General features: G+C 45.2%; 50 protein-coding genes (1 of these 50 running past the window's edge). 27 read left to right on the forward strand and 23 right to left on the reverse strand.

Annotated elements, in window-relative coordinates:
* Nucleotides 1-76: 76 nt before the first annotated feature.
* The 3 genes from AAC033_RS05105 (at nt 77) to AAC033_RS05115 (ending at nt 4,722) form a co-directional block, all read left to right on the forward strand.
* Nucleotides 77-2,356: a hypothetical protein gene (locus AAC033_RS05105; RefSeq protein WP_339736086.1), complete on the forward strand. Its 2,280-nt coding sequence runs from the start codon at nt 77-79 to the stop codon at nt 2,354-2,356.
* Between the two features lie 469 nt (nt 2,357-2,825).
* Entirely contained in the window at nt 2,826-3,308 is a 483-nt protein-coding gene (gene coaD / locus AAC033_RS05110; protein WP_339736088.1) for a pantetheine-phosphate adenylyltransferase, read from the forward strand.
* Nucleotides 3,298-4,722, forward strand: a complete 1,425-nt coding sequence (locus AAC033_RS05115) for a redoxin domain-containing protein (protein WP_339736090.1) — start codon at nt 3,298-3,300, stop codon at nt 4,720-4,722. Before coaD ends, AAC033_RS05115 begins: the two co-directional genes overlap by 11 nt.
* Here AAC033_RS05115 and AAC033_RS05120 read toward each other — a convergent pair.
* Nucleotides 4,710-5,336 (reverse strand): NUDIX domain-containing protein, encoded by a 627-nt coding sequence (locus tag AAC033_RS05120; protein WP_339736092.1) that lies wholly within the window; start codon nt 5,334-5,336, stop codon nt 4,710-4,712. The genes AAC033_RS05115 and AAC033_RS05120 overlap by 13 nt on opposite strands.
* Nucleotides 5,337-5,369: 33 nt before the next feature.
* Here AAC033_RS05120 and pyrE point away from each other — a divergent pair, with 33 nt between their 5' ends.
* The 8 genes from pyrE (at nt 5,370) to AAC033_RS05160 (ending at nt 10,665) form a co-directional block, all read left to right on the forward strand.
* Complete coding sequence (gene pyrE, locus AAC033_RS05125; protein ID WP_339736094.1) at nt 5,370-6,002, forward strand: orotate phosphoribosyltransferase; 633 nt, start codon at nt 5,370-5,372, stop codon at nt 6,000-6,002.
* 72 nt (nt 6,003-6,074) lie between these two features.
* Complete coding sequence (locus tag AAC033_RS05130; protein ID WP_339736096.1) at nt 6,075-6,530, forward strand: hypothetical protein; 456 nt, start codon at nt 6,075-6,077, stop codon at nt 6,528-6,530.
* Nucleotides 6,531-6,633: 103 nt separating this feature from the next.
* Nucleotides 6,634-7,332 carry a hemerythrin domain-containing protein gene (locus AAC033_RS05135; protein WP_339736098.1) on the forward strand — a complete coding sequence of 233 codons (699 nt, stop codon included), beginning with the start codon at nt 6,634-6,636 and terminating at the stop codon, nt 7,330-7,332.
* Nucleotides 7,329-7,931, forward strand: coding sequence for a helix-turn-helix transcriptional regulator (locus tag AAC033_RS05140; protein ID WP_339736100.1), 603 nt, complete (start codon nt 7,329-7,331; stop codon nt 7,929-7,931). The genes AAC033_RS05135 and AAC033_RS05140 overlap by 4 nt, the downstream gene beginning before the upstream one ends.
* A 78-nt stretch (nt 7,932-8,009) precedes the next feature.
* Nucleotides 8,010-8,381 (forward strand): DUF6686 family protein, encoded by a 372-nt coding sequence (locus AAC033_RS05145; RefSeq protein WP_339736102.1) that lies wholly within the window; start codon nt 8,010-8,012, stop codon nt 8,379-8,381.
* 177 nt (nt 8,382-8,558) lie between these two features.
* A complete protein-coding gene (locus AAC033_RS05150) occupies nt 8,559-9,302 on the forward strand; it encodes a polyphosphate polymerase domain-containing protein (protein WP_339736104.1) in 744 nt (247 codons plus the stop codon).
* Nucleotides 9,303-9,304: 2 nt separating this feature from the next.
* A complete protein-coding gene (locus tag AAC033_RS05155; protein WP_339736106.1) occupies nt 9,305-9,985 on the forward strand; it encodes a DUF4956 domain-containing protein in 681 nt (226 codons plus the stop codon).
* Between the two features lie 2 nt (nt 9,986-9,987).
* Nucleotides 9,988-10,665, forward strand: a complete 678-nt coding sequence (locus AAC033_RS05160; RefSeq protein WP_339736108.1) for a DUF2490 domain-containing protein — start codon at nt 9,988-9,990, stop codon at nt 10,663-10,665.
* Nucleotides 10,666-10,749: 84 nt separating this feature from the next.
* Here the strand turns inward: AAC033_RS05160 and AAC033_RS05165 are convergent, their stop codons facing one another.
* Genes AAC033_RS05165 through AAC033_RS05180 form a run of 4 tightly spaced genes read right to left on the reverse strand, consistent with a single transcriptional unit; the run spans nt 10,750 to nt 15,106 of the window.
* The gene (locus AAC033_RS05165) at nt 10,750-12,105 is read right to left on the reverse strand and encodes a gluconate:H+ symporter (protein WP_339736110.1); all 1,356 of its coding nucleotides are present in this window, start codon (nt 12,103-12,105) and stop codon (nt 10,750-10,752) included.
* A gap of 45 nt (nt 12,106-12,150) precedes the next feature.
* On the reverse strand, nt 12,151-13,272 hold the full coding sequence (locus AAC033_RS05170; protein WP_339736112.1) for a Gfo/Idh/MocA family oxidoreductase: 1,122 nt from the start codon (nt 13,270-13,272) through the stop codon (nt 12,151-12,153).
* Complete coding sequence (locus tag AAC033_RS05175; protein WP_339736114.1) at nt 13,269-14,312, reverse strand: galactitol-1-phosphate 5-dehydrogenase; 1,044 nt, start codon at nt 14,310-14,312, stop codon at nt 13,269-13,271. Before AAC033_RS05175 ends, AAC033_RS05170 begins: the two co-directional genes overlap by 4 nt.
* A gap of 50 nt (nt 14,313-14,362) precedes the next feature.
* Nucleotides 14,363-15,106, reverse strand: coding sequence for a biotin--[acetyl-CoA-carboxylase] ligase (locus AAC033_RS05180; protein WP_339736116.1), 744 nt, complete (start codon nt 15,104-15,106; stop codon nt 14,363-14,365).
* Between the two features lie 317 nt (nt 15,107-15,423).
* On the opposite strand from AAC033_RS05180, the gene rsfS reads away from it, so the two are divergent.
* From rsfS to AAC033_RS05215, 7 genes are all read left to right on the forward strand, one after another.
* Nucleotides 15,424-15,801 carry a ribosome silencing factor gene (gene rsfS / locus AAC033_RS05185; protein ID WP_339736118.1) on the forward strand — a complete coding sequence of 126 codons (378 nt, stop codon included), beginning with the start codon at nt 15,424-15,426 and terminating at the stop codon, nt 15,799-15,801.
* A 5-nt stretch (nt 15,802-15,806) separates the two neighbouring features.
* Nucleotides 15,807-17,831, forward strand: a complete 2,025-nt coding sequence (ftsH, locus tag AAC033_RS05190) for an ATP-dependent zinc metalloprotease FtsH (protein ID WP_339736120.1) — start codon at nt 15,807-15,809, stop codon at nt 17,829-17,831.
* 11 nt (nt 17,832-17,842) lie between these two features.
* Nucleotides 17,843-18,478, forward strand: coding sequence for an LUD domain-containing protein (locus tag AAC033_RS05195; protein ID WP_339736124.1), 636 nt, complete (start codon nt 17,843-17,845; stop codon nt 18,476-18,478).
* A gap of 9 nt (nt 18,479-18,487) precedes the next feature.
* Nucleotides 18,488-18,694 (forward strand): DUF2007 domain-containing protein, encoded by a 207-nt coding sequence (locus tag AAC033_RS05200; RefSeq protein WP_339736126.1) that lies wholly within the window; start codon nt 18,488-18,490, stop codon nt 18,692-18,694.
* Nucleotides 18,691-19,506, forward strand: a complete 816-nt coding sequence (locus tag AAC033_RS05205; RefSeq protein ID WP_339736128.1) for a phosphatidate cytidylyltransferase — start codon at nt 18,691-18,693, stop codon at nt 19,504-19,506. Before AAC033_RS05200 ends, AAC033_RS05205 begins: the two co-directional genes overlap by 4 nt.
* Nucleotides 19,507-19,708: 202 nt before the next feature.
* The gene (locus tag AAC033_RS05210; RefSeq protein WP_339736130.1) at nt 19,709-20,368 is read left to right on the forward strand and encodes a phosphatidylserine decarboxylase family protein; all 660 of its coding nucleotides are present in this window, start codon (nt 19,709-19,711) and stop codon (nt 20,366-20,368) included.
* Complete coding sequence (locus AAC033_RS05215) at nt 20,369-21,115, forward strand: CDP-alcohol phosphatidyltransferase family protein (protein ID WP_339736132.1); 747 nt, start codon at nt 20,369-20,371, stop codon at nt 21,113-21,115.
* A 13-nt stretch (nt 21,116-21,128) separates the two neighbouring features.
* On the opposite strand, the gene argB is transcribed toward AAC033_RS05215, so the two are convergent.
* The 10 genes from argB to AAC033_RS05265 form a co-directional block, all read right to left on the reverse strand.
* Nucleotides 21,129-21,905, reverse strand: a complete 777-nt coding sequence (argB, locus tag AAC033_RS05220; protein ID WP_339736134.1) for an acetylglutamate kinase — start codon at nt 21,903-21,905, stop codon at nt 21,129-21,131.
* Nucleotides 21,906-22,007: 102 nt separating this feature from the next.
* Nucleotides 22,008-22,958 (reverse strand): N-acetylornithine carbamoyltransferase, encoded by a 951-nt coding sequence (locus AAC033_RS05225; protein WP_339736136.1) that lies wholly within the window; start codon nt 22,956-22,958, stop codon nt 22,008-22,010.
* 160 nt (nt 22,959-23,118) lie between these two features.
* A complete protein-coding gene (locus AAC033_RS05230) occupies nt 23,119-24,366 on the reverse strand; it encodes a glutamate-5-semialdehyde dehydrogenase (protein WP_339736138.1) in 1,248 nt (415 codons plus the stop codon).
* A 147-nt stretch (nt 24,367-24,513) separates the two neighbouring features.
* A complete protein-coding gene (gene proB / locus AAC033_RS05235; RefSeq protein ID WP_339736140.1) occupies nt 24,514-25,605 on the reverse strand; it encodes a glutamate 5-kinase in 1,092 nt (363 codons plus the stop codon).
* 11 nt (nt 25,606-25,616) lie between these two features.
* Complete coding sequence (gene proC / locus AAC033_RS05240) at nt 25,617-26,414, reverse strand: pyrroline-5-carboxylate reductase (protein ID WP_339736142.1); 798 nt, start codon at nt 26,412-26,414, stop codon at nt 25,617-25,619.
* Nucleotides 26,415-26,416: 2 nt separating this feature from the next.
* Complete coding sequence (locus AAC033_RS05245) at nt 26,417-27,571, reverse strand: aminotransferase class III-fold pyridoxal phosphate-dependent enzyme (protein ID WP_339736144.1); 1,155 nt, start codon at nt 27,569-27,571, stop codon at nt 26,417-26,419.
* A gap of 7 nt (nt 27,572-27,578) precedes the next feature.
* Nucleotides 27,579-28,547 (reverse strand): N-acetyl-gamma-glutamyl-phosphate reductase, encoded by a 969-nt coding sequence (gene argC, locus AAC033_RS05250; protein WP_339736202.1) that lies wholly within the window; start codon nt 28,545-28,547, stop codon nt 27,579-27,581.
* Nucleotides 28,548-28,562: 15 nt separating this feature from the next.
* Nucleotides 28,563-29,756: an argininosuccinate synthase domain-containing protein gene (locus AAC033_RS05255; RefSeq protein ID WP_339736146.1), complete on the reverse strand. Its 1,194-nt coding sequence runs from the start codon at nt 29,754-29,756 to the stop codon at nt 28,563-28,565.
* Nucleotides 29,757-29,903: 147 nt separating this feature from the next.
* Complete coding sequence (locus AAC033_RS05260) at nt 29,904-30,617, reverse strand: GNAT family N-acetyltransferase (RefSeq protein ID WP_339736148.1); 714 nt, start codon at nt 30,615-30,617, stop codon at nt 29,904-29,906.
* A gap of 13 nt (nt 30,618-30,630) precedes the next feature.
* Nucleotides 30,631-31,137 (reverse strand): ArgR family transcriptional regulator, encoded by a 507-nt coding sequence (locus AAC033_RS05265; protein WP_339736150.1) that lies wholly within the window; start codon nt 31,135-31,137, stop codon nt 30,631-30,633.
* Nucleotides 31,138-31,361: 224 nt separating this feature from the next.
* On the opposite strand from AAC033_RS05265, the gene carA reads away from it, so the two are divergent.
* The 3 genes from carA (at nt 31,362) to AAC033_RS05280 (ending at nt 38,852) form a co-directional block, all read left to right on the forward strand.
* Entirely contained in the window at nt 31,362-32,450 is a 1,089-nt protein-coding gene (gene carA, locus AAC033_RS05270; protein WP_339736152.1) for a glutamine-hydrolyzing carbamoyl-phosphate synthase small subunit, read from the forward strand.
* A 20-nt stretch (nt 32,451-32,470) separates the two neighbouring features.
* Nucleotides 32,471-35,710: a carbamoyl-phosphate synthase (glutamine-hydrolyzing) large subunit gene (gene carB / locus AAC033_RS05275; RefSeq protein WP_339736154.1), complete on the forward strand. Its 3,240-nt coding sequence runs from the start codon at nt 32,471-32,473 to the stop codon at nt 35,708-35,710.
* Between the two features lie 355 nt (nt 35,711-36,065).
* Entirely contained in the window at nt 36,066-38,852 is a 2,787-nt protein-coding gene (locus tag AAC033_RS05280; protein WP_339736156.1) for a substrate-binding domain-containing protein, read from the forward strand.
* A gap of 234 nt (nt 38,853-39,086) precedes the next feature.
* Here the strand turns inward: AAC033_RS05280 and AAC033_RS05285 are convergent, their stop codons facing one another.
* The 8 genes from AAC033_RS05285 to AAC033_RS05320 all read right to left on the reverse strand — a co-directional run bounded on the left by AAC033_RS05285 (nt 39,087) and on the right by AAC033_RS05320 (nt 51,543).
* On the reverse strand, nt 39,087-40,655 hold the full coding sequence (locus AAC033_RS05285; RefSeq protein WP_339736158.1) for a glycoside hydrolase family 32 protein: 1,569 nt from the start codon (nt 40,653-40,655) through the stop codon (nt 39,087-39,089).
* Between the two features lie 12 nt (nt 40,656-40,667).
* The gene (locus AAC033_RS05290) at nt 40,668-42,176 is read right to left on the reverse strand and encodes a glycoside hydrolase family 32 protein (protein WP_339736160.1); all 1,509 of its coding nucleotides are present in this window, start codon (nt 42,174-42,176) and stop codon (nt 40,668-40,670) included.
* A 106-nt stretch (nt 42,177-42,282) separates the two neighbouring features.
* The gene (locus AAC033_RS05295) at nt 42,283-44,016 is read right to left on the reverse strand and encodes a RagB/SusD family nutrient uptake outer membrane protein (protein WP_339736162.1); all 1,734 of its coding nucleotides are present in this window, start codon (nt 44,014-44,016) and stop codon (nt 42,283-42,285) included.
* A gap of 21 nt (nt 44,017-44,037) precedes the next feature.
* Nucleotides 44,038-47,223 carry a TonB-dependent receptor gene (locus AAC033_RS05300; protein ID WP_339736164.1) on the reverse strand — a complete coding sequence of 1,062 codons (3,186 nt, stop codon included), beginning with the start codon at nt 47,221-47,223 and terminating at the stop codon, nt 44,038-44,040.
* 12 nt (nt 47,224-47,235) lie between these two features.
* A complete protein-coding gene (locus tag AAC033_RS05305) occupies nt 47,236-48,132 on the reverse strand; it encodes a carbohydrate kinase (protein ID WP_339736166.1) in 897 nt (298 codons plus the stop codon).
* 7 nt (nt 48,133-48,139) lie between these two features.
* The gene (locus tag AAC033_RS05310) at nt 48,140-49,498 is read right to left on the reverse strand and encodes a sugar porter family MFS transporter (protein ID WP_339736168.1); all 1,359 of its coding nucleotides are present in this window, start codon (nt 49,496-49,498) and stop codon (nt 48,140-48,142) included.
* A 349-nt stretch (nt 49,499-49,847) separates the two neighbouring features.
* Entirely contained in the window at nt 49,848-50,996 is a 1,149-nt protein-coding gene (locus AAC033_RS05315; protein ID WP_339736170.1) for a BT_3928 family protein, read from the reverse strand.
* A gap of 4 nt (nt 50,997-51,000) precedes the next feature.
* On the reverse strand, nt 51,001-51,543 hold the full coding sequence (locus AAC033_RS05320) for a DUF1599 domain-containing protein (RefSeq protein ID WP_339736172.1): 543 nt from the start codon (nt 51,541-51,543) through the stop codon (nt 51,001-51,003).
* 109 nt (nt 51,544-51,652) lie between these two features.
* On the opposite strand from AAC033_RS05320, the gene folP reads away from it, so the two are divergent.
* From folP to AAC033_RS05350, 6 genes are all read left to right on the forward strand, one after another.
* Nucleotides 51,653-52,534, forward strand: coding sequence for a dihydropteroate synthase (gene folP / locus AAC033_RS05325; RefSeq protein WP_339736174.1), 882 nt, complete (start codon nt 51,653-51,655; stop codon nt 52,532-52,534).
* Nucleotides 52,531-53,328, forward strand: coding sequence for a diadenylate cyclase CdaA (gene cdaA / locus AAC033_RS05330; protein ID WP_339736176.1), 798 nt, complete (start codon nt 52,531-52,533; stop codon nt 53,326-53,328). The genes folP and cdaA overlap by 4 nt, the downstream gene beginning before the upstream one ends.
* Before the next feature lies 1 nt (nt 53,329).
* The gene (locus AAC033_RS05335) at nt 53,330-54,400 is read left to right on the forward strand and encodes a mechanosensitive ion channel domain-containing protein (RefSeq protein ID WP_339736178.1); all 1,071 of its coding nucleotides are present in this window, start codon (nt 53,330-53,332) and stop codon (nt 54,398-54,400) included.
* A 127-nt stretch (nt 54,401-54,527) separates the two neighbouring features.
* Nucleotides 54,528-55,484 (forward strand): nitronate monooxygenase, encoded by a 957-nt coding sequence (locus AAC033_RS05340; protein WP_339736180.1) that lies wholly within the window; start codon nt 54,528-54,530, stop codon nt 55,482-55,484.
* A gap of 3 nt (nt 55,485-55,487) precedes the next feature.
* The gene (locus tag AAC033_RS05345; protein WP_339736182.1) at nt 55,488-56,726 is read left to right on the forward strand and encodes a pitrilysin family protein; all 1,239 of its coding nucleotides are present in this window, start codon (nt 55,488-55,490) and stop codon (nt 56,724-56,726) included.
* Nucleotides 56,723-57,671 carry the 5' portion of a pitrilysin family protein gene (locus AAC033_RS05350; RefSeq protein ID WP_339736184.1) on the forward strand. Its footprint extends 326 nt past the window's final position, so 949 of the gene's 1,275 nt are visible here — the first part of the coding sequence; the start codon lies at nt 56,723-56,725; its stop codon lies beyond the right edge, outside the window. The genes AAC033_RS05345 and AAC033_RS05350 overlap by 4 nt, the downstream gene beginning before the upstream one ends.

Raw genomic sequence — 57,671 nt, forward strand, 5'->3', positions numbered from 1 at the left:
TAAATACCCAATTTTTTCCTTGATTTTTCCAAAACGATTGTAAATTCGTTGCATCGTAATGAATTCCTAAGCTCGCATGAAACAGAACCATGCTCATGTGCTCTTCATCGTTTTATTAACGACTGTAACAGCAACTTTACTGTTTTTGCTTTTTCAGCCTGTTTTGCAGCAACCCAACAGCATTCTGTTTTCGAAATCGGTTGATCCGCTGAAAAGCTATTTCAACTTTTCGTATTACCTGAAATACGACTCAGGCATCAGGCACGACGGCATCAACTACCCTTATGGAGACCATCTGCAATACATCAATTCGCATCCGGTGTATGTGTCGCTGCTTAAGCTGGTGGACAAGCACATTCACCCGATTGCCAATTACGGCGTGGGCATTCTGAACCTGACGATGATTTTCTCCTTTTTATTGGGCATGCCCCTGTTATTTCTGATTTTAAGACGGTTCAAACTACCCGCCTGGTATGCCTTTCTGTCGGCTTTGGTCATTGGTTTTCTGACTCCGCAGTTCGACCGCATTCACGGACATTTCGAAATGGTGTACTGGTTCTTCATTCCGCTGTTTTGGTATTTGCTCATTCGCTTTCGCGAAGGAGAAAAAACGATTTTATGGGGGAGCTTACTGGTGTTTTCTGGAACCTTTGGCGGCTTGATCAGCGCCTATTTTGCAGCGTTCTATGGCATCTTTCTAGTGGCTGTGGCTTCGGCCGATTTATGGCTCGACCGAAAGCAATTCAGGCAACAGATCAGACCGGTTGTCCGTTTGCTTGTGCTGGCTGTTCTTCCGCTCGTTCTGATCAGGGGATTGGTGAGTGCGACCGACTGGGTGCACGACCGGCCTGACAATCCGTATGGCTTTTACGTTTATCATGCCAACGTGTTTAGTATTTTTCTGCCTTCGGAATTTCCGCTCAAACAGCTGATTTCAGACCACGTCAACCTGAGTTTTCAATGGGAAGGCCGCGCGTTTGTCGGGCTGCCGGCAACACTGGTAGCCATTGGCCTCGCGCTGCTTGCCCCCATCGCATGGATTCGCGGACGCCAACCCGACTGGTCTTTATTTTTTCATTATCAGGCATTTCGGACCTACCTGCTTGCCGGAGCACTGGTGCTGCTTTTCAGCATGTGCTTTCCTTTCAAATGGGGATTTGGCTTTTTAATAGAATTCCTGCCGCCCATCAGACAGTTTCGCGCCCTGGGCCGCTTTGCGTGGATTTTCTACTATATTTTCACCGTGTACTCTGCCTTTCTTTTTTACCAATTGTTTGAAAGGTTTAAGGCGAAAAACCAGCAGATATCAGCCGGGTTACTGTTAGTCGCTGTTTTTGTTTCGTGGGGAATGGCTTCAAAATATAATGTTGAACGAGCGACACGGGGCTTGTTCAATGAAAATGACAAGTTGACTTCAAACGATGAGGAATTCCTGAAGCGGTTCAGCGGAGCGCAAGTTGATTTCCGGCAATTTCAGGCAATTCTGTCGCTGCCCTTTGCCAGCACCTGCGGCGACAAGTTACTGTTTGAAAATGGCATGACTGCATTGGGCGAAGCCATGAAATGTTCGCATCACACCGGCCTTCCGCTGGTGCAAAGTTTTTCGCCCCGTCTGTCGTTTAGCCAGGCTTTAAGCAGCATTCAGCTGCTGGCTGATCCGGCCATCAGCAAAACGCGGCTCAACGACATGAACGACCAGCCTTTGCTGCTTATTCGCACCAAGCAGGAGCTCAACGAAGAAGAACAATGGCTGCAACGCCGGGCACAAGTTTTTTGGGAAGACCAATACATCACCATGAGTGTGCTTCCTTTGTCTGTTTTCGTCGACAGCCACCAAAACTGGTTAAGCGAGGTGACACATTTTAGCGAACAGTCTGTCGGTGATGCGACAGCCATCAACACTGATACGATCACCACATTCATTTACTACGACGACTTTGAGGCTTGCCCAAATAAAAACACGTTTACCGGAGAAGGAGCGCTTTTTAAGCGACGAGGTGAATTGGAAATCTTCAACCAAAAACTTCCCCTGCCACGCGGAACAGCACAACTCTCCTTTTGGCTGGCTTTCGACACCCGCCACTACGACATGCCCCAACCGGTTTTAACAGCCTGGGACGAAGACGGCAACCAGCTGTCAGAAACCAAACTGAACAACCGGCAAACCCACAACGTCTATCAGCAGTGGGTCCAAATATCCACCCTTTTCGAGGTGGAACCCAACGCCCGCTACCAACTCACCATCCAGGGGAAATTCATAGGCGTAGATGATGTGCTGATCAGGCCTGCCGGCAGCCATGTGCTCATCCGAAAAAGTGGACAGTGTGACTTGTTCAATAATTTTGTGGTGGAATAAAAAGCTGAAACCTCAAAGCTACCGAAATCCAAAAAAGGACAAGGCCATTCGAAACGGGTACTTCCACTTCGGGACGGAAACCAAGCGAGCCGGATCAGCAGACACAACAGGGTCTTGCTCCTGAATAACCAAACGTCGGCACCTCCCTTGGCCATGCGTGAACCGTATCCCTCTACATGACACTTACTCGTATAAGTGAGACACTTATATATCTAATTGCACCGTTTACACCTCTCAATGCCATGCTTACATTTCTCGATACGGCACAAAAAGATATTTGGGATTGCCCATTCAATGAAGTTGAAATGCCCGGTCATGATCATTGACAGCCACGGGGGATGTAAACCGGTAGCCGAGCGCACAACCGGTGCGACTTTTTATCGCTGGTTTGCCAATATGGGCCAGAATATCGAATAATTCCAAAGAATATCCGCTATATTTGGACGGTAAAATACAAAACACGCCAACTATGAAACGTGTCGCAATATTTCCCGGATCGTTTGATCCATTCACTATTGGTCATGAGAGTATTGTCCGCAGGGCGCTGCCATTGTTCGACAAAGTGATTATCATGATCGGGTTCAACACCAATAAACAATCTTTTTTTGCACTGGAGAAACGAATGAAATGGATCAACCAAGTGTTTGATGACGAGCCCAAGGTTGAAGTAAGAACACACCAAGGGTTAACCGTTGATTTTTGCAAACTTGTAGAAGCCAAGTATATTTTGAGGGGATTGCGCACTTCGGCCGACTTCGAATACGAACGAGCCATCGCGCAAGTGAATAAAAAAATGCATCCCGAGCTTGAGACTGTTTTCCTGCTTACCAAACCTGAGCACACACCGGTTAACTCATCCATTGTGCGCGATATTATTTTGCATGGCGGCGATGCCAGCATGTTTTTACCCGACAAACTGAATATGGCTGAATTTAAGAAAGATGAAGCTTAGAGACCTCCTTCTTTTTCTAATTTTCACCCTCAGCTGTTCCTTGTTTGCACAGGCGCAAAAAACAGTTACACTAACAGGGAAAGCACCTAAATACAGCGGTTACCAAATTGATTTTTACTGCTTTATCGACGGAATTTCCGAAGAAAAAAACCTACTCACTTCGTTCAAGATTCAGCCAGATGGGGAATTCAGCGCCACATTTTCAATCAATAAAACAACATGGGCCTTTACGGAATTTGATGCTTACCAGGCCTCTCTTTTCCTGGTGCCCGGCGAACATTACGAGTTGATCTTTCCTCCACTGAAACCGGTTTCGGCGAGTCAGAGGCGCAACCCATTTTTCGAAGTCGACGAAATATCCTTGGCCTTAAAAAACAGCCATCCACAGGAATTAAACCGGCAAATCGAGCAGTTTGAGTTCGCCTATGTAAAGGAAGAAAGCCGCTATTTCAACCTTATTTACCACCAACATTCCAAGGCTGCAGTGGATTCGTTAAAAAGCAACCTAAAACAAAAATTTCCAAAAACCAATAATTCGTATTTTGAACGCTACAAGTTTTACCGCTCCGCCTTTGCCAAATTTGCTTTGCATCAAGGGCAACCCGATGAATTTGTCCAGCGCTATTTTATTGAGCAGGAACCAGATCTATCAATTTCACCCTGCAAACAGTTGTTTCAGCAGCTTTTTACCAATTATTTTGACTTTGAAGCGAGCAAAATTCACAGTGCCGATTTTAAACGCCTGGTGACGCAAGCTAATTTGAACGGCCTGGAAACCTATTTGAACACAAAAAACAACTGGAACAGTTCGCTCAGCCGATTGGTCATTTTGCAATCCATTCACGATGCCTACTACCAGGGCCAGTTTTCGCCGGGAAGCCTGATCCGAATGCTCGACAAAATTACTGCAAGCCAATGGGAAAAGGAGAACAAAGCCATTGCCGCCCGGCTAAAATCAAAGTTGACTTACCTGCAACAAGGCAGCGAAGCACCCAACATTGTCCTAACAGACTTTTCGGGGAAAACACACCAGCTCAACAATTTTACAGGGAAATATGTCTATTTGAATTTCACTCGGGTGTCGAACCCAATATGCCGGCAGCACCTGGACCATCTGAAAGATTCGGTCAGCCAACTCTCCAATGAACTGCAGATCGTGAACCTGATTTTACCTGAAGAAGCCGAAAAAAAAGAACTCATCCTTCAACAAAACTGGCCGGGAACCTTTTATATTGTAGATGACAAGGCAGCCGACACCTACCAGGTGAGCAACTTTCCACGGGCTTATTTAATTGATAAAAGCGGACGTCTGGTTTTGTCGCCGGCTCCCAACCCACTCGATGGTTTTGAACAGCATTTTCTCAACCTTCTCAAGCAAAGCCGGATCAACGAACTGCGCGATCAATCTAAATAAGCATCAAGCAAGTCCTTTAAATTACCGTAAGTTTGGCTATAAACCTCAGGTAGCTCCTCTTTCGAAACCCACCGCACTTCCTCAATTTGCTCCTCAGCTTGTGGCACCAACTGGTCAGAACCGGCACAACTTAGTTCAAACCAGCTGGTTTCCTTGAGTACCCAATTATTTCCGTGCCGGATATAAGGCGACCGATACAGATGAAATGTAGAAGGCAGCTGACGTTTAATGGCCAGCTGCGAAATTCCGCACTCCTCCGCCACTTCGCGAATAGCGGCTACTTCTGGAGTTTCTCCCCCCTCTATTCCCCCTTTGGGAAGATCCCAGCGTCCCAAGCGTTTAATAAATAGAAGCTGTCCGTGTTCATTGATGACCAAACCACCGGCAGCCGCGATGTGTGTTAACTTATCTTTAAGCCAAGCCATCAAATCGGGCTGCTGTTTACTGATAATTATCAGCTTTACAACATGTTTCTCCTTATCCAATTTCGAAAGAAGATTAATAAATCCATCAAAACACTCAATGTCAACAACTTGCTCAATGTTATCATTAAATGAATTGTTGATTTCAGGTCCCCAAAGCAGCTGATGGTCATTGAAAAAAACTTTGTACATTTGTCGTGAAATTCAGTTTAAACATTTAAGATTATGCAAGATATTCATGTTGAGGTTACGAAAAAACTCGTACAAATAAACACAATAAAAATCCAACCATCAAACCCATTTACCTGGGCATCAGGCTGGAAAGCTCCAATTTACTGCGACAACAGAAAAATTTTATCCTATCCAGAAGAACGAACATTCATCCGGGATCAATTTGTTAAGCTGATTCGCGACAAATACCCTGAAGCAGAAGTCATCGCGGGAGTTGCAATGGGAGCGATCGCCCACGGCATGTTAGTAGCACAAGAACTAGGGCTGCCATTCATCTATGTTCGTTCGAAACCCAAAGACCATGGGCTGGAAAACCTGATTGAAGGCGACCTCAAAGCCGGACAAAAAGTAGTGATCATTGAAGATCTGGTATCAACCGGTGTAAGCAGTCTGAAAGCGGCTGAAGCTATTTCAAACTTTGGAGGCGACGTACTGGGAATGATGGCTATTTTCACTTATAACTTTCCCGTTGCCAAAGAAAACTTTGAAGAAGCTGGCATCGAACTCACAACTTTAAGCCGCTACAAAACGTTAATTGAAGTAGCTTTGGAATCGGGCGAGGTGAAAGAATCACAGGTTGAGTCACTGAACCAGTGGCGCCAGGATCCGGCAAACTGGGGCAAATAAGTAAAAAAATAAGACACACAATAAATTACTCCCCGGACATCATTCCGGGGATTTTTTTTGAACGGACAAATTATGGGATTAAGTAAATACACCAGCGAGATTAAATTCATTGATCACAACGAGGAAATTGTATTCAACCATCTTTCGAACTTTGAGCACCTCTCGCAATACATCAACGATGGCTTGCTGCAGAAAGTCAGTCAGAAGGTTCCTCAAATAAATATTACCAACTTTGAGTCAGATCAGGATTCCTGCCGCTTCAGTGTAGGTGGAATGGGACAATCCGAAATTCGGATCATCGATCGTGAGCCGTTTAAAACCATCAAACTGCAGAGCTCGGGAAGCCTGCCGGTCGAATTCACGTTTTGGATTCAATTAATGCCTGTCAACGCAAACCAAACAAAAATGAAACTGACCCTGCATGCTGAAATGGGCATGATGATCAAAATGATGGCGGGCAACAAATTGGAGGAAGGAATCAACCAACTCGCTGATATGCTGACCAGATTGCCCTACCGGCAGGAATAAGGCCTCTGAAGGACGGAGGGATTGAATTCAATTTATTTTTGATGCCAATTGATCTAAACGAGCCGAAAGCTGTTTACACTTATTAGACGTAAAATTCAATACCATGGAATTATTCAGAAGAGAAGATAAAATGTCCTCCCTGATTACCAGAAACTACAACCTGTTGCCGGTGATTAATCGCTTTGGCATTCGGCTGGGTTTCAAGGAAAAAACCATTGCCGAAGTTTGCCAGGAGAAAAGTATCGATACCGGCTTCTTTCTGGCTATCGTGAACACTTACACTGATGAAAGCTATTTTCCGGAAGCGGAGTTTTTATCTTTTTCTCCTGTGCTACTGATTGATTACCTGAAAAACACACACCAGTATTACATCAACTATGTGCTTCCGAAAATTGAAAGGCTGCTCAACCAGGTAATGGAAAGCTGTCCGGAAAATTGCTCGAGCCTGAAAATGATCAACACCTTTTATCAAAAATACAAAACCGAGTTGCTACTTCACCTGAAACTTGAAGACGAAAAGGTTTTTCCCTACATCATCAACTTGTACGAAAACAAAACACTGAGTGCTGAAGGATCATTCATCGAAGTCATTGAAAATGAACACACCAACGTCGAAGTTAAGCTAAGCGACCTGGAAAACCTGATTATCCGCCATTTAAGCCCAAACTATGAAGACAATGCGATGAACGAATTTCTGACGGCACTGCTTCAGTTTGAAAACGATTTGAATGATCACGCACGAATTGAAGACCACATTTTAATTACCAAAGTCATTGAGTTTGAAAAGAAACTAAGAAAATGAAAGAAAACGTCTTCATTGTGCATCGCTCCGAAATCATCCGAAAAGGATTGTCGCTGATTTTGCAGGAGTACTTCAAAATGGAAATTACCCAACTCAACTCGGCTAAGGATTTGAGTTCATTCTTGGGGATTTCCAACAGCACCATGATTCTAATTCTGGAAGCTCAAGCCGACTTGAATCTGAAAGCCATTGACCTGCTGAAAAAGAATAATGACGTGTACCTGGTAGGTTTTTATGCAGAAACGTCGGACGAACAATTCGAAAAAATCTTCGATTATCAATTGAATCACTATTCATCACCTCTCCAGATTCAGAAACTTATTCAGGTAATCAGGCAGTCGGGCAATAAGAATAAAAATGCGATGCAGGACAACGGTGAATTGACGAGCCGCGAAAAAGATGTCATCAAACTCATTTCGCTCGGTCTGGCCAACAAGGAAATAGCCGACAAACTATTCATCAGCATCCACACCGTTATTTCACACCGAAAAAACATCACTGAAAAGCTGGGGATTAAATCCATATCTGGCTTAACGGTTTATGCCATCATGAACAATCTGCTTGACATTCAGGATATCAACCCCGAAGAATTAATTTAACGAACCCCCAACATCTTGGGATTGATCAACTTTCACTTTTGTGTCATCTTTGTAGAAAATGAAAAAAAGATGGACAACATGAAAAAGCTTAGTGAAAACGGCCGATTATTTATATGCAGCTCGTGTCGGAAAATTCATCTCGAATTTGGCAACCTTGCCATGGACTTCCATTCAGAAACGAAACTAAAAGAACTGCTAAATTTTCTAAATACCGTGCGCGCAAATCATTTCGAAAATGAAGTTTTGAGTAACAATTCGCGCCGGCAAATCCTTGTTCCCTTCACGAATTCTTCCATCAAATTACTGCTCTCTGACGAAGAAATCAATGAGTTAACAAACCTCATTCGGGCTTTTATGAAAGATCCTGTCAACCCGGCCAATACTAAAACTGAAGCTCGCTTCACCAATTTAGAAAAGCTGAGCGCCCTAAGCAGAATCATACTCAATTGAGTAAAGCTAATTTTGATCCATCTTTATCTGGAGGGCAGCGACGGGATACCGAAAATACCATTGTCAGGATCCGTTTTGCCAAAAATGCGGCAGCTGTTTTTTTATCTGCTTATATCTGCTTATTTTGTACGGCCTTGTCTTGACAAGACTCGCTGATCAATCTTAAGTAGATAGCAAATGAATATGGAATTAGTGTCGCGTTTTCGAGCGATCGACCTTGATAGCTTAGACCGAGTCAAACTGATGGAACGCATGGACCAAAAATTTCTTGTCCCTCTAAAGCAACTTGCCGAGATCTTTTTGGCTATCGAACGGCAGTATTACGTTCTGGAAATCAACAAGGAACGAATTCTCCGCTACCAAACTCATTATTTCGACACAAAAGACGATAGCCTTTATACAAGTCACCACAACGGAAAACTCAACCGCTACAAAGTTCGCAAAAGAACCTACCTGGACACTCATACCAGTTTTTTTGAAATCAAATTCAAAAACAACAAACGAAAAACGTTTAAGCATCGGATCAAAAGTGACGAAGGTCAAACAATTTTGAATGTGCGAGAAAAAGAATTCGTGCTTCAGAATTCACCCATTGATCCAGACGATTTGCACTCAAAGTCCATGAACCAGTTTAGACGCATTACACTAACAGACAAAAAGTTAACCGAACGTTGCACCATTGACATCGGCCTTCAGTTCAAGAGCAAACACCAAACAACTCTGCTGGATAGCCTTGCAATTATTGAAATCAAACAGGATCGCCATGGTCAATCGTCCGCCTTGAATCACTATTTAAGTGAAAGCAAAATTAGCCCGATTGGTTTCAGCAAGTACTGCATTGGGCGAGCCTTGGGCGAAGAGGATTTGAAAAGCAATGCCTTTAAGGCTAAAATAAGACTACTTAACAAACTAACAGACTAACTATGTTATCATCCGTACTATTAGCATCGCCAATCGTTGACTGGCTTGAGTCGATCCGCTTCCTCGACATCAAACTCATCAATGTTGAAGACTTTATTGAGCTATTGGTTCGATTTTTATTCAACGGACTTGTGCTCACACTCATCATTCGTTACCTCTACGCCCGAAACAGCAAACGAAAAGACTTCTTTTTTAGCTATTTTGCGGTAGGAATAACGGTATTCCTGCTCTGTTTCCTGCTCGAAAGTGTGAAACTTGAGCTGGGCTTTGCCCTTGGACTCTTTGCCATTTTCGGCATCATCCGCTACCGAACCGACCCAATTCCAATCAAGGAAATGACTTATCTGTTTGTGGTGATTGGCATTTCAGTCATAAATGCGCTAGCCAATAAAAAAGTAAGTTATTCGGAACTGGTGATAACCAATGCCATCCTCGTTGGCGGACTTTATTTGCTTGAGCGAATTTTAATGCTGCGTCAGGAGTATGAATTGGAGATCAGGTACGAACGAATTGAAAATATCCACCGCATGAAAGAGGAAGATTTGATTGCCGACCTGCGCCAGCGAACCGGGATTGAAATTAAGCGCTACGAAATCAGGCGAATTGATTTTCTGCGCGATGTGGCAAACATCACCATCTTTTTTGATCCGATTGAAAATTCCCGTTATCAAATAAAGAAATAAACATGCTGCGAAAAAACTTGTTTAGACTGATTTTTGCGATCGCATGTACTGGAATCATCATCGCCGGACCATTCCGCGCCCTGGCACAAGAGGAAGCGGAAACAGAGTGGAATATCTGGACCTCATTTGAAATTAAAAAAGATATCACTGATCGACTAAGCGCCTTTGTGGCGCCACAAGTCCGGTTTGCTGAACAATTTGAGGTGGACGAATATTTCATACAGGCAGGAGTGGAGTATGAGCTATTCAATTTTCTTGATATCGCAGGAAATTACCGTTATCTGATAAACGAGCGCACCAACAAATCCACCGAATATTTTCACAGAATAGCTTTCGACCTTGTCGGAAAGCACGATGTCAAACGGCTTGGCCTGCAATTGCGCACCCGCTACTCCAATTACGACGAATTAGATGACAACGAAGGTTTTAACGATGCTACAATGCGCTATCGCCTGAAATCAGATTATGACATTCAAAATTCAAGATTCAAACCTTCAATTGGGGTTGAATTCTTCCACCAGCTTCAGGACAGGGAAATCAATAAGATCAGGTACATAGCCGAAGTGGCTTATAAAATAGACAAGGTGCATGATATCTCTGTTAGTTACCTGTTGCACGCTTATCCGAACCAGGATCGTCGAACAAACATCCTGACACTGGAATACCAAATTGATTTTTAGTGCTTGTTACGATCAGGTGGTCTATAAAAAGCGAAAGGTTTTGCCGAACCAAACCCTTTCGCTTTTTATGGCATCCGGGCACCATTAAACCACGTAACTGAGTAACAAAACAAAGGTAAAACCAACGACAGAAATAATGGTTTCCATGACGGTCCACGATCGCAGTGTTTCCTTTTCATTCATACCCAGGTATTTTCCAACCAGCCAGAAGCCACTGTCATTCACATGAGACAAAATGGTTGATCCGGCAGCGATAGCCAGCACAATCAGTGCTTTATCAATTTGAGTCAGGTCGAAGATCGTAAGCAGCGGAGCCATAATGCCAGCCGCTGTAATCATTGAAACAGTCGCCGAACCTTGAATTACACGCACAACAACAGCGATCAGGTAGGCCAGCACAATGGGCGGCATGGCTGACTCAGCGAGTCGTTCAGCCAACATCCCGCCAACGCCACTATCAATCAAGATCTGCTTAAACACGCCACCCGCACCAGTGACCAAAATAATCAGTCCGGCAGGTCCGAGCGCCTTATTCGACAGTTTCATGATTTGCTCTTTGTTGAAACCCCTCCGGATTCCCAGCACGTACATGGCCAGCAAGGTGGAAATAATCAGCGCAGTGAAGGGATGCCCCAACAAACCAATGGTTTGATAAATGACTTCGTTTTGTAGAATCCCTTTATCATACAGAACTTCCGCAACTGAATTGAAAACAATCAGCAGTAAAGGCAACGCAATAATTAAAATGATTGTCCGGAACGATGGGAGTCCCTCCTGCTCAGGCCCGGGCTCTTTTTCTGCAAAATAATCGGGCGCTGCGATATGAATTTTCTTACTGATGTATTTACCGAAGATTGGCCCGGCGATAATCGCTGTCGGAAGCCCAACAATAAAGCCCATGATGATAATCCATCCCAACTGAACATCCAGGATCTCGGCTACAGCCACCGGTCCGGGAGTTGGTGGTATAAAGGCATGCGTCACAGCCAGTCCTGCCAGCAAAGGAATGGCATAGTAGAGGATGGAGCGCTTGGAATGTTTGGTCAGCTCGTAAATAATGGGAATCAGAATAATGAAACCAACATCCAGAAAAACCGGGATGGCAACAATAAAACCCGTTAACACCAAAGCCCAGGAAGCCCGCTTCTCTCCAAAATGTTTCAACAAATATTTAGCGATCGACTCTGCTCCACCCGATGCTTCGAGCATCTGTCCGAAAATTGCGCCCAGTCCAACCACCGTAGCTACAAAGCCCAGGGTATTCCCCATGCCATCCTGCATGCTTTTGATGATTCCGGAAAAATCCATTCCAGTAACAATCCCAACGACAATACTCACAATCAACAAAGAAATAAAAGCGTGGATTTTCAGCTTCAACACCAAAAACAATAAGAGGAGAATGGCAAAGGCTATTCCAACAAGGAGTAAGATTTCATTCATGTTTTTTCGGTTTGTTTTGTTCGTAAGTTGTTTTTATAGCCGACTTTAACGGATTAAGCGACCATCCATATCACCTCCCGTTTCAGGTTTCAGCGGAAACCGGACCGGTGCGTTGTCCCGGTTGGAGCGATAAATCGCTGTAAAAAGCTCCACTGTTTTGCGCCCTTCTTCACCCGTAACCAGCGGCTGACGACCTTCGCACAAAGCTTTTAGGAAATCGTCAATCTGCAAGCCAATATAATAAACTGCGGCATCAATGGTATTAAAAAATTCGCTGTCTTCTTTCCGCCATTGTTTAAGGAAGGCCTCCTCGCCCGGCACCGTCCAGATATCGTTGACCGGCGGCTCCAGTACCGACGACTGTCCGGCAATAAACATGGCGCCGCCTTCGGTTTGCGCCCCCACCGAAGCACCGCTTCGTCCGTGAATATGAATTTTGCCATAAATGCCCGGCTGCTGCGAATTGCTTAAAATGATATTTCCAACCCCACCGCGTTTAAACTGAACCACGGCCACGGCCGTATCTTCCACCTCAATATAGGGATGGTTCATGTTGCGGGTAACGGCATAAACCTGCTCAACATCACCCATCAGCCACTGAAAAAGATCCAGTTGATGCGGCGCCTGGTTGACCAAAACCCCTCCACCTTCCGTTTCCCACCGGCCTCGCCAGGGGTCGCTGCTATAGTAAGCTTCGTCGCGCCATCCTAATAGGATGATATGACCCAAGAATGGTTGTCCTATTTTGCCATCATCTATGGCCTTCCGCATCCGCTGAACCGGTTTGTAAAACCGGCGCTGACTGATTACCCCAAGTATGACCTTATTCTCCTTTGCGGCTTCCAACATGGCATCGCAATCTTGCAGGGTACTGGCCATCGGCTTCTCAATCAGACAATGAACCCCTAGCCGGGCGGCCTTCACCACCGACTCGTGATGATAGGGATGCGGCGTGCAAACCAACAAGGCCCCTACTTTTTCCTGCATAATCATCTGCTCCAAATCATCGTAGGCTTTCACGCCGTATTGGCTGGCAAACGCTTCTGCTTTGAAACGTGTTCGGCCGCATACCGCAACAAATTCCGAGTTCGGAGACTCAACCAGCCCATGGGCATGCAAATGGGCCACTTTGCCTGGTCCAACTATAGCTGTTCGTATTTTTTTCATTTTTGTGACGGTTTCAGAATGATTTTAACCAAACCCTTTTCCTTGCTGTAGAGCCGGTTAAACCAGTCAGCGCCTTCGGACAAGGCAGCTTCAGCGCTCACCAAAGTATCGACATCAATCTTTCCGGCAGCGATCAAATCAAGCACAGCTGGGTATTCGCCACAAATGGCGCAACTTCCCTGGACCTTGATTTGACGGGTAACCACCGACTGAAGCGGGAATTCAATTTGCGGCGACAGATTGCCCAACAGGGTCACGGTTCCCCCTTTACGAACATTGGCAATGGCCAGCTGAACGGTTTCGGATATTCCAACCGCTTCGTAGGCCTGATCCGCACCGCGGCCATTGGTCAGTTCCAGAATTTCCTGATTCAGGCCGGGCACTTGGCTGATGAAACAGTGCGTCGCTCCCAGCTTGGCAGCCAGCACCAATTTATCTTCATCCAAATCGACGGCAATGATTTGGCCACATCCGGCCACTTTCAGAAGTTGAATAACGAATAACCCAATCATTCCGGCACCAACCACCACCACCGAGTCATTTACTTGAGGTTTACCAAGCGACAGCGCATGCAAAGCTACAGCCACGGGCTCAACCATCGCGGCTTGCGTAAAGCTTACTTTTTCAGGCAATCGGTACAAAATGTGCTGCGGCACAGCAACATACTCAGCAAACGCGCCATGGCGCCGGTAATCATCGCATGAAACACCAAGCACCACCCGCTTATCGCTTAAGTTGTACCATCCATGGCGGGTGTACCAGTCGTCGAGTCGGTAAATGGTCGAATCAAAGGTCACACGATCGCCAAGATTCCAATTACGGACAGCGCTTCCAATGGCTGTAATTTCACCCGATGCTTCGTGCCCCATAATCAGTGGTGGCTGGCGTCGGCCCGTGCTTCCGTCCATGCCATGCACATCACTGCCACAAATGCCTACAGCCTCAACCTTCACTAAAACCTCATCGGGCTCAATTTCAGGCTTCTCAACTTCTTTAAATTCAAACCGATTGTATCTTTCCAGGACAAGTGCTTTCATCATTTTCGTTTGTTTAGGATTTTAAAGATAAGAAATGAATGCTAAACCTGCATTTACAAATAAGCCACCTCTTTAAAATGATACGCGTGAACCGGGCCATCGCGTTCTTCAATTTTTAGCTGCCCGATTTCATTCACCCCAACGATTTTCCCGGTATAATGGTGTTTTTCATCCTGAAACGGATGCCATTCTTCAAGGCGATACAACTTTTGCTGAAATTCGAGATCCAACTGTTCGAAGTTCTCAGCAACCAACTCCTGATAGTAGCGATCAATCTGTCGTAACAAATCCGTCAGCAGATCGTCCAATGCGTAATCATTACCGGTCAGCATTTTTAGGGAAACCGGATTAGGGGCATCAGAGAAAAACAGAGTTTGATTGATATTCAAGCCAATACCAAGAATCGACTGGCTAATCCGCCCATTCATTATGGCATTCTCAATCAGAATTCCGCAGATTTTCCGGTCGCCCACATAAATATCGTTGGGCCACTTAATTTTCACACCTTCAACACACTGACTTAAAAAGCCCTCCAGCCCGAGACAAACCGCCTTCGACAGCATAAACTGCTTGCGGATATCGAGAAATACAGGCTGCAGGAAAATAGAAAAAGTGAGATTCTTTTCGGCCTCACTCTCCCATCGGTTAGCCAACTGCCCACGACCTGCTGTTTGATCGTATGCCAAAAAGACAGTTCCAGCTTCTATTTCATTTTCACGCACTTGGCTGGTGGCATAGTTATTGGTACTTGCAGTACGTTCAATTTTGACGATAGTATGACCAATATTTTGACACATGATTTGATTATTATTTTAAACCTGACAATAAAACTACTTTTTTAATTTTCAAGTGTTTATATTTATCCTAACTAATTCAGCACATATTAGCCGATAAAAAACAATAATGATCGTACCGTGTTATTGTATGCATGCTTTTTTCAGCTTATTAGCGGGTGAAAACAAGATCAGATTTAAAGTATGAGCAAAAGCAAAAACTGCTTTAAAATTCAACGGTGGTTAAACCCGAAACAGCTAGAACAAACAATTGAACGATAAGAACAAAAAACCATCAAAATAAGCGAAAAAATTTATCTTTGTAGTTCTAAAATAAATCTATGCATAAAACACCAACAGAAAAAAATAGTGACCAGCTGATTGATGCCATTCTGGAGGGGATTCACAGGATAAAAGGAATGGACATTGTAAAAATAGACTTAACAAAAATTAATCATTCAGAATGTAATTATTTCATTATTTGCCACGGTAATTCGACCACCCAGGTTGATGCGATTGCTCACTCGGTTGAAAAGACAGTTGAAGAAATGGTTGGCGAAACAGCCTGGCATAAAGATGGATACGAAAACTCAATTTGGGTGCTTCTTGATTACGCTGATATCATGGTACACGTCTTTCAACATGAATCCCGCAAATTTTACGATTTAGAAAATCTTTGGGCTGATGCAGCCATCGAAAAAATACAAACAGAAAATTAGACGAAATGGCAGAAAATAATAACAAAAATAAACAAAAGCCAAACTTGGGAAATTTTGGGACAGGAGGGAAACCCCCAAAATTTAATCCTTACTGGATTTATGGAATTGTGATTGTCCTATTCCTTGCAATCCAATATTTTAGCTTTGGCGGAGGCCCGGTTAAGACGACCTGGAATGAAGTAAAAAATGAAATGCTGGCCAAACGCGATATTGAACGAATCGTCGTTATCAATCGTGAAGAAGCGCAAATCTATCTGAAAGAAGACAGTTATGATGATTATGCCGACAAACTAAATACAGGTTTTGGAGCTCCCTCTAAATTTGGTCCGCACTTCGTATACACCATCGGTTCGGTCGAAACCTTCGAAGACAACCTCCAAGAGGCACAAGCTAATTTTAGTGAGTCGGATAAAGTCCCTGTTGAATACAGTACCGTACATAACTATTTCAGTGAAATCCTCAGCTGGGTGCTTCCGTTTCTGATTATCATTGCTATTTGGTGGTGGATTTTCCGCCGTATGAGCAAAGGTGCAGGCGGAGGCGGCGGAGGCGGAAATATTTTCAATGTTGGAAAATCGCAAGCCAAAGTATTCGACAAAGACTCGCGGGTAAGCACCTCTTTTAAAGATGTTGCAGGTCTGGCTGAAGCCAAACAGGAAGTTGAAGAAGTGGTGTCCTTCCTGAAAAGCCCCGCCAAGTACACTAAACTGGGAGGTAAAATTCCGAAAGGCGCCCTGCTCGTAGGTCCTCCCGGAACCGGTAAAACCCTGTTGGCCAAAGCGGTTGCAGGTGAAGCCAATGTTCCGTTCTTCTCCATGTCGGGTTCCGACTTTGTGGAGATGTTTGTTGGAGTTGGAGCATCACGTGTACGCGACCTGTTTAAGCAAGCCAAGGAGAAAGCCCCTTGTATTGTCTTCATAGACGAAATTGATGCCATTGGACGTGCCCGTGGCCGGAACCCCAACATGGGATCGAACGACGAACGTGAAAATACGCTGAACCAGTTGTTAACAGAGATGGATGGTTTCGACACCAACTCCGGGGTCATCATACTGGCAGCAACCAACCGTGCCGATATGCTCGACCGTGCCTTGATGCGCGCCGGACGTTTCGACCGGCAGATTCATGTGGAACTGCCCGACCTGAATGAACGTCGTGAGATTTTTCAGGTTCATCTGCGCCCGATTAAACTTGCAAATGACATTGATGGCAGTTTTCTGGCCAAACAAACACCTGGTTTCTCGGGTGCAGATATAGCCAACGTTTGTAACGAAGCTGCACTGATTGCTGCCCGTAAAGAAAAAGATGAAGTGGGCCGGCAGGATTTTCTGGATGCTGTGGACCGGATTATCGGTGGGCTGGAAAAGAAAAACAAGATTATTTCGAAAGATGAAAAACGGCGTATTGCTTATCACGAAGCTGGACATGCCACCATTAGCTGGCTACTTGAACATGCGCATCCTTTGGTGAAAGTGACCATTGTTCCGCGAGGAAAAGCGCTAGGTGCAGCCTGGTACCTTCCCGAAGAACGCTCGTTGACCACTAAAGAACAACTGCTGGATGAAATGTGCTCGGCTTTGGGTGGCCGCGCAGCAGAAGAAATCATCTTTAAAACCATTTCATCGGGAGCCCAAAACGACTTGGAGAAAATTACCAAGCAGGCCTATGCCATGATCAGTATCTTTGGGATGAGCCCAAAAGTTGGAAATGTCAGTTTTTACGATTCAACTGGCCAAAATGATTATGGATTCACCAAGCCCTACAGTGAAAAAACGGCAGAATTGATTGATTCAGAAGCCAAAGAATTGATCGACTCTCAATACAAGCGGGCACTTCAGGTATTGAAGGAAAACAGCGAAGGCCACAAAAAACTGGCCGAGCGACTGCTCGAAAAAGAAGTCATTTTCGGTGAAGACCTGGAAGAAATCTTCGGAAAGCGTCCGTGGATCCGGGAAGAACTGACTGCTGAAAAACAAACAGTGATCGATCCCAAACCTGCAGAAGAAGCGAACCCAGCTACTTCAGCCTAAGACAGTTTTCTATGAATTCATCCCGGGAAAAAATACTCAACCGATTAACAGAAGCTCAAAGCAAAAGGGGTGGGCAAACAATGCCCTCTCCCGATTTTGAATCGGCAATTTATCTCCCTTTCGACAGCGAAATTGCCGAAAGTTTCAAAACCAACCTGGAGTTAATTGGAGGCCAGGTTATTCGGGTGAAAAATTTAAACGAGGCCATTACTGAGCTGCAAAAGTTAGCCGACTCCGAAAAGCTAGGCAACATGATCTGCCTGCATCCTCAGCTACAAAAAGTTCTGCAGGGGAAGCTGGCGTTTACAGCATCAATGGATGATTTACAACATATTGATGTTGGCATCACGACCTGCGAATTTCTGGTAGCTCACCTCGGATCAATCTTGGTTAGCTCTGCATCACTTTCGGGTCGGCGGCTTAACGTTTTCCCTGAAATCCATGTGGTTATCGCTCATAACGCCCAGCTTGTCGACTATCTGGATGATGCCCTTGCAGGGATGGAAGAGAAATATCCGGAAGAGCTTCCAACTATGATTACCACTATTACCGGGCCTAGCCGGACGGCAGATATCGAAAAAACATTGGTGATGGGAATGCACGGACCAAAAAAATTATTTGTACTTTTGGCTGACGAACCATTTTAAAGCCAAACCATGGAAAAAGATCTAGTCATTGTCTATTCCTCCGATCAAGACTACCAGGTACAAATTGCCAAAGAATTACTGGATGAAAATAAAATCGAGTCTTTCACCCTGAATCAGCATGATTCGGTCATCCCTTCGATTGGTCTCATTGAGCTTTACGTAAACAAAAAAGATCAGCATGACGCTGAAAGAATCCTCAAAAAGCTCAAGAATTGAAAAACCTTTTTGTCAGAACGCTTACCGGAATAGCTTTCATAGGGGTTATCATCGGTAGTCTTTTAACCGGGAAATATACCTTTGGTGTCCTTTTTCTGTTCATCATGGTTATAGGGCTACGCGAATTTTTCAACTTCTTTAACAATGCTGAGATTTCGCCAAACAAGTGGTTGGCTTGCGCAATTGCTGTGCTCTTTTTTATCACCTTTTTCCTGGTTGGATCAGGTGTGCTGCCGCAAATAAGCTATTACTGCTTGATTCCCATTTTTCTGCTGGTCTTCATTACTGAATTGTATCGCAAGAAAAAGTTCCCTTTTGAGAATATGGCAGCCGGAATTTTGGGGCTCATCTACATCGCTTTACCGCTTAGCATGATCAGCCTGATGGTATTCACAGCTGATCACGAATATAATCCATCCCTTTTATTCGCTTTATTCGCCTTAATTTGGACTTACGACTCAGGTGCTTACCTGTTCGGAATGACCTTTGGAAAGAATCGGCTCTTTGAGCGAATTTCACCCAAAAAATCGTGGGAAGGAGCCATCGGAGGAGCGCTGTCAGCAGTTGTCGCCGCATGGGCCATTGCACACTTCTTTATGCCATCCATTGCCTTATATCATTGGATTATTCTTGCATTAATCACCGTTGTATCGGCCACTTTTGGTGATTTGACGGAATCGCTGTTTAAGCGGCAATTCAATCTAAAAGACAGCAGTAACTTCCTTCCCGGACATGGAGGAATACTCGATCGCTTTGACAGCCTGTTTTTTGCCATTCCATCGGTCGTCCTCTACTCTAAGCTATTTATCTGAAAAACTGACCGATATAGCGTGTCCACAGGAACAGGCAGCTCATACAAGTCAAGAAATTCGGCTAGTAAAAACGGTCCGTTTTACGCGACTACAATTAATTTCCGTACTTTTGCCCTCGAAAATCCTACAGCCGACTACCGCTACGGAAGCCGGAGCTTGGATACAAAACATTGAAATTAAGATTATTATATAGCTATTTGACATGATAAAATTTCATCCTGCGGGAAAATCGATTATACGAAACACGATCCTGATCGTGGTATTATTGAACCTGGTTGGTTGGTTGCTCCTTTCCTGCGCTGTAATCGGGTCGGTTATTTCGGTCGTTTCAATCATCCTGTTGATTCTGGTCCTGCAGTTTTTCCGTTATCCCCAACGAAAAGTCAACATCAGTGACAAAAATATTATTGCACCCGCCGATGGCACCATTTGCCTGATTGAAGAAGCCACCGAGACCGACTACTTGAATGCCGTTTGCAAAAAGGTTTCCATCTTTATGTCGCCACTGAATGTGCACATCAACTGGGTTCCGGTTGCGGGAAAAATAAGCTTTCTCGAACATCGAGAAGGAAGGTTTTACGCTGCTTTTAAAGACAAGTCGGCCGATGAAAACGAACGCACCTGTGTGGCCATTCAACTGAAAGATGGCCGCGAAATTATGGCCAACCAGGTGGCAGGCGCCATGGCGCGACGAATTTTGAATTTTCTACATATTGGCCAACAAGTTACACAAGACATGGAAATGGGCTTCATCCGCTTCGGCAGCCGGGTGGATTTATACCTCCCTTTAGATACCGATATCCAAATAGAACTGGGTGAAAAGGTAACCGGATCACAAACCATCATCGGAAAACTAAGCTAAATGAGACGAGTCAGCGAACTATTTTTCTGGGTACCAAACTTCATCACCTCCCTCAATCTGGCGGCAGGTAGTTTGGCCGTTTTTTTTGGTATTGAAGGCCAATTAGGATGGGCAGCAGTGTTTATTTTGGCTGCTTCTGTGTTCGATTTTCTCGACGGACTGGCAGCCCGTTTACTTCGAAGCTATTCTGACATTGGCAAACAAATGGACTCACTGGCCGACTTGGTATCATTTGGACTGGCTCCGGCAGCCATGCTCTTTACCATGCTCGAGCTGGCTCTTTTTGGCAAGAACCAACCCATTTTCGAGATCGAAGCCACCTTCATGCAGTGGGTTTTTCTGTTTTCGGTGCTTCTGGTTCCCATTGCCGGGGCATTTCGCCTGGCAAAATTTAACCTCGATACCCGTCAAACGGAAAGTTTCTTGGGATTACCCATTCCGGCCAACGCGATCTTTTACGCCTCGCTGGGATTAATTCTTGAATTGGGTACCAATCCGGTCGTTAGTAACATTATCCTGAACCGCTTCAACCTATTAACAGCGGTGGCGTTGCTTTCAGCCTTGATGATTTCAGAATTGCCCATGTTTTCGATGAAGTTCAAAGGCCTGAAATGGCAAGGAAACCAGACCCGCTACATCTTTGTGGCCATCTGCGTCGTGCTGGTTGCCACCCTGCAACTTTACGCCCTGCCATTGTTTATTGTCAGCTATATTCTGATTGCCCTGGTGCAGAAGGTGATGAATTAAACAAATAACAGGTTCAGTTTCCGACCAAAATCGTTCCCCCATTTTGCAGTCCGTCGATATTCGTAATCCGAACCTGGCGCACGCCTTTACTGATAGCATTGAAGCTGTTATCCAATTTGGGGATCATCCCCGTGTGAATGGCGCCCGATGCCTGCAAAGCCTTAAATCCGGAGTGATTCAGTGACTGGATGACCGAGTTGTCATCATCGGCATTTTGGAGCACTCCGGGCTTTTCGAAACAATACACTAGCTCCACTTCAAAATACCGGCTAAACCCAATAGCGGCTTCTGCGGCAATGGTATCAGCATTGGTATTCAGAAGCTGACCATTTTTATCGTGGGTTAGCGGAGCCAACACAGGCACAACATTCTTTTCAACCAGAAGCTTCAGCTCATCGACATGCACCGCAACCACATCACCCACGAAACCATAATCAATATCCTTTACCGGGCGTTTTACCGCCTGCATGTAGTTCAGATCGGCACCGGTAAGGCCAATGGCGTTGATACCGCTGGCCTGTAATTGTGCCACAATGTTTTTGTTGACCAAGCCGCCATACACCATGGTCACCACTTCGAGCATGGCCAGATCGGTAATACGGCGGCCATCCAGTATTTTGGTTTCAATCCCGAGCCGTTCTGCCATAGCAGTTGCCGAGCGCCCTCCCCCATGCACCAATACCTTTAGTCCTTCCAATTGAGAAAACCGGTTCAATACATGCTGAAGTGAATCGTTTTCCTCAACGACTTTTCCGCCAACTTTTACCAAGGTGAGTTTTTGCATTTTCATAGTATCGCGTTTGATTTTGTCATCCTGAACTTGTTACGGGATCTCTTCGAACAAGCAACAGATACTGAAGCAAGTTCAGAATGACGCTCTACAGAAGGATTGTTACTTGATCTGATCCAACATCATCTTCAGCACCGCTTGTGCCGAGAACAGGCGGTTCTCAGCTTCAGGTACCACGATGGAATTTGGTCCGTCGATGACGGAATCACTTACAATCATGTTTCGCCGCACCGGCAGACAATGCATGAATTTAGCATTATTGGTAACAGCCATTTGCCGGTCAGATACGGTCCAGCTACGATCTTTCGACAGGACCTGGCCATAATCGCTGTATGATGCCCAGCTCTTTGCGTAAATGAAATCAGCTTCTTCAAACGCCTTCATCTGGTCGTATTCGGGTTTCAGGTCGCCCATAAATTCGGGGGCCAGTTCGTAACCTTTCGGATGCGTGACGACCAACTCGTAATCGGTTTGGCGCATCCACTCGACAAACGAATTGGGCACAGCCTGTGGCAAAGCGCGTGGATGTGGCGCCCAGGTCATCACAACTTTTGGTCGAGCCTTTGTTTTGTGCTCTTCAATAGTCAGGTGATCAGCAAACGACTGCAGGGGATGCCTGGTGGCGGCTTCCATGCTCACCACTGGTACACCGGCATAGTCTATAAACTGCTGAATAATTTTTTCCTGGTAATCGTCTTCGCGGTTTTCGAACTTGGCAAAGGAACGCACCCCAATGATGTCGCAATACTTGCCAATCACCGGCACTGCTTCGCGAATGTGTTCCGGCTTATCGCCATCCATCACCACACCCAGCTCAGTTTCGAGCTTCCAGCCGCCTTCATTAATATCGAAGACAATCACATTCATTCCCAGGTTAATGCCTGCTTTCTGGGTACTTAGCCGCGTTCGCAGGCTCGAGTTGAAGAAAACCAACAACAAAGTTTTGTTTTTTCCCAAGGTCTGAAATTGATACGGATCCTTCTTTAGTGCCAAAGCCAATTTCAAGGCTTCATCTAAATTATCCAGGTCGTGTACTGATGCAAAATGTTTCATAATTTGAATAAATTCCAAGTTTTAAATTCCAAATTCCGAGTAATGGGTTCTACAAATGAGCCCCGTCTTCCTGAACTTGTTTCAGGATCTTTCTGTGTAACCGCTTCCTGCTTGTGGATTCTGAAACAGATTCAGAATGATTTGCTTTACGCCAGCCTATTTAGGGCCTCACTTGCCCATCCCCGTCAATCAGGTATTTGTAGCTGGTAAGTTCTTCCAAAGCCATCGGTCCGCGGGCATGTAGTTTTTGTGTCGAGATCCCAATCTCGGCCCCCAACCCAAACTGTGCGCCATCGGTAAATGCCGTTGAAACATTGCAGTAAACCGATGAAGCATCCACCATCTTCCGGAACAAATCCAGCCGCTCCTCGCTTTCCGAAATGATTGCTTCGCTGTGCTTTGAACTATAAGCGGCAATGTGATCCAACGCGTCGACAAAAGTAGGAACTGTTTTAACCGACATGCGATAGCCTAAAAATTCGGTTCCAAAAGATTCTTCTGTAGCTTTCTCCAACAATGCTGAGGGGTAATATCCATCAAGAGCAGCGTACGCTTTTTCATCCGCATAAATCACCACCTCACTTTTTGCCAAATCCGCACAGAGCTGCGGTAAATCGGCCAAACGGCTTTCGTGGAGCACCAGACAGTCCAAGGCATTACAAACACTGGGCCGCCGGGTTTTGGCGTTTTCAACAATCGCCTGCCCCTTGTCGGCATCGCCAAACTCATCAAAATACGTATGGCAAATTCCCGCTCCGGTTTCAATTACCGGAATGCTTGCATTTTCCCGCACATAATCAATCAATCCCTGTGATCCGCGTGGGATAAGCAGATCAACATAGCCGCGAGCATTCAGAATTTCAGCCGTTGCAGCACGATCGGCCGGCAAAAGTGTCAAAATATTGTGGTCAACACTGTGCTTTTCCAATACCGAATGAATGACTTTAACAATCGCCGTGTTTGAATCAATCGCATCGCTTCCGCCTTTCAAAACACATGCATTCCCCGATTTCAGGCACAAAGAGAACACATCGAACGTGACATTGGGACGGGCTTCGTAAATAATCCCAATCACTCCAAAAGCCACGGATATCTTTTTGATTTTCATCCCATTGGGTCGGATGGTTTCGCTCAAAACCCGTCCCAAAGGTGATGGCAGAGAAGCGACATTCCGGATATCCGCTGCAATTCCCTCAATCCGTTCGGAAGTCAGCTTCAAACGATCAAACTTGGGATCTTGCGGGTCCATCCGACTCAAATCCTTTTGGTTTTCAACCAATACGTCTTCGGTGTACTCCAGAGCTGCATCGGCAAGATCAATCAAAATCTCGTTGATCTTATCTTCACTCAGCAAGGCTAGACTCCTGCTGGCTTTCAATGTCAATTCCAATTGCTTTTTTACATCCATGACTTTTCCTGTTAATTTATTAAAAGTCCCCTTCCCTGGGGGAGGAAGGGGACAAACTCAGAATATTGTGACTATTGAAGTCAACAAAAAGGGGGTTGTTAAAGAAAAGGGTATAAATAATTATCCTGAGTCACTATTTTTCAATCTTTAATCTTCACTTAAATATAAATAATCGTAATGCACCACTGGTTTTTGTTTGGATGATTCACCTTCAGCTTTTACTTTTTCAGCCGAATATTGCGATTTCCCCCATCCCACCAGCCGGCCTTTTTCATCAATAATTTTTACAATGTCCCCGCGCTTAAACAGCCCTTTCACCTCAATCACACCAATAGGCAACAAACTGGTAGCCTTGGTTGAAAAAAGCGCTTCCCGGGCTCCTTGGTTAATGATCAACTCACCTTTAGCAAAACTGTGCGAGTAAGCAATCCACTTTTTCACGTTGGACGACTTTCGCTTTTCAGCTTTAAAGTAAGTGTGCTTCACTTCGCGTTCTTTACTCAAAATATCGGTCAACACTTCATCGCGCAACCCATTGGCAATATGAACCGCGATACCCTCCTTCGCTACTTTTCGCGCGATGGAGCTTTTAGTCAACATGCCTCCCCGCCCAAAACCCGACTTTTGTGGCAAAATCTTGTCCATCCAGTCGCGATCTTTAAGCTGAATCTCCTCAATAATTTTTGACGCCGGCAAATTAGGGTCGCCATCATAAATCCCGTCAATATTACTGAGGATGATCAGCGCATCCGAATTTTGCATGGAAGCAATCAGACCTGACAGCTCATCGTTGTCAGTAAACATCAGCTCGCTCACCGAAATGGTGTCGTTCTCATTCACAATCGGCACCACGCCATTTTCGAGCAAAGTGGTGAAGCAATTCTTCATGTTCAGGTAATGATTGCGCTCACCGAAATTATCTTTGGTAGTCAACACCTGGGCACAGGTAATACCGTGTTTGTTGAAAAACCCGGCATATTGATTGATCATCTTGACCTGACCAATCGCTGACCACAACTGACGCGATGATACCGTGTCCAGCTTTTTTGTCAGTTTCACCTCGCTTCGTCCGGCAGCAACTGCTCCCGACGATACCAGAATCACTTCAACCCCCCGCTTATACAAGCTGGCAATCTGGTCAACCAAATGCTCCATTCGGGCAACATTCAATGTCCCATCAGACTTAGTTAGAACGTTACTACCGACTTTTATGGTAATCTTTTTATAGTTGAAACTCATGTTTCCTGTTTCTAGCCACGCTCAATTTTGTTGAAAGAGGCAATAAGACCTTGAATAACCGACGAGCTAAACCCCTTGTGTTCCATCTCATTAATCCCCGTAATGGTGATTCCCCTCGGCGTGGTCACTTTGTCAATCTCCCGCTCTGGATGATGGCCAGTATTCATAATCAGCTGCACCGCTCCCTTCACCGTCTGAGCGGTTATAAACTGGGCCATTTCAGCCCCAAAGCCCATCTCAACGCCTCCTTGCATCGCCGCGCGCACATAGCGCAAGGCAAATGCGGTTCCGCACGATGCCAAAACGGTTGCTGCCGCCATCAACTCTTCAGTAATGACAACCGTCTTGCCCAACTGATCGAATAACGATTGTACGGTTTCCAAGTGCGCGTCAGACTGACCATTACCGGAAATACAGGTCATCGATTCCTGTAAGGAAATGGCTGTATTGGGCATCACCCGGAAAATGATGGATTCGTTACCAATCAGTTTGGCCAAATCACCCAAGGATACGCCTGCTGCAATGGAAACGATGATTTTGCCCAAAGTTAATGCCGGTTTTATCTGGTCAATTACTTTTTCGATGTGGTACGGTTTAACTGCCAAAATAACCAAATCGGCCGTTTTTACCGCTTCCAGATTATCCTGAAATGTATTGACTCCCTTAGCTTCAAATCCCTCTAAAACATTTTTTCGGGGATCGGCAATTGTAATGGATGCAGGCTCCACGTAACCCGATTTCAACAGGCCATTGACAATGGCTCCGCCCATGTTTCCTGCTCCTATAATGGTAATTTTTCCGACTTTCATTTTTAGTCTATTTCGTTTGAATGAACACGTAACTCACTCAAAACTTTTTCAAATTTCTCGATAAAATAAGATACCTGTTCCACCGTTAACGACAATGGAGGTAGCAAACGAATAATATGGGCACCAGATACTCCGGTGAATATTTTCTCTTCAAACAGCAACTTCTGACGAATGGGCTTTACTTCTTCTTCAAACTCAATTCCGATCATAAGACCTTTACCCCGTATTTCTTTAACACCGCTGATCCCAGAGAGTTCTTCGAGAAGGAAATCTCCTACGTTTTGAGCATTGACGACCAGGTTTTCCTGTTCCATAATGTCCAGCACCGCAATTCCCGCAGCACAAGCCAGGTAATTTCCGCCAAAAGTCGTTCCCAGCATGCCGTGCCAAGGCTTTAGTTCTGGGCTGATTAAAACACCGCCAATCGGGAAACCATTGCCCATTCCCTTGGCCATCGCAATGATGTCGGGCCGAACATTGGTGTATTGAAAAGCGAAAAACTTTCCGCTTCGCCCATAGCCAGATTGAATTTCATCCAAAACGAGCAAGGAGCCATATCTTTTACACAGCACGCTTAAACGCTCCAGAAAATCTGGGTCAGGCACATGAATGCCCCCAATTCCCTGGATACCTTCGATAATCACCGCAGCAACATCTTCAGCTTTGAGATGCGCTTCCACGGTTTTAATGTCGTTTAACGGTAAAATCACCGCATTATCGGTTTCGTTAAGCGGTGCTATAATCCTTGGGTTGTCAGTTACTGAAACGACAGCCGATGTCCGCCCATGGAAGCCTCTTTTGAAGCTGATGACCTTTTTTCGACCGGTGGCAAACGAAGCCAGCTTCAGCGCATTTTCATTGGCTTCGGCACCCGAGTTACACAAAAACAACTGGTAATCGTCCAACCCGGACAGTTGACCCAGTTTGTCAGCCAACTCTTGTTGCTGCGGAATCTTCACCGAATTGCTGTAAAAGCCTATCTGCTGCAACTGCTCACTAATTTTACTGACATACACCGGATGGCTATGCCCAATGGAAATAACCGCATGACCACCATACAAATCTAGGTAACGATTTCCGGCATCATCCCATACATAACACCCTTCGGCTGTTACCGGGGTAATGTCAAACAATGGATATACATCAAATAATTTCATAGTCCTTTTAAAATGACACCGGTTTTAAATTCAATCCAGATTTTTCATCCAGGCCAAACATCAGGTTCATGTTTTGTACCGCTTGTCCCGAAGCACCTTTCAGCAAGTTATCCGTCACGCTCAAAATCAACAATTTGCTCCCGTGCTTCTCCAAATAAAGAACAGCTTTATTAGTATTCACCACCTGTTTCACGTCCGGGTTTTCGCTGGTAACAAAAACAAACGGATGGGTGGCATAATAATCTTCGTAGAGTTTAACTGCGTCTTCGGCAGTTCCTTCAAAATCAGTATATACCGAAGCAAAAATACCCCGGGTATGATTTCCGCGCACCGGTACAAAGTTGATGTCAAAGTCAAATGAATTCTGAAGCTGAGTAAAACTTTGGCGGATCTCACCCAAGTGCTGGTGCTGAAACGCTTTGTAAACCGACACGTTGCTGTTTCGCCAGCTAAAGTGCGACGTTTTACTTGGAGCCTGCCCCGCCCCGGTAGATCCGGTAATGGCATTCACATGCAATTCATTTTTCAGTAAGCCAGCAGCAGCTAGTGGCAGCACTGCCAATTGAATTCCTGTGGCAAAGCAGCCCGGATTGGCAACGCGATTCGATGCTCGGATCACTTCCCTGTTTATTTCGGGCAGACCATAAACAAAGTCATTTCCTTCGGCTTTCAAACGAAAATCATGACTCAAATCAATGATTTTTACGGAATCAGGAAGACCCGTTTTTTCAATGAACTCCTTTGATTTTCCGTGGCCCATGCATAAAAACAAAACATTCGCCTTGGTCAAATCCGGGTCAGCCTCAAATGTCAAGCTTGTTTCTCCAATCAAATCGCGATGAACAGCATCAACCAAATTACCGGCATTGCTACTGCTCTGCACAAAAGCAATTTCTGCGTCGGGATGGTTCAGCAAAATGCGAATCAATTCACCAGCGGTATATCCTGCTCCTCCTATTATTCCAACTTGAATCATCAAAAATTCTCCGAATTAATATTTTTTATTGACTGAATTGTAAATTTTCAGTGACGTTCCCAATATTTTGGTGAAGCCTTTTACATCTTCGCTTGTCCATGCTTTGTTCATTTCACCGTACTCGCCAAAATCTGATTTCATCAAATCGTAATCCGACTCAATGCCGACCAGCACATAATGGTACGGTTTCAGTTTGATGATGACTTTCCCGGTCACGGTTTCCTGAGTGCTTTCCAGAAACTTCTCAATGTCGCGCATTACAGGATCCAGGTAAAGGGCTTCGTGTAAAAACATGCCATACCAGTTTGCCAATTGTTCTTTCCAGTACATTTGCCATTTGGTCAAGGTGTGCTTTTCAAGCATTTGGTGTGCTTTAATAATCAGCATGGGAGCAGCAGCTTCAAAGCCTACGCGCCCTTTGATACCGATAATCGTATCGCCAATGTGCATATCGCGGCCTATGGCAAAAGGAGCAGCCAGGGCTTCCAAAGCGCGAATGGCATCCACTGTGTTAAAGTATTTTTTTCCATCCACACCTTTCAGCTCACCTTCAACAAAATCAAGCGAAATTTCCTTCTCGCCTTTTTCCTTGAGTTGTGAAGGATAAGCTTCTTCCGGCAAGGTTTTCTCCGAAGTCAGCGTTTCTTTACCGCCGATACTTGTTCCCCACAATCCCTTGTTGATGGAATACGCCATTTTTGACCAATCCGCTTCAACTCCATGATCCTTCAGGTAGTCGATTTCAGCCTGCCGGGTCAATTGCAAATCTCGGGTTGGCGTTAAAATTTTAATATCGGGTGCCAGCACTTCAAAAGTGAGGTCGAAACGAACCTGGTCGTTTCCAGCACCAGTACTGCCGTGCGCCACATATTTAGCGCCGATTTTCTTGGCATACTCAATGATGGCAATGGCCTGAAAAACCCGTTCGGAGCTGACGGAAATCGGATAAGTATTATTGCGCAAAACATTGCCATACACCATGTAGCGAATACACTTATTGTAATAGGTGTCCGTTACATCCAGTGTCACATGTTTGGCTGATCCCAGCTCATAAGCCCGTCTTTCAATATCATTTAGCTCTTCGGCACCAAAGCCACCAGTATTAGCAATTGCTGTATAAACTTCAAGATTTTTCTCGACCGACAAATACTTTGCGCAAAATGAAGTATCCAAACCTCCACTGTATGCCAATACTACTTTTTCTTTCATGTTCTATTTTTTTTATAAAAGTGATGACACCAATTCAGCATTTCTACTGAAAACTTACAACTTTACTAACCTTATTATTTCCCGCAACTGCAATGCTCATGAATTGATTAATCAACTCAATACAATTTTGGGATCATCTGAAGAAAATTAATCCTGCAATGATTGCCGAACGGTGCCATCACTCATATGTTGTATTATTCTTTTAAACAGATTAATCCCTGAACCTTTGCCATTCGAATGGGACTTAGGCTTCAATTTTCCAATCATTTCCAACAAGGAATTACGCTTTGGTTTCTCCTCTTGTTTCACCTTCTTTTCTTCCCAGGCCGGATCAAACAGCATGCCAGTACACAAACATTTCGAACGGCCGGTGCGCGTCAATATATCGTAATTCACACAACTCTGACATCCTTTCCAAAAGTCTTCATCATCCGTCAGCTCCGAAAACGTTACCGGACGATAACCCAGTTCATGGTTGATTTTCATCACAGCCAGCCCGGTTGTCAAACCAAAAATTTTGGCTTTTGGAAATTTGGTGCGTGACAATTCGAACGCTTTGCGTTTGATCTCCCGCGCCAGCCCAATTCCACGATAATCACGCACGACAATCAAACCCGAGTTGGCCACAAAACGATTGTGCCCCCATGATTCGATGTAACAGAAACCGGCAAAAGTTTCACCTTCCAACGCAATGATCGCCTTACCTTCAGTAATTTTGTTGGTAATGTATTCATCCGACCGACGAGCAATACCCGTTCCCCGCTCTTTCGAAGCCAGGTCGATGCTATCATTTATCTCAGTAACATAATTCAAATGCGAAACATTTGCCGCCGTTACTTTTATATCTTTAATGTTTTTCATTGAGTCAATTCAACTATCCAATTTTGTCTTCTAATTTTGGCATCACCAAAATCAGACTATTAATTAAATCACTGGGAGTTACACCCTCTCTCATCACCAATAAAATGGTGTCATCCCCCGCTATACTTCCAATAATCTCGTACGGATCGGCATTATCTAGCACAGCCGCCAAGCTGCTGGCATAGCCCGGTCGTGTTCTTAACACAGCCAAATTTCCGGAGAATTGCAAATCACGAAAGCCGTCAACCAAAAAATTAACCCGGGTATTTTCCCGCTGCGGTTCCACACTTACCCCTTCTGGAATCACATAAACATATCCCTTGTTGAAATGTGGCACCTTGGCGACTTTCAAAATCTTTAAATCGCGCGACAAAGTGGCCTGGGTCAAATCGAATCCATCTTCCTTCAATTGTATAAGCAACTCATCCTGGCTGCTAACTTCCTTTGAAGTAATGATCCGCTTAATGGCCAACTGTCTTTTCGTGCGATTCTTCATTTTGTATATATATGCAATACTCATGCAAAAATATGCATTTTTTGCTGAATTCAAATTTTTATTCCGGAATTATTTCTATTTTTGTAGCCGAATCGTTCAGATAAGAACATTTTTGCAAGATGAACGTTTCGAAGTATTACAAATATGACGGTGAAGAAAAGACATTATTTAAAAGAAATAAGCACGATGCGTTTGCCCTACTTTCAGTAGTCAGACGCATTTTTTTTAATCTATAAGCGATTATTATAATGACACAGGCAAAGAAAGTCAGTTTGGTTTTAGAGGATGGGACCAGATTTGAAGGAAAATCGTTCGGATATGATCACTCCATCGCTGGTGAAGTGGTTTTTTATACGGCCATGACCGGTTATCCGGAAAGTTTAACAGATCCTTCATATACTGGTCAGATTTTGGTTTCAACCTACCCGATGATCGGGAATTACGGTGTTCCGACCGACCTTTTGGATGAAGGGATTCATGCGCACTACGAGTCGCACAAAGTACACATCAGCGGCTTGATTATTTCGGACTATTCTTCGGAATACAGTCACTGGAACGCCCAGAAAAGCTTGGGTGACTGGTTAAAAGAATCGAAAGTTCCGGGCTTATATGACATTGACACAAGGGCACTCACCAAAGTTCTGCGAGTCAAAGGATCGATGCTGGGAAAAATCGAATTTGAGGATGAACCGATTGATTTTTACGATCCCAACAAGGAAAACCTGGTGGCCATTGCCAGTATTCAGAAAAAAGAAACATACGGCAACGGCGAGCACAAAGTTGTGTTGATTGACTGTGGGGTAAAAAACAACATCATCCGTTGCTTGCTCGAACGCAATGCCACGGTTATCCGTGTGCCATGGGATTATGACTTCTCCGGCGAGGAATACGACGGTGTCTTTATTTCGAATGGCCCAGGCGATCCGGCACGATGCGAAAAAACAGTAGAGAATATCAAAAAGGTCATGAAAACCGAAAAACCCATCATGGGAATATGCCTGGGCAACCAACTACTGGCTCGCGCTGCCGGTGCTGATACTTTCAAGCTAAAATTCGGGCACCGTAGTCATAACCAGCCAGTTTTGCTGACGGGAACTGACCGTTGCTTCATCACTTCGCAGAACCATGGTTATGCCGTCTCACCTGAATCACTATCTGACGATTGGGAAACTTTGTTTATTAATGTAAACGACAACACCAATGAAGGGATTCGGCACAAATCGAAACCGTTCTTCTCTACCCAATTCCACCCGGAAGCCTCCAGCGGCCCGGTTGACACGGAGTATTTGTTTGATGAGTTCATTCAAAATATTATTGAATTTAAGCAGAAAGCCTAATTTTTATAACACAGCTTGAAATGAGTAACCAATTAAATAAAAGTATAAAGAAAGCGATCGTTCTGGGTTCAGGAGCATTGAAGATCGGTGAAGCCGGGGAGTTTGACTATTCCGGATCACAGGCGCTGAAAGCCTTAAAAGAAGAAGGTGTTGAAACGGTTCTGATCAACCCGAACATTGCCACCATCCAAACATCACAGGAAATTGCCGATAAGATTTACTTTTTGCCGATTACCGCCTTCTTTGTGGAACAGGTGATTAAAAAAGAAAAACCCGATGGGATTCTGCTAGCCTTTGGCGGACAAACAGCCCTGAACTGCGGGGTTGATTTATTCCGTCAAGGAATCCTGGAGAAATACAACATTCAGGTGGTAGGAACGCCGGTTCAGTCTATTATTGACACGGAAGACCGCCAGATTTTCGCCGGAAAGTTAGGTGAAATAAAAGTTTTAACGCCGCGTAGTATTGCATGTGTCAACATGGCCGAAGCCAAAGCAGCTGCCAAGCAACTGGGATTCCCCATCATTATCAGGGCAGCTTATACCTTGGGTGGCCTCGGTAGTGGATTCTGCAAAAATGACGAAGAACTTCAACAACTGGCATCCAGTGCTTTCTCTTACTCACCCCAGATCTTGGTTGAAGAGTCGCTGAAAGGCTGGAAAGAAGTAGAATATGAAGTGGTGCGCGACCAATACGACAACTGCATCACCGTTTGTAATATGGAAAATTTCGACCCCCTCGGAATCCATACTGGCGAAAGCATTGTTGTTGCTCCCTCACAAACCTTATCAAACAAGGAATACCACAAACTGCGGTCGGTCTCCATTCGGATTATACGCCACATTGGGATTGTTGGAGAATGTAACGTGCAGTTTGCGCTCGACCCATTTTCCGAAGATTACCGGGTGATTGAAGTGAATGCACGCCTTTCGCGTTCTTCAGCGCTGGCATCAAAAGCAACCGGCTATCCACTTGCTTTCGTGGCTGCTAAACTGGGCTTGGGCTATGGACTGCACGAACTAAGCAACTCGGTAACCAAAGTCACCACCGCTTGTTTTGAACCCGCACTCGACTATGTGGTTTGTAAAATCCCGCGCTGGGACCTCACTAAGTTTAGCGGGGTTTCGAAAAACCTCGGGAGTTCAATGAAATCCGTTGGCGAAATTATGGCCATTGGCCGAAGCTTTGAAGAAGCCATCCAGAAAGGAATCCGGATGATTGGCATCGGAATGCACGGATTTGTTGCCAATAACGAAGAAATCACCATCGAACAGATTGACGAAGAATTGACCAATCCCACTGATCGCCGAATTTTTGCCATTGCATCGGCTTTCGACCGGGGCTATTCGATTGATCAAATTTATGAGAAGACCAAGATTGACCGTTGGTTTCTTCAAAAATTATACAAGATACACAAGCTAAAAGAACGCCTGCTTCCGATACAAAGCTTGCCCGAACTTCAGGACGACCTGTTGCTTGAAACGAAAAAAGCAGGTTTCTCCGATTTCCAGATCGCTCGACTTGTGCTTAAAGCATCGAACAAAGAGATGAACGCCAAGCTGATTGAAGTTCGCGAGCACCGAAAAGCAAGAAACATTAAGCCGGTTGTGAAGCAGATTGACACACTGGCCGGCGAATATCCGGCACAGACCAATTACCTGTACATGACCTACAATGGCACAGAGCACGACATTGACTTTCCGAAGGATAACAACTCCGTAATTGTGCTTGGTTCGGGCGCCTATCGCATTGGTAGTTCGGTGGAGTTCGACTGGTGTTCGGTCAATGCCATCAACACCATCCGCAAGGAAGGCTACCGCTCCATCATGATCAACTACAATCCCGAAACAGTGAGTACCGACTACGACACCTGCGACCGCCTGTTCTTTGATGAGCTAACGTTTGAGCGTGTAATGGATGTGATTGACCTGGAAAACCCCAAGGGTGTGATCCTGTCGGTTGGCGGGCAAATTCCGAACAATTTGGCCATGAAACTGGCCGCTCAGGATGTACCGATTCTGGGTACTTCAGCACAAAAAATTGATAACGCTGAAGACCGCAAAAAATTCAGCTCGCTGCTCGATGAGCTGGGTGTTGACCAGCCACGCTGGAACGAGCTAACAAGCATCGAGGGCATTTACAAATTTGTTGAAGAAGTAGGTTATCCCCTGCTGATCCGCCCTTCTTATGTCCTTTCGGGTGCAGCTATGAATGTGGTGTCGAACGAAGACCAGCTGGAGCATTTCTTGCAGCTGGCAGCCGACGTATCGAAAGAACACCCGGTTGTCGTTTCCGAATTTATTGAGCTGGCCAAGGAAATTGAAATTGACGCGGTTGCCGATAAGGGCGAAGTGGTTGCTTATGCCATTTCGGAGCATGTGGAGTTCGCCGGAGTTCACTCGGGTGATGCAACCATTGTATTTCCACCACAAAAATTATACGTGGAAACCATCCGCCGTATCAAGCGAATTTCGCGCGAAATAGCCAAAGCACTTGAAATATCGGGCCCCTTCAACATGCAGTTTCTGGCTAAAGACAACGACATCAAGGTGATTGAATGTAACCTGCGGGCATCACGTAGTTTCCCGTTCGTTTCGAAGGTCATGAAAATCAACCTGATTGAAATCGCCACGCAAGTCATGCTGGGAGTTCCTTACCTGAAGCCCGACAAATCACTGTTTGAGCTGGACTATGTGGGCGTGAAAGCACCGCAGTTCTCCTTTGCCCGCCTGTTGAATGCCGACCCGGTTTTGGGTGTTGATATGTCGTCGACAGGGGAAGTAGGTTGTATCGGAGAAAACTTTTACGAAGCGCTTTTGAAAGCCATGTTATCCGTTGGTTATAATTTCCCAAAAAAGAACATCCTGATTTCTTCGGGGCCGGCCCGTTCGAAGCTGGAAATGCTGAACAGCGCCCGCATGTTGGTTGAAAAGGGCTATAATGTTTTTGCAACCGAGGGAACTCACCGCTTCCTTCGCGAAAATAAAGTAAAATCAACCATGTTGCACTGGCCCGATGAGGAAGACCAGCATCCAAATACCATCGAATATCTTCGGGAGAAAAAAATTGACCTGGTGGTGAATATTCCCAAGAATTACACCAAGCGCGAGTTGAGTAACGGGTATAAAATTCGCCGAAATTCAATCGACTACAACGTGCCACTGATTACCAATGCACGACTGGCCAGTGCTTTTATTTATTCATTCTGTAAACATACACCAGATGAAATTACCATTAAACATTGGGGTGAATACAAATAGCGCCTGAACGATCCCATAGACTGAATAGGAGGGAAACGAGTTTAATTCCCTCCTATTTTATTTTCCAGGGGGCTTTGAAAGTTTTGTAAAAAAAACTCGCCCAGTTCAACAGGGCCAAACCAAATCTTAGCACGGCAAAAATGTTAACAAGGAAGGTCGCTGCTGCAAAAGGACTGCAGAAAGGTTAAAAGGGCTGGAGGAGACTTAACGGGATTGGTGAAACAGTAACAAAATGGCTTGGGCAGGACACCGGACAATCAATTGTCACAGACCGCATTCTTTCTTATCCAGTTGGCAATGACAGCAAATCTTCGTTGAATATTCCGTATTTTTGAGCGAACTAAACTTCTAACGTATGCACCGGTTTTGGACCACCTTATTGGCTTTCGTTCTGCTGCTCTCATTTTGCCAACACCAGGCCTTGGCCAGTAAAAAATACACCGTTGGCTTTTCTCAATGCACCACCTCCGACTACTGGCGCCAAACTATGCAACGGGTAATGGAAATTGAGCTGGCATTTTTCCCCGACCTTGACCTGATCATTAAAGATGCGCAGGATGACAGCGACCGGCAAATTGAACAAATTGAAGCATTCATGGAAAGCGGCATTGATTTGCTGATCATCTCGCCCAACCAGTCGGAACCCATTACGCCCATTGTTGAGAAGGTTTACCAGATGGGCATTCCGGTGATTGTAATCGATCGGAAGGTCAACACCGACCAATATTCCGCCTACATTGGGGGAAACAACTATAAGATTGGGCAGGAAGCCGGGAAATATGCCGCCAAGCTGCTCAACGGAAGCGGCAAAATTGTCGAAATCAGGGGGCTCGACGGTTCCTCGCCAGCGATTGAACGCCGCAAGGGCTTTACTGAAATTTTGTCGAACTACCCCGGGATTGAAATCGTCTATTCAAAATCGGGCCAATGGAACTGGGACGGAGCCCGAACTGTGATGGAACAGGTGATGCGCGAGGGCATTGATTTCGATTTGGTTTTTGGCTATAACGATGTGATGGCCAAAGAAGCTTACGACGTAAAAGAAACCTACCAACCCGGCAAACAGGCTTATTTTTTGGGTATCGACGGATTGCCCGGAGATCGGGGAGGACTACAGGCCGTGATTGACGGAAAACTGGACGCCACCTTTTATTATCCCACGGGAGGCGAAAAAGCCATCCAAATAGCCAGTCGGATTTTAAATAATCAGCCATTCGAACGCGAAAATATTTTGGAAACCATTGTTATTGACTCGACCAATGCCGAAGTCTTGAAGTTGCAAACCGACCAAGTGGAACTGCTTCAACAAAAAATTGAAGCCCAAAGGTCCATTCTGGACATTCAAATTTCAAAATATCAAACCCAACGGCTTATTTTGACCTTTACCATTGTGCTGCTGGCACTGATCGTCATTTTGGTGTTCCTGGTCTTCAATGCTTTCAGAAACAAAAAACTGGCTAACCTAAAACTGGAAGCGAAAAACGCGAAGATTGAAAAGCAAAATCTGGCCATCAAGCAACAACGCGACAAACTGATGGAAGTGACCGAGCAACTCGAGGAAGCCACCCAAACCAAACTCCGGTTCTTTACCAATATTTCGCACGAATTCAGAACCCCGCTTACCTTGATCACCGGCCCGCTTGAAAACCTGATGCACTCGGAGAACTTTTCGCCAGAACAACAACGACAGTTCAAGCTCATGCACCGGAATTCGTTGCGGCTGCTTCGTCTGGTCAATCAGCTGATGGACTTCCGGAAGCTGGAAAACAAACAAATGAAACTCATTGCCTACGAAGTAGATCTGATTGATTTTTTGAAGGAAAAAGAGGAGTCGTTTGCCTACCTGGCCGAAAAAAACCACATTGATTTTCAATTTCACTCTGAAATCGAAAGCCAAGCCATTTGGATTGACCGCGACAAACTTGATAAAGTCTTTTTTAATTTGTTATCGAATGCCTTTAAGTTCACCCCCAGCAATGGCAAGATCTCGCTGCTGGTAAAAAAGCCAAAAGCGGTGCTCAATAAGCTTTTTGAAAAGGAAATTGAAATTGAAATCCGGGATTCGGGCGAAGGAATCGATCCGAAGTATGCCGAACGGATTTTCGACCGCTTTTTTCAAGCCGAAAAATCACATCATTTTAAAGGTACCGGGCTAGGATTAAGCCTTTCCAAAGAGTTTGTAGAAATGCACCAGGGGCAAATCCGGCTCGAAAGTCAGGTAGGGCAAGGCACAACCTTTACCCTTACCCTACCCTTGGGTAAAGAACACCTGAAACCAGAACAGGTGGATGACATAGTTCGTGAACCCAACCAAGATACAGAAACGCTGCTGATTAGTGAACAAAGAGGTCAACCCGGAATCGGGGCGCAGCCGGTAATGGAGCAAAACAAGCCGATCATCCTGGTGGTGGAAGATGTGGCGGATGTACGCGAATACGTTCGAACCTGTCTTGGCAATCAATACCAAATTATTGAAGCGGAGGACGGGGAATCGGGCTTGAAAATGGCCATCGAGGACGAACCCGATCTAATCATCAGCGATGTGATGATGCCCCGGATGAACGGACTTGAAATGACCAAGCAGCTAAAGCTGGATATAAAAACCTGCCACATCCCGATCATCCTGCTTACGGCCAAAGCCTCGCTGGAACACAAGTTGGAAGGATTGGAAGAAGGGGCTGATTCGTATATCATGAAACCGTTCAACAGCCAGCATTTGCTCATCCGGGTCAAAAAACTGCTGGAGCTTCGCCTAAAGATACGCGAACACTACAAAGACAAGCTGGACTTCAAATCGGAGGACACGCCCTTAAACCGGCTCGACCAAAAGTTCCTCAAAAAGCTCTCCTCTCTGATCACGGACAATGAAACCCAAAACGATCTGACGGTGGAAGAACTAAGCGACAAGCTGGGCATTTCGCGGGTACATCTGTATCGAAAAATTAAAAAGCTGACGGATATGTCGGTCAGCGAGTTTATCGTATCTGTTAAGCTGAAACGTTCGCTTGAACTGCTGCGGAACAGTGGCAAAACGGTTTCCGAAATTGCTTACGAAGTGGGTTTTTCAAGCCCCTCGTATTTTGCCAAATGCTTTAAAAACCAGTTCCGAATTTCACCAACCGAATACCGGCAACAGCAGTAAAAGGAAGACGGTTTAAAACACGAAGAGGAATTTGGGAGAGTGAGATGGAGAGCGTGTGAGAAGATAAGCATCCAGCTATTTGGGTTCCTTGGAAATTGATAATTGAATATTCGTTATTGGATATTGAAAATCTGACTCGAAAAAAAATAAAGCACGAAGACACCAAGCCACAATTGAAAATGGTTAAAACCAACTTCGTGACTTGGTGTCTTCGTATTTACCTCAATCCGAATCCTACCAGATCCGTTTTAGTTCGTGCGCCGTCAGGCTGGTCAGCTCAACAACTCCACCGTTTGCAAAAAGCTTTAAGCTGTTTGTGGGTGTGGTTGAAAAATAGATTTCGGTCAGCACCCGGTTTCCGTTGTCGACAAAAACCTCCACCGAAGCCACATCAATATAAATATGAAACTTGATTTGTTCGCCTGCCTCATAAGGTGCCGTTGAAATGCTGGCAAAATCAGATGAAAAATCGCTTTTACCAGCCTTTGTACGATCAACAAACAGTTGTTTGTCTGCTGATGAATAGCCGATAGTTAAGACTTCCTCCTGATCGTTACCCAAGCTAATCCCGAATGATCCCGCTTCACCAGCCTGAAACTCGATCAGCAATTCGCTTTTCGATAGATCCAGATCGCCTAAATCGATGCTTTTCATTTCGCTGAAGGTTTGGGCCTCGATGCTTTTTTCAGAACCCACAACACGCAATCCAGCCAACTCCGACACTGGTTCTGAAATTAGATGGGCCATTCCCTTTTCATCTTTCAGGCTCAATTTTCGTGGAATGGTCATCGCACTGCGCCATTTTTCGGTTGGCACTACCTGCGCATAATTCCAGTTGCTCATCCATCCAATGAAAATCCGCCGTCCATCTTCTTTTGGCACATCCGACCAGGTGACTCCGGCATAATTGTCCCGTCCATAATCCACCCATCGGGTTTCCTTGGTATCGGCCACAAAGGTGTGCCCATCAAATTCACCGGTAAAATACTGGTTGGCCGATCCTCCGTTGGGTCCACCTGGGTTGATGTTTAACAGCAAAACCCATTTAGTCTGATCCGTTCCCTCAACAGGCAGGGGAAATAAATCGGGACACTCCCAAACGCCACCATGCGAACCGGCATCGTGGCCAAACTCGCTTTCAAATTGCCAGTCCTTCAAATTTTCAGATGAGTAAAGATGCACCCGGTCCTGCACCGAAAGCACCATGATCCACTTTTGGGTTTCCTCATGCCAAATCACGTTGGGATCGCGAAAATCAGCAACTCCGGGGTTTTCGACTACCGGGTTGCCTTCGTATTTGGTCCAGCTTCTGCCCTTATCGAGGCTATAGGCAATTGCTTGTGTTTCATCTTCGAGTCCACCGGCCTTTTCCACTTCCATGTCGTGGTAAGTAAAAATGGCAATCAGCGGCGGATTCTCTTCCGAACCAAACCCGCTGGTGTTGTTCCAGTCCACCACCGCACTGCCCGAAAAGATATACCCCAAACTATCGGGATACAGGGCAATGGGAAGATGCTCCCAGTGAATCAGGTCGGTACTGGTGGCATGGCCCCAGTGCATCGGTCCCCACACGGTGCTGTCGGGGTAATATTGATAAAACAGATGGTACTCCCCTTCGTAATAAACCATTCCGTTCGGATCGTTCATCCACCCAAATTCAGGCGAGAAATGAAATTGCGGACGATAGGGCTCCTGGTAGTAACCTTCTGCCTCTGTTTGCGCATCTGCTTCCTTTTCTTTTGTTCCCGTACATGCCACGGCGATTATCATCAGCATGGCGATTAAACCTGTTATTTTATTCATGTGTCTAGTTTTTTAATCGTTTTTCTCATTCATTGATTGAAGTCCGGCCAGTCTTGCTTCATTTAGCTTGATTCGCCCGTTCTCCGTGAATACAACCAGCTTATTCCATTCATTGGGCTGAAGCAATTTTCGGGTTAATGAGACATCCCCATCAACGGCAAACAGCTCCACGGAAGAATGATCGACAATTATTTTGACCTCCATCACCGGCTGGTCGATCATATACGGCATGTATTCAAAATGGTCCATTGCTTTCGGGTCTTCTTCTGTTTTCCGAACATTCGAAATAAAGAAATAACGCCGCAAGGCATGGTAGCCAATCAGCAGTTGATCCCCGTTTTCGGAGGAAAAACGAATCCCAAATGCTTCTGCCATGTCGAGATACAAGCGGTTATTGACATCAATAGACAAATCGATCTCAAATGGAAGTTCCGGCATTTTCAACTCTAGTTCACCAGCCACTTCCTGGTCATTGACCACTTGGCCTGAAATCCGAATCTCATCTCCGATTTCTATTGGTTTAGAGGAGATATAATGCTGTCCGTATTTTTCTTTCAGAAATAATTTTCTTGGAAATGAAAAGGTATTGCCAAGATTGATTTCATTGGATGGAGATCCATACTTCTGGTTAAAGATCCGTCCGATCAGCACCGGAGCCTGATTAAGCTGCAAATCGCTATGGGTAACACCAGCGTAAACATCACTTCCATTATCGAGCCATTTCTGCTTATCATCCAATGATTGATAGGTATAGCCATCAAATTCGCCAATAAAATACTGAATTCCACTTCCTTCGTTTGGAGATCCGGAATCACCACTAATAAAAAGGGCCCATTGGCTGTCTATTGGGAAGAAATCCAGGTTCGTCCACTGGCCTGTTTTCAACAAGATGTCTTCGCCAATAACACTAGTATACTCCCAGTTCAACAAATCATCTGAAGCATAAAACCGGACCTCATAGCCGGTCAGCACCAACATAATCCACCGTTGTGTTTCTTCGTGCCAAACAATTTTGGTATCCCTTATTGGTTCATAGCTGTTTGCCAATTCTATTTTCTTCTCAGGGAGTTTCGTCCAGGAATTACCTTGGTCCTGACTGACGGCAACCCCCAGCGTTTGAGTTCCGTCGTTATCCGAAGCGTCAATTCCCTTGATAACATAGGTGCCAACAAACGGAGGTTTTTCCTCACCCAGGCCTGATGTGTGGTTCCAATCAATCACAATACTTCCGGAACCCACTTTCTCTCCGGGATCCGACTCAAGCGCGAGATTCATCGTTTCCCAACGGATCAGATCCTTGCTTTTGGCGTGCCCCCAGGAAGCCCGTTCTTCCGCATCTTCGCATTGGTAGAAAAGATGGTATTCTTCATCGTAAAACAGCAATCCGACCGGGTCACCCAGCTTCATCTGGTCCAGACCAAAGTGGATGCCGGAAACCTCCTTTTCATTGATGCCGGCATTCCGGTTACATCCGGCTAAAGACAGAAATAATACGATTGTCAAAATTATTTTTGAGTCCATCGAATCGAATTGTAAGTTAGCAAACAAGGAACAAGGCATACTGCGCCAGCGATGGAAATGCGGGGTGACCGCTGGAGATCATCCCGCAATTTACACCATTTAGTTTTTAGTAGCCCGCATTCTGTGTATACAAGCCTTTCGTAAAATCAATTTCCCTTTGAGGAATCGGATAGTATTCATCTCTTCCAGCCGTGAACACAGCTTCATTTAAGAAGTCCCTCCGGGTTTTTTCTTTGGTCAGGTAGGCGTTCAAGGTTTCTTCGGCAATGCCCCAGCGAACCAGATCAAAGAAACGAGGCCCTTCGCAGGCAAACTCTAGCCGACGTTCCCAACGCAACGCTTCGCGCGCATTTTCTTGAGTCCAGCTAAGGTTTACGCCGTCATATTCATCCACCATATAATTGGATGGAGGAGTGCCGTCAGCAAAGGTTAACCTTCCTGTACTTTGGGCAGCACGGGCCCTCACCTGGTTGATTAACGGCATTGCCAGGTCGTGCTGGCCCAACTCAATATAGGCCTCGGCTTGCCACAACAAGACGTCAGCATAGCGAATAATGTCCGTGTTAACTGATGTTCCAATGAACGGACCTTCTTTTTTGTAGCAGGAACAATCGGCCGCTTGCTGCTCTTTCATGGTATGGAAAAATCCATACACACCTGGGTCTCTTACCCAGCTGTTACTGAAAATATAGGCGTCATCATTGCGATACTTGTAGGGATGTCCATCCATTCCAACGGTATGATCAATTCGGGGATCAACGGTGACACCATCGGGAGTAATGTCGGCTGCACTTAGCTCGACATCATTAAAACTGTCGAATTTAGGCAGCCCATTCGCGCTGGTAGCAAAGGCATTGACCATGTTTTGGCTGGGCGCATGAAAACCGCAACAGCCGTATTGAGGCGCACCATGGGGATAGTTCAGTCCGGTTGCAAAGCTAAGCCGCCCGTAGAATGTTCCATCGGCAATCGAAAACTGAACGGCAAAAATAGATTCTACCCCATTGTCATAGCCGTCGAGGAAATTTTCAGCAAAGTCAGGTTGTAAGTCATACTTGTTCGAGGCGATTACCATTTCGCTTAAATCAACCACCTCTTGTAAACGCGACTGATTAATCGTTGTCACCTGGTTGTCTTCGTCCTGTTCATAAGCTTGGTACAACCGTAGCTTAGCCAGGTAGGCTATGGCAGCATACTTATTGGCTCGTCCTACTTCGGGTTGGGTTTCAGGCAAATTATCCATCGCAAACTCAAAATCCTCGGCAATTTTGCTCCACAACTCATCGTTGGAATAGACGCGGTTTGTTACTTCCAATATTTCCTCGTTCGACATCGTTTCATCAATGAATGGAATGTACTTAAACAAGGTTTTGAGAACAAAATAAGAGTGCCCCCTTAAAAACCGAGCCTCTGCAATGCGGCTCGTTCTGTTTGGGTATTCCTCATCTGTCAGCTCATTGAGTGTTCGCAAAGCCGAATTAGCCCTGGAAATAGCCCGGTAGAAATTCTCCCAGGTATACGGGTGCAACCATCCCTGGTCAGGCCGGGTCAGGTTGTACTGTTCATAGAAGTTGATATCTGCCACGTCACCGGTTCCGCCACCCCCTTTGTAGGCATCATCTGAGCGGACGCTGCCGTAGGCCCACATGTTCGACATCATTCCAATCATATCGTCATTGCCAATCGCGGCATAGGCTGCCACCACCAGACCTTCAGCCCCCTCTACAGTTGGCGACCCGGCAGAGACTGCCCCCTGAGGTTCGGTTTCGAGATAATCACTGCATGAGGCAAAAAGAAATGCCAGCAGGACAACTATTGAATAGCTATTATTGTATTTCATAATCATTCGTTTTTTTTCTTATTATAAGGAAACATTCACACCAAATGAGATCGTTTTTGGAATCGGAATATCATCGGTATTGGTTCGTTCAGGATCAGGGCCTTCAAACTTTTTGCTTTTGATAACAAACAAGTTGTCGACCATGGTATAGACCCGCACTTGTTCCAAACCTATACTTTCCGTAATTGTCTTTGGCAGATTATAGCCCAGTTGGACATTTCTTAGTTTGAAGTAGGAAGCATCGACAAAGAAAAAATCTGAAGTCTTCACCAATTCGCCATTCCTGTCACTCAAGGTCAGCGCAGGAATACTTGTATTGGGATTCTCTGGAGTCCAGGCATTTAGCAACCCAGGGCCTCCATTATCTCTACCCCTAACCAATTGATTGGCCTGCGAGTAAAGGTCGAAGCTTGTTTTATTCATGATACCTGACCCGAACACAGAAAAATCAAAATCCTTGTAGTTGAGGCTGACTCTCAAGCTGTATTCCAGATCTGGCAACAGCGTACCCAAGAATTTTTGATCCAGATCATTGATCACCTCATCGCCGTTCAAATCTTTATAGCGGATCCTTCCCGGCGCTGCTCCAATTTGCTCCGCGTGTGCATCAACCTCAGCCTGGCTTTGGAAAAGCCCATCGGTTTCATATCCAAAAATGGAAAGTTCGGAATGCCCCAGAATCGATTGCTCAACGTTACCCGGATAAGCCGTTCGTACTTCTTCCGGAAGTTCGGTAATTTGATCAGCAAAATGGCTCGCTTGAGCGGTAATTTCATAGGAAAAATCATTTCTCCGTTCCGAAAAATAACTGATTGCGAATTCCCACCCTTTATTTTCCTTCGTGGCCCCGTTCAGAAATTTCTGCTGTCCTTCACCCACGGCTGATGCCACGGGGGGAATAATCAGAATGTCGCTGGTTTTACGTGAAAAGTAATCAAACGCGGCGATCAGTTTACTGTTGTAAAATCCGAAATCAATTCCCGCATTGAATTCATCGGTTGTTTCCCATTTCAATGCTGGGTTTGCTCCCTGTACGGCTGCAAAACCAGAAGGCAGGTTCCCGGTGTTAATACCACCCAAATCATAGGCTGTACCCACATTCCAATACTGATCAAAAAACTCGACATGGCCCACATCGCTCACCTGAATGGCAGCTGTTCCATAACGTGGTTGAAATAATCCCAAGCTGGCAAAGTCACCAATATCCTGGTTTCCTACGCGACCGGCTCCCAAACGAAGTTTTAAGTTCGACAAATTCCTGTACCGATCCATGAATGCTTCCTCGGATATCCGCCAGCCAAAAGTTGCGGCAGGAAAAACACCATAACGGTTGTCGGCACCAAACCGCGATGAACCATCTCGCCTGATGGTAACAGACGCCAGGTACTTGTCAGAAAGATTATAGTTAATTTTTCCGAACTGCGAAAGTAACCGGCTTGATGTGCCTGATCCAAAACTATTTCCACCAGAAGTACCAGCACTTAAGACCATAAACTCTTTGGTCTGGGTAGCAAACCCATCTTTTCGTCCGATTAAATCACTGTAATCATCGGCCACTGCTTCCACTCCCAACAAGAAATCGAACCGGCTTTCGCCCAGATCAAGATTATAGTTTAGCGTATTGGACCAGGTGACACTGGTAAATTTATTGGTGGTAATAATGAGACTATTCACTGAACGGGCAATAAACCCTTCGGTAAAGCTCAGTTCATAGTCCTTGTCTTCGAAAGTTGAATAGTCAACTCCTACTGTCGTTCTGAAAGTTAAATTTTTAACCGGTTGGATTTCGGCATAGACATTTCCAAAGAAAAAAGTCTTATTGGCATTGTCCCAACGATTGATGTATTGCATGTGAACGGGGTTATTCCGATCGGAATAACCAGACCCCAATGGACCTGCATAGTCGCCATCGCTCGTAAACACCGGAATTGTAGGAGCCAAATTAATAGCCAGTCCGGGAGTTGGAGCACTCCCCAAGTCAATGGTCTGTAAAGTTTCGTTTGAAGAAACAAATTGTGTATTCATCCCAATCTTCAATTTTTTGTCGAAGAAACTGGTATACCCATTGACACGCGCTGTAATTCGATCGTAATCGGTGTACTTTAGCATTCCCGAATTATTGATGTAGCCCAGGTTCATTAAAACCGACGATTTGTCGTCTCCACCCGAAATCGTCAATTCATTGTTGGTGACATAGCCGGTTTTATAAGCTTCGTCCTGCCAATCGGTATCTCCTACCGGAACATTCTGGTCGCCGCCAACGTACGGCTGAACGCTGATACTATTCAGCACTGGGTTGTCAAAATCACCGTTCCAATCAAAATCATAAATTTCGCCGTAGCCAGAATCAGGACTAACACGGTCATTAACAGAAGCACGCCAAAGAACGCGTCCCCGATCCAGGGAATTCATCATGTCAAAGCGTTGCGATTTCTCAGATTGGATCGAGATATTCGAATTAAACCGAATACTTAAGCCCTCTCCTTTTTTTGATCCATCTTTGGTGGTAACAATGACGACACCGTTGGAGGCCCTTGCACCATAGATTGAAGACGCGGAAGCGTCTTTCAACACTTGTATTGACTCAATGGCTCCTCCCAAACTTTGAAAAACTTCCGGCCGTTTGGTGGGCACCCCATCAATAATGTAAAGCGGATTATTATCACCCAGGGTATTCACGCCTCGTATCAATATCCTGCTGTTAGATGCGTTCGGCGATCCCGTCTTTTCAATATAAAGGCCCGGCACCTGGCCTTGCAAGGCCTGCATGGTGTTTCCAGATGACATACTCAGGTTTTCAATCGACTTCATCTTGACGACTTCGATCGCCCCGGTCAAATCCGCTTTCCGCTGGATTCCATAACCAACGGCAACCACCTCTTCGATGCCGATGGTCTCTTCTTGCAAAGTAGTATTGATAACCGATTGCCCAGACACCAAGACTTCCTTGGGCTGCATGCCCACAAATGAAAATTGCAGCGTTGCATTGGGAGAAACCGATATGGAGTATGCTCCATCAAAATCAGTAATCGTTCCATTCGTTGTACCTTTCTCAATAATAGTAACCCCCGGCAACGAAGCTCCAGACTCCTCCGAAACCACCCCGGTTATAGTTACTTGCTGTGCAAAAGCACCAATCGAAAGGACACACCAAAGGATGACTAAAAATCCTCTGGCCATTTTTTTCAAATCAATTGTTTTGTTCATAATTAGACTAGTTTAGTTAGAAAATAAAATTCGTTCAATCTCCTGCATGTTGTATTCAGGAGTAGCCCCCGCTTTTGAGGCAACAAAAGCTCCGGTTGCACAGGCAAAAGCCAAGGCTTCGTCGTAAGTCTTGTGGTCGAATAGCGCAGCGAGCAAACCGGCAAGAAAAGCATCTCCGGCTCCAACCGTATCAACAGCGTTGATTTTAAAGCCGGCATGATTGTAGAAACGGCCTTCGCAAAACAGACGGGCGCCGTTTTCACCTTTGGTTACACATACCAGTTTAGCATCATAGTGATCGGCCACCCATTCAATCAGCTGTTGTTCATCAAGATCTTGTTTCGCATGCCAAGCCGCAAAAACCGACAATTCGTCATCATTCAGTTTAATGACGTCCGATTTTCGGAGCAATGGTTCAACCAATTCTCTTCTTTCATATGGCTTCCGAAGATTGACATCGATCAGTTTTAAAGCATCTACTTCGAGTAATTTCAGTAGTGTTTGGCGGCTCTGCTGATTCCGGGATGCAAGCGACCCGTAAATAAGAACGCCTGATTTTTTCGCTTTTTCAGCCAGCGATTCGGTCAGCTGCAAATTATCCCAGGCAACCGGTTCGCAAATCTCGTAGGTGGCATTGTTATTTTCATCCAGATGAACAAGCACCTCACTGGTTGGAAGGTTCTCGTCAGTCTGGATGAATTCGGTACTTAATCCCGAGTTCTCAAGAAAAGTTTTCAGGTCCCTGCCTGGCTGGTCATTACCAATGCGGCTGGCAATGGAAGCGTCTTGTCCGATCGCGTGCAAATGTAAGGCGACATTCATAGGCGCGCCACCGGGCTTTGCCCCCGAAGGCAAGCGGTCCCACAGCACTTCGCCGATGCACAGAATCTGTTTGTTCGTAATTTTCATCGTTATTTTAGTTAGAAGATTGACTGCGTTTTGTTAGTTCCAATTGAATTTCTTCGAGCGATTTTCCTTTGGTTTCAGGAATTACTTTCCAGGCAAAGAAAAAGTGGAGCACCATCATGATGGCGAAAAAGGCGAAAGAAGGACCGCCTCCAATTCCAGGCATTTCAGCGAAAATTGGAAATCCCCAGATCAACGCCGCAGCCATTATCCAGTGGGTGAATGTTCCCAGCGCTTGTCCTTTCGACCGCACTTTATTGGGGAATATTTCAGAAATAAAGACCCATAGTACAGCCCCTTGCGAAAAGGCGAAGAAAGCGATGAACCCCATCAGGTAAATCATCACCCCATAACCACCAAGCTCGGAGAAATTATTGGTGAAAAAAGCCTTGGAAAGCATGCCCAGGAAAAAGACCATCCCAACCGAACCGATCATGAGCAACGTGCGGCGTCCGTAACGGTCGATCAAAAACAGGGCGACGAAGGTAAATAACAAGTTGGTGGCACCGATGGAAATAGATTGTAACAAGGCGGCATCAGTTCCAAATCCGGCCATTTCGAATACGCGCGGCGCATAAATCATAATGGCATTAATGCCGGCCAGCTGGTTAAAAGCAGCAATCATAATGGCAAATATTATCGGGTAGCGGTTTTCCCTGACAAACAATTTTCCATGCCCCTGCTTCAGTTCCTGCTCAACCGATTTTTTCACAATGGCCACTTCATTTTCGGGGTGTTCGGCCCGAATCCGTTTAAACACCACTAAGGCTTCATCCACCCGATCTTGATTGACCAGCCAACGCGGAGACTCTGGAACCAGAAAAAGCAAAAGAAAAAACAAACTGGCCGGAATAGACTCCACGCCAATCATCCAGCGCCAGGAAGAACCTGCAAAAGCTTGTGCCAAAAAATAATTGACCACAAATGCCAAGAAAATAGCGGTTACCACAAAAAACTGGTTGAGTAAAACCAGCTGCCCACGCTGTTTGGCAGGTGAAATTTCGGCAATATACATCGGTGTAACTACCGAAATGCATCCCAACAAGATCCCCGTTAAAAAGCGAAAGAACAACAACAGCTCCCAATTCATCGCCGTGGCGCTTCCGATAGTGGAAAGAGCAAACAGACCCGATAGTAAAATTAAAGACCGACGTCGTCCAAACTTCTCGGCTGGCTTACCGATGATTAAGGTGCCAACGATTGTTCCGAGGATGGCCACAGCAACCGTAAACCCCAACCAGAAACTGTCTAAACTAAAGGTTCGCTCCAGCTGCGATGTTGTCCCAGACATCATGGCAATATCATAACCAAAAAGAAAGCCTCCAAGAGCAATGATGACTGCGACTGTGAATACGTTTTGTGTTTTCATTCGAATTATTGGTTTAAAATTCTAATTCAAAAATAAAACACGACCAGCCGAAAGCTTTGAAACTATGATACCAATTTAGAAATTCATGATACAAATCCCCTGGACATCAACATAAAAGAACAGGCATGTTACCTGCTCTGCAATCATGTTACCTCGAATGATTGACCAGAGGCCTCCCGCATGCTGAAAGCTTCTGATTTATTTGCAATTATTTTTTTTTTGATTTGACAGAGGGATCCTGATAACTTCAAAATGTTGTGGAGGCTCGATTGCCTTCAGCAATTATCGAATTCCTTCAGGATTCTTTATTTGCCCTTTGCTTATCTTTCTGCGGAAGATTTTTTCCGAATTATTTCCCCAATTGCTTGAAATACGCCAGTTGCATTTCAAATTCCTCAATGGTTGGAATGTCGTTGTAGTGCCATTTCTCCATAATTGTCCCGTTTTTGATGAGGATCAGTCCCGGATTTGAGCGGATCATGGTTTTGAGGGTGATTTCATCGGCATTGAACAGCTCGAACCGGATGTCATTTTCATCTCGAAATTCATCAATCTCATCAAACATCGACGAAGTGAGCCCGATGAAGTTCATCCCATTTTCTTCGGCAAATTGGGCCAGCTCATTGATTGCCGGCATATTGGACAAATCTGATTTTTCGAGATTATGGGCAATGTAGAAGAAGGTGTAATTTTCGTCGTACAAGAAAAAATCTTTGATATCCTCGCCGTCGGGCGTTTCAATAAAGAAATTGTGAATGGGTGCTTCATAGCCTTTTTGAACCAGCACCGGATCTTCCATCGACTCAAACTCCCAATTCAGGGTATCTTGCCATGGGTAGTTTTCCTGGTTGAATTGTTTGATCTCGCCGGTATTTTTATTCTTGTAATGGAACGTATTTTCGTAAACATCCTTCGGAGCATCGTCGGGTACTTTCATTCCTTCAGGAATATTCACCCCGGTTTTGTAAGGGCGAAAATCGATGATCGGCAAGTGATTGTAAGAATAATCAACCAGATAGGCAAAAACTAGCACGGTTGCTCCCGCCATAATTGTCGCAATTAAAGGGAAATGCGCAGGCTTGAATTTCTTTCGGTACACAAATACGACCACAGCAAGAGCTAAAAAGAAAATATTCTTTGAAAAGGTTTCCCAGTTGGTAAGAATCAGCGCATCGCCAAAGCATCCACAGTCAGTAACAGGGTTTTGAATGGCAACAATGAGCGTAAGCACGGTAAAAAACCCCATCGTGACGAGGCTCAACAGCGAAAAAAGAGAGATGAAGACATTCAGCACCAACGCCACACCGATAATAAACTCAACGGCCGATAACAAAACTCCGAGCGGAAAAGCCAGCGAAGTCATCGATTCCATTCCCCAAGCATTGAAATAATCAGTAAACTTGTAGGCCATTCCCCAGGGATCAATTCCCTTTACAAACCCAGAAAAAATGAAGACCAAGCCAAGTAAGATGCGTGCGATGTGCCAAAAAATTTTCATTGTATTATGCTTTAAATTCAAGCTTTATTAACGCAAAAACAGCATAATTGATCATGTCGAGGTAATTTGCGTCAATTCCTTCCGATATAATTGTCTGCCCGGCATGATCTTCGATCTGTTTCGTGCGCTTGATTTTCATCAAAATTAGGTCGGTAATGGAGCTGATTCGCATCTGTCGCCAGGCTTCGTCATAGTCGTGATTCTTATTTTGCATCAGGCTTTTGGCCTGGTTGAAATAGTCTAAATAAAGCTTGTGAGTTTCCTCCTTCGTCAGGTCGTCGTCATCAGCAATGCCTTTTTCAAGCTGAATCAGCGCCATAATACAGTAATTGATAATGCCAATGTATTCCGAGCGGCTGTCCTCATCCACTTTCATGGTGCCTTTCATTTCGATACTTCTAATCCGCTGGGCTTTAATAAAAATCTGGTCAGTCATTGAGCTGGGGCGCAAGATACGCCACGCCACACCGTAGTCGCTCATCTTCTTTAAAAAAATATCTTCGCAGATTTCTATGACGTGATTGTATTGTTGAATGGTTTTTTCCATGTTCAGCTTTTAAAATTGCGCCATAAAAATAGAAATTAAATGCGTATTTTGTTGGCTTTATCTTACTTTTGTAAGAACCATTGTCGAACTCATCAAACTCTTATGTTGTATGTTGATCACTAGTTCTGCCAGCAAGTTTTTCAAACGAAAACATTCGATCAACCTGAATGGTCACCTCATCGACCTAAGTAATCCCATCGTTATGGGAATTTTGAATGTAAGCCCCGACTCGTTCTTCGATGGCGGTAAATATGCTACCGAAGATGCCATCGTGCGACACGCCGAAGAGATGCTGGAGCAGGGAGCTGCCATCATTGATATTGGCGCCATGTCAACGCGTCCTGGAGCCGGGATCATGTCAACCAAAGAAGAATTGACCCGCTTGTTACCGGCAGTTTCTGCGGTCAGAAAAAGGTTTCCCGACGCCCCCATCTCAATTGACACCTTTCGTTCGTGGGTGGCTTTGCGGGTTGTTGATGAATGCGGGGATTGCATTGTGAACGATATTTCGGGCGGTGATTTTGACACGCACATGTTTGATACGGTTGGAAAACTAGGTTTGCCTTATATTTTGATGCACATCCAGGGAACGCCGCAAACCATGCAGGACGACCCGCAGTATGAAGATATCATTAAGGATATTTCAAAATACTTTTCTGAGAAAGTACGCAAACTCACCAAAGCTGGAGTAAAAGATGTGATTCTGGATCCGGGTTTCGGCTTTGGCAAAACGGTCGATCACAACTATGACCTTCTGAACAGGCTGGATGCGTTTAAGGTTTTTCAACTTCCGGTATTGGCCGGTGTCAGTCGAAAATCCATGATTCAAAAGCTGTTAAACGTTTCGGCCGATGAAAGCCTGGGGGGAACCATTACAGCTAATACCATGGCGTTACTGGGGGGAGCTGACATTTTGAGGGTACACGATGTTAAAGAAGCGGCTGAATCGGTCCGGATTTTTACCAAGCTGAAAGAAGTAGCTAATTTATGAGTTTATTTATCACTTTACGGTTTCTGGATGTTTTAGACATTCTGCTGGTTGCTTTTCTGCTTTACCAGCTTTACTTGTTGATTAAAGGAACCGTAGCATTCAATATTTTCATTGGCCTTTTTCTGGTTTACCTTTTCTGGTTGCTGGTACGGGCTCTCAACATGGAACTCCTGGGTTCTTTCATGGGCCAGTTTATCGGCGTGGGTATTTTAGCGCTGATTGTTGTTTTTCAACCTGAAATCCGTCGTTTTTTGTTGCTCATTGGAAGTAATCCGCAGGTCAACCGTTTTTTAAGTATTGAACAATTATTTACTTCAGGAAAAGCAAAATCCGCTTCCGGACAGCATCTGAAAATGATTTCGAGAGCGTGCGAAAATATGGCCAAAACCAAAACAGGTGCTTTGATTGTAATTGCACAAAACTCGGAACTGAAAGAATATGTCCGCACCGGTGAGAAAATTAATGCGCGGATTTCGGACGCTTTGTTGGAAACCATTTTTTCGAAAAATACACCTTTGCATGACGGCGCGGTGATTATTAACCGGAACAAAATAGCGGCTGCCCGCTGTATCATGCCATTGACCAATAAAGAGGATCTGAACCCTCTGCTTGGATTACGACACCGTGCAGCAGTTGGAATTACCGAAAATACGGATGCTTTTGCCATTGTTGTTTCCGAAGAAACCGGAAACATATCAATAGCAGAATTGGGCAAACTCATGCAGAATATCTCAGTCATTGATCTAAGCAACGCCCTGGAAAATATTATTATTGACATTGACGATGTTGACTAGTTTGAAAAATATCATTTTGTTTCAATCCGGTGGTTTTGAGTTTAGCCTACTGGACCTGATTTTGATTACAGCGTTGCTGACGATCGGCTTTATCGTGATGCAAATGACCCATCGACTCATACGAAAGCTGAGTACCCAAAAGCATCTTTCATCACGCTTTACTCGTTTTTTATACCAGGGAGGCCGGTTGTTGGTGTGGACAATCTTTTTCTTGCTTATTCTAAAAGTGCTGAATATCCAAGTCTCTTCCGTTCTTGGATACGAGCTGTATGCGGACGAAAAGTTCCAGTTTCGGATATACAATGTTCTGATCATTCTGATCATACTCTACGTGATTAGCGGCCTGTCATTCGCTGTTGAATATTGGTTCGATCAACGTATCGAAAACAAAAAGCTTGAAATTGGCAGGGGCAAATCATTTCTGCAAATTGTCAAGTATGTCATCTGGATGATCGGCATCATCATTGTAATCGGTTCACTAGGCTTTAAAGTGACCTTGCTGGTTGCCAGTGTTTCAGCCTTGCTGATTGGCGTTGGCTTTGGATTGCAGCATATTTTTAATGACTTCTTCTCTGGAATCATTATTTTATTTGATGGGTCGGTTAAAGTCAACGATGTGGTGGAGATGGAAGGCGTAGTTGGCCGGGTACTGGATATCGGAGTTCGTGTATCCAAGATTCTGACCCGCGACAATGTGGTCATCATTGTTCCAAACTCCCGATTTACAGGCCAACATGTCATTAACTGGAGCCACAATGCCGATGTAACCCGCTTCTATGTGGGAGTTGGAGTTGCGTACGGTTCCGACGTACGGTTGGTCGAACGCATCCTGCTCAAGGCTGCAAAGGATCATTCCATGATTGTAAAGACCCCGGCTGCATTCGTGCGCTTCAAGGATTTTGGAGAATCGTCACTCGATTTCGAGCTCTATTTCTGGACCGCCAACGATTTTGTGGTTGAAAATATCAAAAGTGACTTGCGCTTTGAAATTGATCATCTATTCCGTGAACACAAGGTGGAAATTCCTTTTCCTCAACGCGATTTACACTTAAAAACAAAAAATTTTGATTGATCCGGATTTTCCAGTTCCTCCGGCCAAGGTATTCTCCACATCATTTCTTATCATCTGCATTTGTACTACCTTTGCATTCTCATTAATCATCCTGCTTTTATAGAACAGGCTTTTTCAGAAAAAAAAAATGCAAAACCGAATAACAAAACTTTTTAGCATTAAATATCCCATTATTCAAGGTGGAATGGTTTGGTGCAGTGGATGGAAACTAGCCTCGGCCGTTAGCAACAACGGAGGTTTAGGTCTCATAGGTTCCGGATCGATGCACCCCGAAATTTTACTGGAACACATTCAGAAAACGAAAAAAGCTACGGATAAGCCTTTCGGGGTAAATGTACCCTTGCTGTATCCTCAGATTGAGGAAATAATGAAGGTGATTGCAGCCGAAAAGGTGCCCATTGTTTTTACATCAGCTGGAAGTCCGAAAAAGTGGACTGGCTGGCTGAAGGAACGTGGAATCGTGGTGGCGCATGTGGTGTCCAGTGCTGTTTTTGCCGCTAAATGCGAAGAAGCCGGCGTTGATGCGATTGTTGCCGAAGGCTTTGAAGCTGGCGGGCACAATGGCCGGGAAGAAACCACGACCATAAGCTTGATTCCGACAGTGCGGAAAGCGATAACACTTCCTCTGTTGGCGGCTGGCGGAATCGGCAGCGGACGGGCCATGTTGGCAGCTATGGCCTTGGGAGCCGACGGTGTTCAAATCGGCTCGCGCTTTGCCCTGACTCAGGAGTCGTCGGCACACGAAAACTTCAAGCAACTGGTTGCCGGGCTCGGCGAAGGAGGCACCAAACTGGCCTTGAAAAAACTGGCTCCTGTTCGCTTGGTGAAGAATGAGTTTTTTAACCGGGTAAACGAAGCGGAATCGCGGGGTGCTGATTCAGAAGAACTAAAAATGCTCTTGAGTAAAGGGCGTGCCAAGCGGGGCATGTTTGAAGGTGATATGGAAGAAGGCGAACTGGAAATTGGCCAGGTTTCGGCCCAGTTCGAAGATATTCCTTCCGTTGCTGAATTGATGAACCGCATTGTTTCAGAGTATGAACAAGTGCGCCACGAGCTTGTTGAAGGTGCTAATTTTTCATTCTAATCTATGATCAAATTCCAACGCTACCAGCTCGAAAACGGGCTTCAAATACTCATCTATCCCGACTATTCTACGCCCATGGTGGCACTGGATGTTTGTTACCACGTTGGGGCAAAAAACGAGAATCCCAACCGAACTGGCTTTGCCCACTTGTTTGAGCACCTCATGTTTGGCGGAACCAAAAATATTCCTGACTACGACGAAGCACTTCAACATGCAGGTGGCGAAAACAATGCATACACTACCAACGATTTAACAAATTACTACCTCACCATTCCCAAGGAAAACCTGGAAACAGGTTTTTGGCTGGAATCGGACCGCATGATGGAACTCGACTTCTCGGAAGAAAAACTGAACATCCAGAAAAATGTTGTGATTGAAGAATTCAAGCAGCGCAACCTCAACCAGCCCTATGGCGATGTGTGGCCACTGTTGCGCGAACTAGCCTTCCGGGTTCACCCCTATCAGTGGCAAACCATTGGTAAGGAAATCAGCCACATTGCTGATGCCAGTTTGGAGGAGGTGAAAGATTTCTTCTTCCGGTTTTACGCGCCAGACAATGCCGCCCTGATTTTAAGCGGACATGTTGACCCGGAGGAATGCCTCCAACTGGCAAAAAAGTGGTTTGGACCGATTCCCAACCGGAAGGTTTCCAAAGCGAACCTTCCCAAAGAACCCATTCAAGCGGAGTTCCGTGAGAAGACTGTGGAGCGCGATGTGCCGGACACGGCTTTATACCTGGCTTTCCATATGCCCGATCGCCGGCAATATGAATACTATGTTTGCGACCTGATTTCGGATGTGCTGTCCAACGGAAACAGCTCGCGAATGTACCAACGATTGATTAAAGAGCAGAAACTGTTTGTGGAGTTAGACGCTTACCTTTCAGGCGATCATGACCCCGGCTTGTTTATTGTCTCCGGGAAATTGGCTGATGGCGTGAGTATTGACCAAGCGAAAACAGCTATTTGGAAGGAACTGAAGATCATGCAGACTGAATTGGTGTCAGCCGTGGAACTCGAGAAAATTAAAAATAAACTGGAAGCCAACCTGGTCTATTCGCAAATGAGCTACCTAAACATTGCGCAGGAGCTGGCTAATTTTGAAAATATTGACCGTGCTGAACGCATCAACGAACAAGTGGACCTCTACCGTTCGGTGAGTAGCGCGAATTTAATGCGGCAGGCTCAACAGCTTTTTCAGGAAACCAATTGTTCACAATTAAATTATTTAGCCCGAAAATGATTGACCGCACCAAACAACCTACCATAACCGAAGCCGCCAAACCAGTGATTATGGTGCCGCAAGCCATTCAGTTAAACAATGGGTTGCCGGTTCACATACTGAATGCGGGAACACAGGAAGTTACCCGGCTCGATTTTATTTTTGATGCCGGGCTTTGGCATGAAAGCAAGCCCTTGCAGTCGGCAATGGCTAATGCGATGATGCAGGAAGGGAGCAAACGCCATTCGGGTGCTCAGATCGCCGAAATCATGGATTTCCGTGGGGCTTATATCCAGTTCGTGGTTGATCATCATTTTGGAACCGTAAGTCTGATCAGCTTGAATAAACACTTGCCGCATCTTCTTCCGGTTGTCGAAGATTTGATCAAGCATTCCTCCTTTGAAGAACACGAGTTTGAAACCCTTATCAACCGACGCAAGCAGCGTTTCATGCTGGAAAATAAGAAAGTGAAAGTACTGTGCCAGAAAAAGTTTTCAGAGGTGCTCTTCGGAAATCAACATCCTTATTCGCAGAAAGTCAGAAAAGAAGATTTCCATGCCATTTCCAGAGATGATTTATATGGCTTCTACTCCAAGTTCTACCGATCGGGTAATTGCCGGATTCTGGCGACTGGAAACACCGATCAGCAGTTGGCCGAAATGCTAAATCAGCACTTTGGTGGCGATGATTGGCAGGGAGAAAAAATGGTGCTACCTGAGTTCTCCATCCACTCTTCCGACAAAAAAATAAATCATGTCAAAAAGAAAGATGCCATTCAATCTGCCATTCGAATTGGCTGCCTGTTGGTGAAGAAAGACCATCCGGACTTTCATGGGTTGCAGGTGTTGAACACTATCCTGGGCGGCTATTTTAGTTCCCGACTGATGGCTAACATTCGTGAGGAGAAAGGCTACACTTATGGAATTGGCTCGTCAATTTTCAGTTTAAATGAAGCCGGCTACTTGG

It is taken from the genome of uncultured Sunxiuqinia sp. (genome assembly GCF_963974515.1).
Lineage (GTDB): Bacteria > Bacteroidota > Bacteroidia > Bacteroidales > Prolixibacteraceae > Sunxiuqinia.

What these genes read in the sequence shown, in the direction of transcription:
- AAC033_RS05105 (WP_339736086.1), top strand. Translation starts at nt 77, where the DNA reads ATGAAACAGAACCATGCTCATGTGCTCTTCATCGTTTTATTAACGACT.
- coaD (WP_339736088.1), top strand. Translation starts at nt 2,826, where the DNA reads ATGAAACGTGTCGCAATATTTCCCGGATCGTTTGATCCATTCACTATT.
- AAC033_RS05115 (WP_339736090.1), top strand. Translation starts at nt 3,298, where the DNA reads ATGAAGCTTAGAGACCTCCTTCTTTTTCTAATTTTCACCCTCAGCTGT.
- AAC033_RS05120 (WP_339736092.1), bottom strand. Translation starts at nt 5,336, where the DNA reads ATGTACAAAGTTTTTTTCAATGACCATCAGCTGCTTTGGGGACCTGAA.
- pyrE (WP_339736094.1), top strand. Translation starts at nt 5,370, where the DNA reads ATGCAAGATATTCATGTTGAGGTTACGAAAAAACTCGTACAAATAAAC.
- AAC033_RS05130 (WP_339736096.1), top strand. Translation starts at nt 6,075, where the DNA reads ATGGGATTAAGTAAATACACCAGCGAGATTAAATTCATTGATCACAAC.
- AAC033_RS05135 (WP_339736098.1), top strand. Translation starts at nt 6,634, where the DNA reads ATGGAATTATTCAGAAGAGAAGATAAAATGTCCTCCCTGATTACCAGA.
- AAC033_RS05140 (WP_339736100.1), top strand. Translation starts at nt 7,329, where the DNA reads ATGAAAGAAAACGTCTTCATTGTGCATCGCTCCGAAATCATCCGAAAA.
- AAC033_RS05145 (WP_339736102.1), top strand. Translation starts at nt 8,010, where the DNA reads ATGAAAAAGCTTAGTGAAAACGGCCGATTATTTATATGCAGCTCGTGT.
- AAC033_RS05150 (WP_339736104.1), top strand. Translation starts at nt 8,559, where the DNA reads ATGAATATGGAATTAGTGTCGCGTTTTCGAGCGATCGACCTTGATAGC.
- AAC033_RS05155 (WP_339736106.1), top strand. Translation starts at nt 9,305, where the DNA reads ATGTTATCATCCGTACTATTAGCATCGCCAATCGTTGACTGGCTTGAG.
- AAC033_RS05160 (WP_339736108.1), top strand. Translation starts at nt 9,988, where the DNA reads ATGCTGCGAAAAAACTTGTTTAGACTGATTTTTGCGATCGCATGTACT.
- AAC033_RS05165 (WP_339736110.1), bottom strand. Translation starts at nt 12,105, where the DNA reads ATGAATGAAATCTTACTCCTTGTTGGAATAGCCTTTGCCATTCTCCTC.
- AAC033_RS05170 (WP_339736112.1), bottom strand. Translation starts at nt 13,272, where the DNA reads ATGAAAAAAATACGAACAGCTATAGTTGGACCAGGCAAAGTGGCCCAT.
- AAC033_RS05175 (WP_339736114.1), bottom strand. Translation starts at nt 14,312, where the DNA reads ATGATGAAAGCACTTGTCCTGGAAAGATACAATCGGTTTGAATTTAAA.
- AAC033_RS05180 (WP_339736116.1), bottom strand. Translation starts at nt 15,106, where the DNA reads ATGTGTCAAAATATTGGTCATACTATCGTCAAAATTGAACGTACTGCA.
- rsfS (WP_339736118.1), top strand. Translation starts at nt 15,424, where the DNA reads ATGCATAAAACACCAACAGAAAAAAATAGTGACCAGCTGATTGATGCC.
- ftsH (WP_339736120.1), top strand. Translation starts at nt 15,807, where the DNA reads ATGGCAGAAAATAATAACAAAAATAAACAAAAGCCAAACTTGGGAAAT.
- AAC033_RS05195 (WP_339736124.1), top strand. Translation starts at nt 17,843, where the DNA reads ATGAATTCATCCCGGGAAAAAATACTCAACCGATTAACAGAAGCTCAA.
- AAC033_RS05200 (WP_339736126.1), top strand. Translation starts at nt 18,488, where the DNA reads ATGGAAAAAGATCTAGTCATTGTCTATTCCTCCGATCAAGACTACCAG.
- AAC033_RS05210 (WP_339736130.1), top strand. Translation starts at nt 19,709, where the DNA reads ATGATAAAATTTCATCCTGCGGGAAAATCGATTATACGAAACACGATC.
- AAC033_RS05215 (WP_339736132.1), top strand. Translation starts at nt 20,369, where the DNA reads ATGAGACGAGTCAGCGAACTATTTTTCTGGGTACCAAACTTCATCACC.
- argB (WP_339736134.1), bottom strand. Translation starts at nt 21,905, where the DNA reads ATGAAAATGCAAAAACTCACCTTGGTAAAAGTTGGCGGAAAAGTCGTT.
- AAC033_RS05225 (WP_339736136.1), bottom strand. Translation starts at nt 22,958, where the DNA reads ATGAAACATTTTGCATCAGTACACGACCTGGATAATTTAGATGAAGCC.
- AAC033_RS05230 (WP_339736138.1), bottom strand. Translation starts at nt 24,366, where the DNA reads ATGGATGTAAAAAAGCAATTGGAATTGACATTGAAAGCCAGCAGGAGT.
- proB (WP_339736140.1), bottom strand. Translation starts at nt 25,605, where the DNA reads ATGAGTTTCAACTATAAAAAGATTACCATAAAAGTCGGTAGTAACGTT.
- proC (WP_339736142.1), bottom strand. Translation starts at nt 26,414, where the DNA reads ATGAAAGTCGGAAAAATTACCATTATAGGAGCAGGAAACATGGGCGGA.
- AAC033_RS05245 (WP_339736144.1), bottom strand. Translation starts at nt 27,571, where the DNA reads ATGAAATTATTTGATGTATATCCATTGTTTGACATTACCCCGGTAACA.
- argC (WP_339736202.1), bottom strand. Translation starts at nt 28,547, where the DNA reads ATGATTCAAGTTGGAATAATAGGAGGAGCAGGATATACCGCTGGTGAA.
- AAC033_RS05255 (WP_339736146.1), bottom strand. Translation starts at nt 29,756, where the DNA reads ATGAAAGAAAAAGTAGTATTGGCATACAGTGGAGGTTTGGATACTTCA.
- AAC033_RS05260 (WP_339736148.1), bottom strand. Translation starts at nt 30,617, where the DNA reads ATGAAAAACATTAAAGATATAAAAGTAACGGCGGCAAATGTTTCGCAT.
- AAC033_RS05265 (WP_339736150.1), bottom strand. Translation starts at nt 31,137, where the DNA reads ATGAGTATTGCATATATATACAAAATGAAGAATCGCACGAAAAGACAG.
- carA (WP_339736152.1), top strand. Translation starts at nt 31,362, where the DNA reads ATGACACAGGCAAAGAAAGTCAGTTTGGTTTTAGAGGATGGGACCAGA.
- carB (WP_339736154.1), top strand. Translation starts at nt 32,471, where the DNA reads ATGAGTAACCAATTAAATAAAAGTATAAAGAAAGCGATCGTTCTGGGT.
- AAC033_RS05280 (WP_339736156.1), top strand. Translation starts at nt 36,066, where the DNA reads ATGCACCGGTTTTGGACCACCTTATTGGCTTTCGTTCTGCTGCTCTCA.
- AAC033_RS05285 (WP_339736158.1), bottom strand. Translation starts at nt 40,655, where the DNA reads ATGAATAAAATAACAGGTTTAATCGCCATGCTGATGATAATCGCCGTG.
- AAC033_RS05290 (WP_339736160.1), bottom strand. Translation starts at nt 42,176, where the DNA reads ATGGACTCAAAAATAATTTTGACAATCGTATTATTTCTGTCTTTAGCC.
- AAC033_RS05295 (WP_339736162.1), bottom strand. Translation starts at nt 44,016, where the DNA reads ATGAAATACAATAATAGCTATTCAATAGTTGTCCTGCTGGCATTTCTT.
- AAC033_RS05300 (WP_339736164.1), bottom strand. Translation starts at nt 47,223, where the DNA reads ATGAACAAAACAATTGATTTGAAAAAAATGGCCAGAGGATTTTTAGTC.
- AAC033_RS05305 (WP_339736166.1), bottom strand. Translation starts at nt 48,132, where the DNA reads ATGAAAATTACGAACAAACAGATTCTGTGCATCGGCGAAGTGCTGTGG.
- AAC033_RS05310 (WP_339736168.1), bottom strand. Translation starts at nt 49,498, where the DNA reads ATGAAAACACAAAACGTATTCACAGTCGCAGTCATCATTGCTCTTGGA.
- AAC033_RS05315 (WP_339736170.1), bottom strand. Translation starts at nt 50,996, where the DNA reads ATGAAAATTTTTTGGCACATCGCACGCATCTTACTTGGCTTGGTCTTC.
- AAC033_RS05320 (WP_339736172.1), bottom strand. Translation starts at nt 51,543, where the DNA reads ATGGAAAAAACCATTCAACAATACAATCACGTCATAGAAATCTGCGAA.
- folP (WP_339736174.1), top strand. Translation starts at nt 51,653, where the DNA reads ATGTTGATCACTAGTTCTGCCAGCAAGTTTTTCAAACGAAAACATTCG.
- cdaA (WP_339736176.1), top strand. Translation starts at nt 52,531, where the DNA reads ATGAGTTTATTTATCACTTTACGGTTTCTGGATGTTTTAGACATTCTG.
- AAC033_RS05340 (WP_339736180.1), top strand. Translation starts at nt 54,528, where the DNA reads ATGCAAAACCGAATAACAAAACTTTTTAGCATTAAATATCCCATTATT.
- AAC033_RS05345 (WP_339736182.1), top strand. Translation starts at nt 55,488, where the DNA reads ATGATCAAATTCCAACGCTACCAGCTCGAAAACGGGCTTCAAATACTC.